The organism is Sphingomonas sp. MM-1, assembly GCF_000347675.2.
Classification (GTDB): Bacteria; Pseudomonadota; Alphaproteobacteria; order Sphingomonadales; family Sphingomonadaceae; genus Sphingomonas_E; species Sphingomonas_E fennica.
Window position 1 is genome coordinate 170892 of record NC_020561.1, and the last position, 57671, is coordinate 228562.

Here is a 57671-nt window from a genome sequence, read left to right on the forward strand (position 1 = left end):
AGAACCACATTCCCAGGAAAGACTGCGGATACGACAAGGCCGGGATCGCCTTCCCCGGATAAGGGACTGGGGGAAGGCGATCCCGGCCTCCTGCCGGAACTGACGGGGGATGGGGGGGAGTCAGTTCAACGGCAGGTTAAGGGCTTCGGCGACGGCCGCGTGGCGGATCTTGCCGGCGGAGATGTTGAGGCCGGCCGCAAGGTGCGGATCGGCTGCCATCGCGGCTTCGGCGCCGAGATTGGCGATCTTCAGCGCGAAGGGCAGGGTGGCGTTGTTCAGCGCGAAGGCGGAGGTGCGGGCGACGGCGCCCGGCATGTTGGCCACGCAATAATGGATCACGCCTTCCTCGACGAACACGGGGTCGTCATGGGTGGTGGCATGGCTGCTTTCGAAGCAGCCGCCCTGGTCGATGGCGATATCCACCATCACCGAACCGCGCTTCATCGTCTTCAGCATGTCGCGCGTCACCAGCTTCGGCGCGGCCGCGCCCGGAACCAGCACCGCCCCGATCACCAGATGGGCCTTGCGCACCGCCTCGGCGATCGCCGCCTTGGAGGCATAGGCCGTCTTGATCTGGCTGGAAAAGAACATGTCCAGCTCGGCCAGCCGCTCGTTATTGATGTCGTAGATGGTGACGTCCGCGCGCATGCCGACGGCCATCTGCGCGGCATTCACGCCCGCCACGCCGCCGCCCAGGATGGCGACGCGCGCCGGCGCCACGCCGGGCACGCCGCCCAGCAGCACGCCGCGCCCGCCCTGTTCCTTCTCCAGATAATGCGCGCCCACCTGCACGGACATGCGGCCGGCGACTTCGGACATCGGCTTCAGCAGCGGCAGCCCGCGATTGCTGGACGTCACCGTCTCATAGGCGATGCAGGTCGCGCCGGATTTCATCAGCCCTTCGGCCTGCGGCTTGTCGGCGGCGAGGTGTAGATAGGTGAAAAGGATGTGGCGCGGCTCCAGCAGCGCGATCTCGCCCGGCTGCGGCTCCTTCACCTTCACGATCATGTCGGACTGGGCGAACACCTCCGCCGGGGTCGCGACGATGCGCGCGCCCGCGTCGATATAGTCCTGGTCGCTGAAATCGATGCCGTCGCCGGCCCTGGTCTCCACCACGGCCTCGTGGCCCGCGGCCACCAGCTCCGCGACGGAGGCGGGCGTCAGGCCGACGCGATATTCGTGGTTCTTTATTTCCTTGGGTATGCCGATCCGCATGACCGCCTCTCCATCGCAATCCTGATGGCAAAGGAATATAACTCGATAGCGCCCGCAAATCCGTGCAAAGATGGGTGCTGCTCATCAGGATATACGCATGGTTCCGTCATGAAGGCCCCGAAAATCGGAGGATTGATGCAAGGAAGCCCGGATGGGCAGATCGACCGAGTCGATCGCGGCATCATGAAGATGCTCGCGGCCGATGCGCGAACCTCCGTCAGCCGCATTGCCGAGCGGGTAGGGCTTTCGCAATCGGCCTGCACCCGGCGCATCCAGGCGATCGAATCCACGGGCCGGATCAGCGGCTATGGCGTGCGCTTCGGCCTGCGCCGCATGGGCTTCCGCGTGACGGCGCTGGTGGACATCACCCTCAACACCCAGGTGGAGGAGGAGCTTGCCCAGTTCGAGCGCGCGGTCGCCGGCATCATCGGCGTGGTCGAATGCAACCTCGTGTCGGGCGCCAACGATTACCGGCTGAAGATCATCTGCCGCGACCTCGACGATTATGAACGCATCCATCGGGAACATCTGGGGAAGCTGCCGGCGGTCAGCACGATCAACAGCAGCTTCGTGCTGCGGTCGATTCCCACGCGGAGCGAAGCCGATGCGATGCTTGCCTGAGGTGGACCGATCCGGCGGGCGTTGCGGGGGGCATGGCCCCATGCTAGGGGCCGCGCCGGTCGCCGCCTGCTGGGGCAATAGGGGTGGACGCCGTTCCGTGGACAGAACAGGGTCCATTCTTCGATGAGCAGTGAATCGATCGAGCATCATGCCGGTCACGGCCACGCGCCCGAGGGCGCCGGCCTGCTGAAACTTTCGCTGGGCGCCATCGGCGTCGTCTTCGGCGATATCGGCACCAGCCCGCTCTACGCTTTCCGCGAAACCTTCGCGGGCCATCATCCGCTCACGCCGGACGAGCTGCATATCCTCGGCGTCCTCAGCCTGATCTTCTGGTCGATGATGCTGGTGGTGACGATCAAATATGTCTCCATCATCATGCGGGCCGACAATAAGGGGGAAGGCGGCAGCCTGGCCTTGCTGGCGCTGATCAACCGCCGCGCCCAGAACAAGCGCTGGTCCAACGGCATCATCCTGCTGGGCGTGTTCGCCACCGCCCTGTTCTTCGGCGATTGCATGATAACGCCCGCCATGTCGGTGATGTCGGCGGTCGAAGGCCTTACCGTCGTCGAAAGCGGGTTCCAGCCGCTCGTCCTGCCGATCTCGGTGGGTATCCTGATCGTGCTGTTCATGATCCAGTCGCACGGCACCGCCCGGGTCGGCATGCTGTTCGGGCCGATCATGGTGATATATTTCCTGGCGCTGGCGACGCTCGGCCTCATCCATATCGCCGCCGATCCCACCATCCTGCGCGCGCTCAACCCGCTATACGCCATCCGTTTCTTCTGGACGGACGGCTGGACGGCCTTCCTCGCGCTCGGCAGCGTCGTGCTGGCCGTCACCGGGGCCGAGGCGCTCTATGCCGACATGGGCCATTTCGGCCGCAACCCCATCCGCGTGTCATGGATGGCCTTCGTGCTGCCCGCCCTGATGCTCAACTATCTGGGGCAGGGGGCGATGATCCTGGCGATGGACGCCGCCACCGCGGCGGAGGCGATCCACAACCCCTTCTTCCTGCTGGCGCCCGACGAGTTCCGCCTGCCGCTGGTGCTGCTGGCGATGGCCGCCACCGTGATCGCCAGCCAGGCGGTCATCACCGGCGCCTTCTCCGTCACCCATCAGGCGATCCAGCTCGGCTTCATCCCGCGCCTGCGCATCACCCACACCAGCGCCAGCACGGTCGGCCAGATCTATATCCCGGTGATCAACTGGTCGCTGATGGTGATGGTGATCCTGCTCGTGCTGAGCTTCCAGACCTCGTCGAACCTCGCCGCCGCCTACGGCATCGCCGTCACCGGCGCGATGCTGGTCGATACCTTCCTGCTCGCGGTCGTGCTGTTCAGCCTGTGGCACTGGAACAAGCTGTGGGCGGGCTTCCTCGTCGCGATCTTCTTCCTGGTGGATATCGCCTATTTCACGGCGAACCTCACCAAGGTGCCCGATGGCGGCTGGTTCCCGCTGTTCGTCGGCTTCGTGGCCTTCACGCTGCTCACCACTTGGGCGCGGGGCCGCTATCTGATGATCGAGCGGATGCGCGAAGCCGCGATGCCGGTGAAGGTGTTCGTGAAGTCGGCGGTCAGCTCCGCCACCCGGGTTCCCGGCACCGCCGTGTTCATGACCTCCACGCCCGAAGGCGTGCCCCACGCGCTGCTCCACAATCTGAAGCACAACAAGGTGCTGCACGACCGCGTGATCCTGCTCACCGTGAAGATCGAGGACATGCCCTTCGTCGATTCCGACAACCGGGTCGCGATGGAGGATCTCGATCAGGGCTTCTACCGCGTCGTCCTGCGCTTCGGCTTCATGGAGGAACCGGATGTGCCGCAGGGGCTGGCCAGCGTCACGGGTTGCGGGCCGAAGTTCAAGATGATGGACACCAGCTTCTTCCTCGCCCGGCAGACGCTGCTGCCCTCGTCCCACCCCGGCATGGCGATCTGGCGGGAAAAGCTGTTCGCCTGGATGCTGCGCAACGCCGAAAGCGCGATGGAATTCTTCAAGCTGCCCACCAACCGCGTGGTGGAACTCGGCAGCCAGGTGGAGATTTAGTCTCCACCTGAAAGGCGGGACGCGGATGGAGGATATCGCCGGCTGGATCGCCCCGGCCGCGACGATGGTCGCGGCGATGATGACGGCTGCGAATCTCGGCTCGCGGATCACGGGCTGGGGGTTCGTGGTCTTCACGATCGGGTCGGTGGCATGGACGGTGGTGGCGATCTCCACCGGCCAGCGGAACCTGCTGGCGGCCAATATCTTCCTTTCGGGCGTCAACCTGATCGGCATCTGGCGCTGGCTGGGGCGCGAAGCCCGGCTCGACGATGGCGCCAGGGCGGCGCGGAGGCACAGCCGCGCCGCTGCCGTGCCGGATCTGTTCGCGATAACCGCCATGGAAGGGCAGCCGTTGAAGGGGCTGGACGGTGCCCATCTCGGCTCCGTCGCGGGCGCGACGGCGGAGGTCGCGAGCGGCAGGATCGCCTATCTGCTTGTCCGCATAGGCGGCGTCGCCGGCATCGGGGAGAGCTTTCGCGCCCTTGGCTGGGATGCCGTCACGCCCGAGGGAGGCGGCTTCCGAACGGCCCTTTCGGAACCGGCGCTCGCCGCTTTGCCGGAAGTGGACCCGGCATGCTGGCCTGCCGCCGCAGCGGACCTTCCTCAGCCGAAGATGCGCGGCCCTTCATAATCGGCCACACCGGGGCCGGCCGCCGGGCCGCGTCCGGGCAACAGCATGCCATGTTCCGCCAGCAGCCGGCGGACCTGGTTGACGGTCATCGGCTTGCCATAATGCCAACCCTGGCCCTTGTGGCAGCCGATCGCCTTCAGCTGCTCGATGATGCCCGCATCCTCGATCCCCTCGGCGGTGATCGGCAGGCTCAGGCTTTCGCCCAGCCGGGTGATGGCGGTGACGATCGCGGCGCTTTCGGGGTTGTCGGTCATCGACAGCACGAAGCTCTTGTCGATCTTGATCCGGTCGAAGGGCAGCGCCCGCAGATGCGCGAGGGAGGAATATCCGGTGCCGAAATCGTCGAGCGCCAGCCGGATGCCCTGATTCTTCAGGCTGCCGATGATCGATTGGGCAAGCCCGAGGTTGTCGAACAGCGATGTCTCGGTGATCTCGATCTCCAGCCGGCTGGCGGGAAAACCGGTCTCGACGAGGAGCTTGACGATCTTCTGCGCCAGCCATGGGTCCTTGAGCTGGCTGGGCGAGATGTTCACCGAAAGCGTCAGCGCCGGGTCCCAGCCCTTTGCTTCTTCGAACGCCTGCCGCATCACCGATGTGGAAAGATCGCCGATCAGCCCGCATTCCTCGGCGATCGGGATGAAGATGTCCGGGCCGATCACGCCCTGCACCGGATGGTCCCAGCGGGCGAGCACCTCGAAGCCCTGTATGCTGCCGGTCGAAAGATCGATCTGCTGTTCGTAATAGGGCACGAACTCGCCCTTGGGGATGCCGTCGCGCAGGCCCGCCTCGATGGCGTTGCGTAGCTGCAGCTCGCGCTCCATCGACGTATCGAACCAGGCCACGCGATTGCGGCCGCCGCGCTTCGCCGCATACATGGCGATGTCGGCGCGGCGCATCAGCGCTTCCATCTCGCCGCATTCCCGTTCCGACCGGGCGATGCCGATCGAGGCAGTCACATGCGCGCGCGCGCCGTCGAGATCGAAGGGGGAGGATAAGCGGGCGGCGATGCCGTCGGCCATGGCGTCGATATGGGCGGTGCTGCCGGCCTCGGTCAGGACCGCGCAGGCGAATTCGTCGCCGCCCAGCCGGGCGACCAGCGCGCCGGGGGGCAGGGCGCCCTCGATCGCGGCGGCGCAGGCCTTCAGCAGCTTGTCGCCGACGCCGTGGCCGTGCAGGTCGTTCACCGTCTTGAAATGGTCTAGGTCGATCATCATCACCGCCATGGCGCGGTTGCGGCCGGCCCTTGCCAGCAGCGCGGCGCCGCCGTCCCCGAGCGACCGGCGGTTGAGCAGGCCGGTCAGCGGATCGCTTGCCGCCAGCGAATGGGCGCGTTCCTCCGCCACGGCGCGTTCGGACACTTCATGCTGCAGGTCGCGATAACGCCGCCAGCCGAACAGCAGCAGGGCGATGTTGAGGATGACGGCGGTGGTGAGCAGCCGATCGCCGTCGCTGACCGCCACGTCGCCCATCAGCCTGCCGAAGAAGCGGCCCATCATCGTCCCGCCCGTCCAGGCGAACAGCAGGATCGCCGCGACCGTGATCCCGCCCGTCACCATATCGCGGCGGGCGCTGGTCAGCCCCGTCAATTTTCGCGCGTTGCGCCGCCAGATGCGCCAGGCCAAGGACCGCTCCCATTGGGTGTGATGGCTCTCCATCGGCCCCAAGGGGTGCAAATTCTGTTAAACCCGCAAGAAAAAGGGGATGGAACCGCGCAATTGCCGTAACGGCAGCTCGCCTGCCTTGCGTTCGCGCCCGCGATCGGCTAGGCGGCCCCGGTTCGTTCCGCATCGAACGCGACGTTGAAGCGCCCGAGGGTGCACGCTGGCCGGCGAGGTTTCGCCCGCCGGCGTATTTGCGTTTGGAGCGGGATGGAAGGGTTTAACGGCCGGAGTGTGGCGATGTTCGAAAGTCTGAGCGAACGGCTTGGCGGCGTTTTCGACCGTCTGCGCGGCCGTGGCGCGCTGAACGAGGCGGATGTCCGCGCGGCCATGCGCGAGGTCCGCATCGCCCTGCTCGAGGCGGACGTGGCGCTCCCGGTCGTCCGCGAGTTCGTCGACAAGGCGACCGAGAAGGCCGTCGGCCAGCAGGTCCTGAAATCGGTGACGCCGGGCCAGCAGGTCGTGAAGATCGTCAACGATGCGCTGGTCGAGATGCTGGGTGCCGAGGCATCGGACCTCGATATCGATGTCACGCCACCTGCCGTCGTCATGATGGTCGGCCTGCAAGGCTCGGGCAAGACGACCACGACGGCCAAGATCGCCAAGCGGCTCACCGAAAAGGGCCGCAAGAAGGTGCTCATGGCATCGCTGGACGTCAATCGCCCGGCCGCCCAGGAACAGCTCGCCACGCTCGGCGCCCAGGCGTCCGTCGCCACCTTGCCGATCGTCGCCGGCCAGCAGCCGGTCGATATCGCGAAGCGGGCGCTCCAGGCCGCGAAGCTCCAGGGCTTCGACGTGGTGATGCTCGACACCGCCGGCCGCCTCCACGTCGATCAGGCGCTGATGGAGGAGATGAAGGCGGTCGCCGAGGTTTCGGCCCCGCATGAAATCCTGCTCGTCGTCGACTCGCTGACCGGCCAGGACGCCGTCAACGTCGCCAAGAGCTTCTCGGAACAGGTGCAGCTCACCGGCGTGGTGCTCACCCGGATGGACGGCGATGCCCGTGGCGGCGCCGCGCTGTCGATGCGCGCCGTCACCGGCAAGCCGATCAAGTTCGCCGGCACCGGCGAGAAGCTCGACGGGCTGGAGCCGTTCCAGCCCGCGCGTGTCGCCGGCCGCATCCTCGGCATGGGCGATGTCGTCAGCCTCGTCGAAAAGGCGGCGGAGACGATCAAGGTCGAGGAGGCCGAGGCGCTCGCCGCCAAGATGGCCAAGGGCCTGTTCGACATGAACGACCTGCGCGCCCAGCTCAACCAGATGAAGCGCATGGGCGGCCTCGGCGCGCTCGCCGGCATGTTGCCGGGCGTCAAGCAGGTGAAGCAGGCGATGTCCTCCGGCGCCGTCGACGACAAGATCCTCGTCCGCATGGATGCGATGATCTCGTCGATGACGCCCAAGGAGCGCACCAAGCCGGAAATCATCAACGCCAAGCGCAAGATCCGCATCGCCAAGGGCAGCGGCACCACCGTGCAGGAAGTGAACAAGCTCCTGAAGATGCATCAGGAAATGTCCACCGCGATGAAGAAGATCCGCAAGATGGGCGGCCTCAAGGGTCTGGGCGCCCTCCTTGGCAAGGGGGGGCTGGGCGGCGGCCTCGGCGGATTGATGGGCGGCGGCGGCGGTATGCCGCAGCTTCCGCCCGGCGGCCTGCCCGGCCTCGGCGGGGCGCTCCCGCCCGGCTTCGACAAATTCGGCAAGAAATAAGCATTCCCAAACCGTTCAATCCAATCCAGTTCAACAGAAGGAAGTCACCATGTCCGTTTCCATCCGTCTCGCTCGTGGCGGCGCCAAGAAGCGTCCTTACTACCGCATCGTCGTCGCCAACTCGCGCGCTCCGCGTGACGGCGCCTTCATCGAGAAGATCGGCACCTACAACCCGCTCCTCTCGAAGGACGATCCCGCCCGCGTGACCGTGAATGTCGAGCGCGCGAAGCATTGGCTGGCCGTCGGCGCGCAGCCGACCGACCGCGTCGCCCGCTTCCTCGACGCCGCCGGCGTGAAGGAGCGTGCGGCCCGCAACAACCCGAAGAAGGCCGAGCCGGGCGAGAAGGCCAAGGAGCGCGCCGAGGAGCGTGCGGCCAAGCTCGCCGCTGCCGAGGAAGCCGCCAACGCCCCGGCCGAGGAAGCGCCCACCGCCGAAGCTCCGGCCGAGGAAGCTCCGGCTGTGGAAGCCGCCGAGGGCTGATTGCGGCATGAGGCGCGGGGCCGCACGCCGCGCGCCTCATCCTGGTGAAGGGAATGGATGGGATGCACGATCGCCCCGTGACGCTGGCGGCCATCATCGGCGCGCACGGCATAAAGGGCGAAGTGCGTCTCAAGCTCTTCACCGATGATCTTGCACCTTACACCACGCTTCACGCCGGAGACCGCGCCTTCACGCTGAAAAGCGTGCGGCCCGGCTCCAACGGCGCCGTGGCGCGCTTCGCCGAGATCGCCGATCGCGATCAGGCGGAGGCGTTGCGGGGCGTGGCGCTCACCGTTCCCCGATCGGCGCTGCCGCCGCTGGGGGAGGGCGAATATTATCATGTCGACCTGATCGGCCTGCCCTGCGTCGCCGATGGCGTCGATCTGGGCACGGCGGTGGCGGTCGAGAATTTCGGCGCCGGCGACATCGTCGAGATCGAGCGGCCCGGCGGCAAGCGCTTCATGGTGCCCGTCGCCGCCGCCGTCACGGTGGAGCCCGATCGCCTGCTGATCGATCCCGCCTTCGTGGAGTAGGTGTGCGCCCCGCAGGTTGCGAGGCCGTGGCAACAAGCGTATATACATTTTGTATATACGGAGATCGTGATGGGCGAGGAATATCGCGCCAAGATATTCAAGTCCGGCAATTCGCTGGCACTGCGCTTGCCGAAGGCGCTCGGCCTCAAGGAAGGGCAGGAGATGATCGTGCGCGAGGAGCAGGCGAAATTCACCTTCGAGCCTGTCGAGCCGCCGAAGAAGAATCTCGACATCAGCGGCTTCTGGGGGAAAGCGCCTTGGCTGGAAGCTCCGCTGCGCGAGGATTTCGAGGAGCGGCCGAGCACGATCGCGCGTCGCGAAAAAGAGGCTCGCGACAAAGCGTGATCCGATTCCTGATCGATTCCGATTGTGCCGTCTACGCCATGACGGCGCGATATGAGGGGCTTGGCCGGCGCCTCTCCCAATGCGAGCCAGGCGAGGTGGGCATTTCCGCGATCAGTTTTGCAGAGGTCGCCCTTGGTTCAAGCAATGGCAAGCCGCCGCCGCGAGATGTGCTGGCTGCTTTCATCCAAGCCATTCCTCTACTTCCTTTCGATGAGGCGGCCGCCCGGGCCTATGCCCAACTGCCGTTTAGGCGCGCCCGCTTCGATAGGCTGCTGGCAGCGCATGCGCTGAGCATCGGGGCGACTATCATCACCAACAATGAAGGTGACTTCTCGGATGTCCCGGGATTGACGGTCGAGAACTGGACATTGCCATGACTTTCGCCGCCACGATCCTCACCCTTTACCCGGAGATGTTTCCCGGTCCGCTGGGGCTTTCGCTGGCCGGCCGCGCGCTGGGCGAGGGCAAGTGGGTCTGCGATCCCGTGCAGATCCGCGATTTCGCGACGGACAGGCATCGCTCGGTCGACGATACGCCGGCGGGCGGCGGCGCGGGCATGGTGATGCGTGCCGATGTGCTGGCCCGGGCGGTGGATCATGCCGTGGATCGTCAGCCCGGCGTGCCGGTGCTGGCGATGACGCCGCGCGGCCGCCCCCTCACCCAGGCGCGCGTGCGCGACCTGGCGGCCGGCCCCGGCGCAATCATCCTCTGCGGCCGTTTCGAGGGGATCGATGAGCGCCTGTTCGAAGCCCGGCCTATCGAGCCTGTGTCGATCGGCGACTATATCCTTTCGGGCGGCGAGATGGCCGCTTTGGTGCTGCTGGATGCTTGCATTCGGCTGCTTCCCGGCGTAATGGGCGCCGCTTCAAGCGGGGACGAGGAAAGCTTCGAAAGCGGCCTCCTCGAATATCCGCATTATACCCGACCTGCCGAGTGGGAAGGGCGCACGATCCCCGAAGTGCTGCGATCTGGGGATCATGCGAAGATCGAGGCGTGGCGCATCGCCATGGCCGAGACGGATACAAGGCTAAGGAGGCCGGATCTTTGGGAGCGCCACGAGGGTGCTCGGGTCCAGTCTCCCTCTGGCGCGCGGCAACAGAAGAAGGAGCGGTGAGCCATGAACCTCATCCAGACGCTCGAAGCCGAGCAGATCGCCAAGATCACCGAAACCAAGAAGATTCCCGAATTCCGTCCGGGCGACACGCTGCGCGTCGGCGTGAAGGTCGTCGAAGGCGAGCGCACCCGCGTTCAGAATTATGAGGGCGTGTGCATCGCGCGCTCGAACAAGGGCATGGGTTCGTCCTTCACCGTGCGGAAGATTTCCTTCGGCGAAGGCGTCGAGCGCGTGTTCCCGCTCTATTCGCCGAATGTGGAATCGATCGAGGTCGTTCGTCGCGGCGTCGTCCGTCGCGCGAAGCTCTATTATCTGCGTGGCCGCACCGGCAAGGCCGCTCGCATCGCCGAGCGCCGCGACACGCGGGTTGCCGCCGAAGCCTGATCGCTTCAGCGCATCTTCGAAAAATCGGGCGCGGGTGGCATGCCATCCGTGCCCTTTTTCTTGGGGGGGCATCCTCCCTCTTGCCTCCCCGGCGCTTCATCCCGATAAGCCGGCGATGCTCCGCATTCTCGCCCCCGCCGCCCTGATCGCGGCCGCAGCCCTCGTCCCCTCCACCGCCTTTGCCGAGAAGATCACGCTCGAGCGGCTGTTCGCCAGCCCGGCCATCGCCGGACCGACGCCGCGCCTGCTGAAGCTTTCGCCCGACGGCCGCCTCGCCACCCTGCTGCGCAACCGGCCGGACGATGCCGAGCGCTTCGATCTCTGGGCGATCGACACGCGCACCGGCAAGGCGCGCATGCTGGTCGATTCCCGAAAGGTCGGCACGGGCGCCGCGCTGTCGGAGGCCGAGAAGATGCAGCGCGAACGGCTGCGCATCGGCGGCAGCAAGGGCATCGTAGCCTATGATTGGGCGCCGGACGGCCAGCATATCCTGGTTCCGCTCGATGGCGATCTCTACCTCGCAGACCTCGCCGGCGGCGTGCAGCGGTTGACCGACAGCCCGGAAACGGAGCTGGACGCCACGGTCAGCGACAAGGGGCGCTTCGTCTCCTATGTCCGCGAAGGCAATCTTCACGTCATCGATATCGCCAGCCGCGGCGATCGCGCCCTGACCACGGATGGCGGCGGCACGACGAGCTGGGGCGTCGCCGAATTCGTCGCCAATGAGGAGCTGGATCGCCGCCGCGGCCATTGGTGGGCGCCGGACGACAGCCTGATCGCGGTCGCCCGCGTCGATGAAAGCAAGGTCGAGGTCTCGTCCCGCGCGGCGATCGGCGCGGAAGGCACGACCCTTTTCCAGCAGCGCTATCCCCGCGCCGGCACCCCCAATGCGGCCGTGGAGCTGTGGCTTATGAAGCCGGACGGTTCGGGCCGGGTGAAGGCCGATCTGGGAACCGATCCCGATATCTACATCGCCCGCGTCAACTGGCTGCCGGATGCGAGCGCGATCCTCGTCCAGCGCCTCAATCGCGCGCAGGACAGGCTCGATATGCTGCGCGTCGACGCCCGCACCGGAGCTTCCACGGTCCTGTTCAGCGAGACGGCGGAAACCTGGGTCAATGTGAACGGCAATCTCCACGCGTTGCGCGACGGCGGCCTGATCTGGTCGTCCGAACGGGACGGCTATGACCATCTCTATCTGTGGAAGGACGGCGCCTTCCGCCAGCTTACCCACGGCAAATGGGCGGTGGAGAAGCTGGTCGGCGTCGACGAGAAGGCCGGCCAGCTGTTCTTCACCGGCTTTGCGGACAGCACGCTCGAACAGCATCTCTACGCGCTCGACTATCGGCAGGGCGGGGAACCCCGCCGGCTGACCGCGGCCGGCACCTGGAACGATGCGGTGATGGACGGCGCGGCCGCGCGCGCCATCGTCACCACCACCCGGCCCGATCAGCCGAAGCAGGTCTGGCTGGCCGATGCCGCCGGCAAGCGGCTTGCCTGGATCGAGGAGAATGCGGTCAAGGGCAGCCACCCGCTCGCCCCTTATGTCGGCGATCTGGTGAAGCCGGCCTATGGCACGATCAAGGCGGCCGATGGCGCCACCGACCTCGATTATGCGATGCTTGTCCCCCCCGGCTTGAAGCCGGGGGAAAAGGCACCCGCCTTCGTCTTCGTCTATGGCGGGCCGCATGCGCATACGGTGAAGCGCGATTTCTTCGATCTCCGCATGCAATATCTCGCCCAGCAGGGCTGGGTGGTGTTCATGCTCGACAATCGCGGCATGGGCGATCGCGGCAAGGCGTTCGAGGATCCGATCCACCTGCAGATGGGCAAGCCGGAGGTGGCCGATCAGCTGAAGGGCGTGGAATGGCTCAAGGCCCAGCCCTTCGTCGATCCTGCCAAGGTTGCGGTGATGGGCTGGTCCTATGGCGGCTACATGACGCTGAAGCTGCTGGAAGCGGCCCCCGGCACCTTCGCCGCCGGCGTCTCGGTCGCCCCCGTCACCCGGTGGGAGCTTTACGATACCGCCTATACGGAACGCTATCTCGGCAATCCGGCGAAGGACAAGGCGCCCTATGACGGTGCCAGCGCCCTCGATAATGCCACCGCCATCGCCGATCCGCTGCTGCTGGTGCATGGCATGGCGGACGACAATGTGCTGTTCGAACATTCGACCGCGCTGATGGCGAAGCTGCAGGATGCGTCCAAACCGTTCGAAACCATGGTCTATCCGGGCAAGACCCACTCCATCTCCGGGCAGGCGACCAGCCTGCACCTGTGGCGGACGATCGAAGCGTTCCTGAACCGCACGGTGAAGGCCGCCAAATAAGGGGAGGGGGGCTTCCACGCCGCCCCTCCCGGCTTCACGGGGTGGAGGATTGCTGGTCCGGCGCGAGCGGATCGTCCGCGTTCGCGCCGCTTGCCAGGCCGACGCCGCCGCCGATCCCCATGCCCATGCCCATGCCGGCGCCCATTCCGCCGCCACCGCCACCGCCTTGCCGGCCTTCCCCCCTGCCGCTTTCGCCCTTCCGCCCGCCGCTTGCGCCGGAGGGGCGGGTGGGGCCCTGCATCGGGATGGCAAGCCCGGCCGGGATCGGATCGAGGTCCAGCGCCTCGCGGATGAAATCGCGGAGCGAGATCACCAGATCATGGGTGTGGACGGGGTGCCCCGCGACCAGCTCGCGCGCGGCGCGTTCCGCCAGCCGCACCTGTTCCTCGGTGCCCAGCAGGATGATGTCGGAAAGCGCCGCCTCCACCGCGTCGCGGATGCGCCGCGCCCTGTCCGATCCTTCCGCCCCGGCGGCCGGCACGGTCTCCCCTTCGCCGTCCGGTTCCGCGCGCCGCCGCAGATCGCGCAGATGCGCCGGATCGACCGCCAGATTGCCCGTGAAGGAGCCGCCCAGCGTCTTGTAGGCGGCGATCAGGGTCCGCAGCCGCTCGTTGATCTGGCGGTTCATCCGCTCCCGCCGCTGCTGGATGGTGAACATCACCACCAGGCGGATGCTGACGCCGATCAGGGTGACGAGCGCCAGCCCGATGAGCGTCGCCAGCACGCTCTGCCACGAACTGAAGTCGATATTGCGCAAGGGGCGCCTCCCGCGATGCTGGCCGGCTGCTGGCCAAGGGCTAAAGCAAATGCCCGGCTCGATCCAGCCGCCGCCGGCCAAGGCGCGCTTTTGGCAGCTAAAGCTCTGCGGGCTGGACATCTGCGCCCGCTCCCCTAAACCCGCGCCGGGCCGCATGTGCGGCCTTCATGTCCAACTGGAGCGAGTATAATGGCCTATCGGGTAGTCGTCGTCGGAGCCACCGGGAATGTCGGGCGCGAAATGCTCAACATTCTGGCCGAGCGCGAGTTTCCGATTAAAGAGATCGCCGCCGTCGCATCCTCCCGCTCCACGGGGGATGAGATCGAGTTCGGCGAGACGGGCCAGAAGCTCAAGGTCAAGAATCTCGAGCATTTCGATTTCACCGGCTGGGATATCGCGCTCTTCGCCGTGGGATCGACCGCGACCAAGGAATATGCGCCGAAGGCGGCAGCCGCCGGCTGCGTGGTGATCGACAATTCGTCGCTCTACCGCATGGACCCGGATGTGCCGCTGATCGTGCCGGAAGTGAACCCGGATGCGATCGACGGTTATAAGGCGCGCAACATCATCGCCAATCCCAACTGCTCGACCGCGCAGATGGTGGTGGCGCTGAAGCCGCTGCACGATGCCGCGAAGATCAAGCGCGTCGTCGTCTCCACCTATCAATCGGTGTCGGGTGCCGGCAAGGCGGGGATGGACGAGCTGTTCGAACAGTCGCGCAACATCTTCGTCGGCGATCCGGCCGAACCGAAGAAGTTCACCAAGCAGATCGCCTTCAACGTGATCCCGCACATCGATGTCTTCCTGGATGACGGCTACACCAAGGAAGAATGGAAGATGGTGGTGGAGACCAAGAAGATCCTCGATCCGAAGATCAAGGTCACGGCCACCTGCGTGCGCGTGCCGGTGTTCGTCGGCCATTCCGAATCGATCAATATCGAGCTGGAGGACGAGCTTTCGGCCGAGGACGCGCAAAAGATCCTGCGCGAGGCGCCGGGCGTGATGCTGGTCGATAAGCGCGAGGATGGCGGCTACGTCACCCCCGTCGAATGCGTCGGCGATTTCGCCACCTTCGTCAGCCGGGTGCGCGAGGACCCGACCGTGGAGAACGGCTTGGCCCTCTGGTGCGTGTCCGATAACCTTCGCAAGGGCGCCGCGCTCAACGCCGTGCAGATCGCGGAGCTGCTCGGCCGCCGTCATCTGAAGAAGGGCTGAGGCCCTCCGCAGTGACCGGCTATCGCGCCGCTTGGCGGTCCCTGCCGGTCGCCCAGCGGTGGATGATCGGGCTGCTCGCACTGGCCGTTCTGCTGGCCAATGTCGCGCAGCCCTTTCCTGAAGTGGCGCCGCTGCATCACCTGCCCACCGTGGCGGTGATCGCAGCGCCGCCGCTCTTTCTGGCGCGCTGGCCGCTCTCGACCCGCGCCGTCGCCTTCCTCTTTGCCTTCTGGCTGCTCCACACGCTCGGCGGCCGCTATACCTATTCCAACGTTCCCTATGACGCATGGGCGTCGGCGCTGTTCGGCGTCTCGACCGGCGATCTCCTGGGGACGACCCGCAACCATTATGACCGCCTCGTCCACCTCGCCTTCGGGGTGACGAGCATCCCCGCCGCGATGGAGCTGGCGCGGCGACAGGGCGCGGGGCCGTTCGCGGCGGCCTGCCTCGGCGTGGGCTTCGTTGCGGCCGCCAGCGCCGTCTATGAGATATTCGAGTGGGGCCTCACGCTCGTGATGGCCGGGGGTGCCGCCGATGCCTATAATGGCCAGCAGGGCGACATCTGGGATGCCCAGAAAGACATGGCGATGGCGATGCTGGGAGCGCTGGCGATGGCGGCGGTGGAATTGCGGCGGCGGGCGGCATGACGGAGAAGCTCATGGCCGGCGGCTGCCAGTGCGGCCGCATCCGCTACGAAGCGGTGATCCGCGACGACAAAGCCTATCTCTGCCATTGCACCTATTGCCGGCGGGCGACGGGCAATGTCTCGGTCGCGTTCAAGAATGTCCCGCAGGCCGATGTCCGCTGGGCGACGCGGGAGCCGGACTGGTATCAGTCCTCGCCCATCGCCCGGCGGCCTTTCTGCCCGCAATGCGGCACGCCGCTGGGCTTCACCTATCTGGACGGGACGAACATCGATCTCACCGTCGGTTCGTTCGACGATCCGGGCTTCTTCCGCCCGACCTCCAATTTCGCGATCGATACGAAGCTCGCGGCATGGGAGGATACCAGCCATCTGCCCGGCATGCGCGCGGACGAGCATCAGCCGCTCACCGATCGCTGGGTTGCCGCGACCGGCCGGCTGCCGGATTGATCCGCCGATCGGCCGGAACGGTGGATCGATCGCGCTCAAGCGGGTAGGGGACGCGGCATCAGGATTTACCGGGTGATCGATCGCATGACGGACGTGAAGGAAGGCCGCTTCAACGGCAGGGACGGCACCGAGCTGGCCTGGAAGGAAACGGGCGAGGGGCGGCCGCTGGTGCTGATCCATGGCTATTTCTCCAACGCCCTCACCAACTGGATCCGCTATGGCCACGCCGCGCTGATCGCGGACGCCGGTTTCCGCGTCATCATGCCGGACCTGCGCGGCCATGGCGACAGCGCCAAGCCGCACGATCCCGCCGCCTATCCCCGCGACGTGCTGGCCGATGACGGGCTGGCGCTGGTCGATCATCTCGGCCTCGCCGATTATGATCTCGCCGGCTATTCGCTGGGCGGGCGGACGAGCGTGCGCATGCTGGTGAAGGGCGCCGCGCCGCGCCGCGTCGTCCTGTGCGGCATGGGGCTGGATGGCATCCTCCACACCGCCGGACGCGGCGATTATTTCCGCAAGGTCCTCACCAATCTCGGCAGCTTTCCGCGCGGGTCGGGCGAATGGATGACCGAAGCCTTTCTCAAGACCACGGGCGGCGATCCGGTGGCGCTGCTCAACATCCTCGAAACCTTCGTCGATACCACGCCCGAGGAGCTGGCGGCCTTCGATCGTCCCGTGCTGGTCGTCACCGGGCGGGAGGATGACGACAACGGATCGGGCGAGGCGCTGGCCGATGCCATTCCCGGCGCGCGCTTCCAGTCGATCCCCGGCAATCATATGAGCGCGGTGGTGAAGCCCGAGCTTGGCCAGGCGATCCGGGATTTCCTGGCGGCTTGACCGGCCGGGGCCGCCGGAGCGATTGTGCGCGCAATCGCAAATAGACCTCTGGGGGCCTTTTCCATGAAAATCCCGTTCCGCGCCGCCGTTTCGGCCGTGGCGCTCGGCGCACTCGCCGTTTCCGCCGCCGCCTTCGCCGCCAAGGATGCCGCGCCCACCGCCGCCGATGCCGATCGCTTCGTGGCGGCGGCCGAAAAGGAGCTGTTCGATCTTTCCATCCCGACCGCGCAGGTCGCCTGGGTCAACGCCACCTACATCACCGACGATACCGATGCCCTGAACACCCTGTTCGGCGCCAAGAATACCGAAGCCTCCGTGCGCCTCGCCAAGGAGGCCGCCCGCTACGACAAGGTCGCGGGCTTTTCCTTCGATACCCGCCGTAAGCTCGATATCCTGCGCCAGGGCATCGTCCTGCCCGCGCCCGCGACCGAGGGGGCCGCGACCGAATTGAACGCGCTGTCCACGCGGATGAGCTCCACCTACGGCAAGGGCCGCGGCACGCTGGCCGGTAAGGAGATCAACGGCTCCGATATCGAGGAGAAGATGGGCACAGTCCGCAACCCGGACCAGCTCAAGGAAATGTGGGCGAGCTGGCACGACAATGTCGGCAAGCCGATGAAGGCCGATTATGCCCGCATGGTGGAAATCGCCAATCAGGGCGCGAAGGAGCTGGGCTACAAGGATCTCGGCGCCATGTGGCGCTCCAACTACGATATGTCGCCGGATGAGTTCGCCAGGCTGACGGACAAGCTCTGGCTGCAGGTGAAGCCGCTCTACGATCAGCTCCACTGCTACACCCGCACCAAGCTGAACGAGAAATATGGCGATGGCGTCCAGCCCAGGACCGGCCCGATCCGCGCCGATCTGCTCGGCAACATGTGGGCGCAGGAATGGGGCAACATCTATGACGTCGTCGCCCCGGCCGGCGCCGGCGACCTCGGCTATGACACGACCGATCTGCTGAAGGCCAAGGGCTATGACGCACTGAAAATGGTGAAGGGCGGCGAGAATTTCTTCTCCTCGCTCGGCTTCGCGCCGCTGCCCGACAGCTTCTGGCAGCACTCCCAGTTCACCAAGCCCGCCGATCGCGAGGTGATCTGCCACGCGTCCGCCTGGGACGTGGACAATAAGGACGATCTGCGGATCAAGATGTGCATCAAGGTGAATGGCGACGATTTCACCACCATCCACCACGAGCTGGGCCATAATTATTACCAGCGCGCCTATAACAAGCAGCCCTATCTCTACCTGAACGGCGCGAACGACGGCTTCCACGAGGCGATCGGCGATGCGATCGCACTATCGATCACGCCCGACTATCTCGTTCGGATCGGGCTGCTCGATCCGGCGAAGGTGCCGCCGGCGGACAAGGATATTGGCCTGTTGCTGCGGCAGGCGATGGACAAGGTCGCTTTCCTGCCCTTCGGCCTGCTGGTCGATAAATGGCGCTGGGGCGTGTTCGACGGGTCGATCGCGCCGCAGGATTACAACAAGGCGTGGACGGCGCTCCGCCTGCAATATCAGGGCATCACCCCGCCCGTGGAGCGTGGGGCCGACGCCTTCGATCCCGGCGCCAAATATCATGTGCCCGCCAGCACGCCCTACACCCGCTATTTCCTGGCGCGCATCCTCCAGTTCCAGTTCTACAAGGCCGCGTGCGACCAGGCCGGCTGGAAGGGGCCGCTCCACCGCTGCTCCTTCTACGGCAACAAGGAAGTCGGCGCGAACCTGAACAAGATGCTGGAGATGGGCATGTCGAAGCCCTGGCCGGACGCGCTGCAAGCCTTCACCGGCAGCCGCGAGATGGATGGCACGGCGATGATCGCCTATTTCAAGCCGCTGATGACGTGGCTGGAACAGCAGAATAAGGGCAAGACCTGCGGCTGGTGAGCCAAAGGCGGGCAGGCGCGGCGGACGGGGCAGGGGCCTTGCCGCCGCGCGGCCCGATCATAGTGACGGCGGATCTGGGGCCCGCCGATCTCGCCCGCCTCGATGCCCTGCGGCGCGCGCATTACCCGGCCGATCGCAACCGGGTGCCCGCGCACCTTACCCTGTTCCATCACCTTGCGCCGTCCCTGGCGGAGGAGGCCGGCCGCCGGCTGGCCGCGGAAACCCGGCATGCGCCGCCGCCTGCGGCACGCATCGCCGGGATCATGAAGTTGGCGCGCGGCACCGCCTTCCGCGTCGATTCGCCGGGGCTGGAGGCGATCCGCGCCCGGCTGGCCGACGCCTTCGATCGCTATCTCACGCCCCCGGATGCCGCGCCCTGGCGCCCGCACATCACCATCCAGAACAAGGTGGATGCCAGCGCCGCCGCGGCCCTGCAAAGGGAAATGGCCCGTTCCTTCCGGCCCGGCCCGATCGCCATCGCCGGCCTGTCCCTGTGGCGCTACGAGGATGGCGGATGGGCCGCGGTCGGCCGCCATCCCTTCAATCGATCTGGCCGATCCCCTCGCAACTGAGATCGAACGCGGACAGCCCGGCTTCCAGATAGGCGGCGAGCAGCGGCATATCGAGCAGCAGGTCGACCGGGTCTTCCTCGCTGTTCAAGGCCTCCTCCTGCGCGTCCTCCCATTCGCTGGCGTCATAGGTGCCGCGCCCGATCCAGGCGAGCGCCAGCACGTCGGCGATCTCGTCGTCCGCCATGTCGTCGAGGAAGGTCCGCACCTCATCCTCGATGGCGACATTGGCCTCGTCCTCCAGCACGGCCATGGGATCGTCGGTATCGGTGGGATCATCCTCCCCGTCCGCCTCGATCGCCGGCACCTGCGCTTCCAGCTCCCGGGCGCGGATTATCAGCCGGCAGACACTTTCCAGTGGGACGTTCAATTCCATGTCAGCCTCCTTCCGCCAGCTTTTCGGCAGTGGGGCGGCCCGCGGCGGTGCCGCCCCGAAATCGAAACGGGAACGAGGGGAAGGCCCGCCGGTTCCCGCCTCAGGCCGCCAATGTCTTCAGCTGGACGCCGGCATCGGCGAGCTGGTCCAGCGGCGGGGCGATTCCGCTGGCCACCAGCGCGCGACCCTGCACATAATCCTTGGTCGCGTTGACGCAGTCGAGCGCGATCACCCTGCCGTCCTTCAGATAGACGATGGAGAAGCTGCGCTCTGCCGGGTCGCCGCGCATCACGATCCGGTCGTGCCCGATGGAAAGACCAACCGTCTGCAGGCGCAGGTCATATTGGTTGGACCAGAACCACGGCACCGCCGAATAGACATCGTCGCCGCCCATGATCGCCTTGGCGACGATGGTGGCCTGATCGTTGGCGTTCTGCACCGATTCCAGCCGGATGCGGGCGCCGCCGGCAAAGCCGTTCTCATGCGCGGCGCAATCGCCGATCGCGAAGATGTCGGGCAGGCTGGTGCGGCACTGGCCGTCCACGTCCACCCCGTTGCCCCCGGCGGCGCCGGCGGCGATCAGCGGCTCGATCGCCGGGATGATGCCGATGCCAACGATCACCATCTCGGCCGGCAGCTCGGTGCCGTCGGCCAGGCGCACGCCCACGGCGCGGCCGTCCTTCTCGACGATGCAGTCGACCGCCACGTTCAGCCGCACGTCCACGCCGTGCGCGCGGTGCTCCGCCTCGTAGAATCGCGACAGCGGCTCGCCCGCCACGCGCGCCAGCACGCGGTCCAGCGCCTCCAGCACCGTCACCTGCTTGCCCAGCTTGGACAGCACGGCCGCCGCTTCCAGCCCGATATAGCCGCCGCCGATCACCACCACCCGATTCGTGGTCGCCAGCTCGCCCATCATCGTGTCGACATCGGCGCGGGTGCGCACGGCGTGCACGCCCTTCACGTCATGGCCGGTGCAGGTCAGCCGGCGCGGCGAGCCGCCCGTCGCCCAGATCAGCTTGCCGTAGCCAAGGCTGCTGCCGTCGGCCAGCGTCACCCTATGCGCCGCCGGATCGACCGATACGACCCGCCGGCCCAGCAGCAGATCGACGTTACGCTCTTCCCAGAATGCGGCCGGGCGGATCAGGATTCGCTCGAACGTCTTCTCGCCCGAAAAATAATCCTTGGAGAGGGGCGGGCGCTCATAAGGCAGCTCCGGTTCGTCGCCCAGCAGGGCGATCGTGCCTTCGAACTTCTGCTGCCGCAGCGTCAGCGCCGCCTGCGCGCCGCCATGGCCGGCACCCACGATCAGAACGTCATAATGGTCCACGCTTCTGTTTCCCCTCGCATCCGATTCCCGGAAATGCCTGTATCGCGCGAAGTTGCGCGACGCCAGTTGACCGGTGCCGCGAGCCTGCCTATAGGCCCGCCCACGCCCGGCGACGAAGCGTTCGCCGGCGGCCCGATTGGGGCGGAGTAGCTCAGCTGGTTAGAGCAGCGGAATCATAATCCGCGTGTCGGGGGTTCAAGTCCCTCCTCCGCTACCAACGTTGGACACACCCTTTCCCGCGTAAAAACTGGTAGTTTTCCGGCTTATCCGCTGCTTGTCATGCGCAAATGGGCGGCCAAGCTAAGCGAAGCCATCGGGCGTGTGGGGATTCCCACGTGAACCTGCGGGCTGAGCGGGCGTGTGGCCTGAGCGATTCCCAAGCGATTGAAATCCCTTGCAGCTCAAGAAATCGCGGCAGAATTAATGCTAGGCCGGTTCGCGACACTGGCTGAGGGTGTCGCGAACCGGCGATCGATTGGAATCGCTTAGAATGCGAGCGAGAAGGTGGCCTTGCCGCCGTGGTTCTGGGCGCTGGCCGCGGCATCGCCGGTATAAGCGATGTCGAGGCGGGCGCGGCTGGAAAGCGCGAGGCCGAGGCCGATGTCGGTGGATAGCGCATCCTTCGCGATGGGCGTGCCGCGGACCAGGAAGCGGCCGCCATTGGCGAAGGCGAGGGCGGCTTCGGGGGTGCGATCGCCGAAGGCGTGGCGCCAGCCGGCGGTGACGTTCAGGTCGATCCCCATGGAGCCGAGGTCGAACGCCCGGCGGATATGCGCACCAGCGGTGGTGAAATCGGTGGTCATCACATCATGGGCGAGGGTGAGCGCCGCCGCGCCGCCTTGTTCGCGGGTTGCCTCGCTATCGACCGAGACATGGGCGATGCCGGCGAACGGCTCGATCGCGGTGCCGCCCAGCGTGAAGCGGTAGCCGATCTCGGCAAAGCCCTGCGCGGTGGATGCGTGCCGCCGGGATCTGGCCGTATCGCTGAAGCCTTCGAAACGCACGTCGCGGGTGATGTCCGCATCGTGCCAGCTGAAGGCGAAGCCGCTGCGCAGGCTGAACCGGCCGGTATCTGCGCCCGCGTAAAGGCCGAGATGATAGCTGTCGATATCGGCATCGGCCGAAGCGGCGCGCAGATCGGCGTCGCCCTTCTGCCAGCCGCCGAACAGGCCCAGCTGCACCGTTTCGGCTGCGATCGCATCGACGCCCATCAACAGGCCGGCGGCCGAATGCTTTACCCGGCGGGCATTGTCGTTGCCGTCGATCCGGCCCCAGGAGCCGATGCCCTGCATCCACCAGGCGGTGCCGCGCTGGGCGTCCACCGCGGCGCCGGCATTGCGCATGCGATCGAAGGCGGCCGCGCGGATGAAGCGGCTGTCCTCCGTCAGCACCGCGCCCAGCGAGGCGTGGATCTCGCCGGAGAGGCTGTCGAACGCGGTGGCCGCCTGATCGGCGGTGAGCGTGACCACGGCCTGATAGAGGGCGTTGCCCATGCCCAGCGCTTCGACCGCGCCGGCGGTCGCCCGCTGGTTGCCGGTTACGCCGACCGACGCGAACCCTATATTGTTGCGATCAAGGGTCAGCGTCACGGCATTGGCGGAGTAGCTGAGCGAGGGGGTGAGGAAGGCGTAAGTGGAGGTGACGTCGGCAAACTGGCCCTGGATGCCGCCCGCCGCGGTGAGGATCGTGTAGCTGGCGTTCGGCCGATAATCGCCGGAGAAACCGATATGGGCGACGGTGCCACCGTTCAGGAGCGCGCGGCCGATGGCAGCGATGCGATCCGCGGCGCTGCCGGTGGGATCGACTTCGACCTGATAGGTCGATCCCGCCGCGAAGCTGATGTCGCCATTGACGGTGAGCAGGCCGATCGAATTGCCGGGCGAGATGATGCCGCCGGCCTCGACACTGGTGGTGCCCAGCGTGCCGTTGCCGCCGACGATGCCGGCCGCGCCGATCCGCAGCAGGCCGCCGAAGCTGCCGCTGGCGATAAGCTTGCCGTTCCTGACATCGATGCCGCCTGCGAAAGCGCGGCTGTCGCCGGTCAGCTCGATATGCGGGCCGCCGTCGATGGCGAGCGTGCCGGCGCCGCTGAGGCTGCCGGCATAGCGGCCGCTGGCGGATTGATCGAACAGCAGGGTCGCGCCCGATGCGATCATGGCATTGCCGGAGAAGCCTTGCGTGGTGGTAGCCAGCGTGCCCTGTTCGATCCGCCAGTCGAGGCTGGACGCGCCGGTCAACGTCAGGGTCGCGGCGCCCGTCTTGACCATCGTGCCGGCCACGCCTTCGAGGCCGGCGATGGCGCCGGTGAAGCTGCCGTCGCTCACCTGATTGAATACGACGGTGCCGGCGTTGGCGATATCGCCGCGGATCGCCGCGCTGTCGCCGATCAGCGTGCCGGCTTCGATCAGAGTGTTGCCGGTATAGCTGTTGGCGCCGGTGAGCCGGAGGGTGCCGCGATCGGCCTTGACCAGATCGCTGGCACCGGTGAGTTCGGAGGCGATCGTGGCCGTCATCGCGGCCCCGGCGGCGGAGCCGTCGCCGACGCGGATCACGGTGCGGCCGCCGGTGCCGGCTAGGCCGAGCGCATCGCCTGTCAGCCTGTAACCGTCCGAAGCGAACTGCATGCCCGAAACGGCCAGCGCGCCGGCGCTGTCGTCAAGGGTGACGGTGCCGCCGGCCGCCTGGAAGATGGCGAAGCCCGGCGTCGGACGCATCGCGCCGGAGGCGAGGCCGTTGCCGTTGGTCCAGGCGGCGCCGTTTGCCGCCCAGATGCCGTCGCCGCCGTCGATCACGCCGTCATTGTGCCGGGTGGCGTCGCTACCATCCCAGAACAGCAGGTCGGCCCCGGCGGAGGAGATGATGTTGACCTGGCCCGCAAGTGCGGTCTGGATCGCCAGATCACCGGCGCCGACGCCGGTGGGCAGGATGTCGAGGACGAGGCCGTTGTCGACAAGCGTGCCGCCATAATCGAACAGGCGATAGACGCCCGCGCCGAAGCCGCCGGCATCGGTGACGGATAGCCTTCCATCGAGGGTGAGATCGCCCGTCACGCTGAACAGCGCCGACGAGGAAGGGGTTCCCAGGAGCGCCACGACATTGGCGTCGTTGCCCAAGGTCAGGCTGCCGATGGTGAGCGTATCGCCCGCGCGGCCGATCAGCGCGCCGGAGCCCGACACATTGACCGCGCCGAGTTGGCCCGTGCCTTCCAGCGAGCCGCCGGTGCCGACCTGGACCGTGCCGCCCAGCGCGCCATCGACGCGCAGCGTGCCGGACAGGACGCTGCTGGTTCCGGCAAAGCCCGCGCTGTCGCCCGTCAGGGTGAGCCGTCCGGAACCGGACAGGTTGAACGCGCCGGTTCCCAAGATCTGGTTCGCATAGGTGGCGGCGCCGCTGCCCGCCAGCGTGAACGCCGCGCCGCCGGAGATGACGGCGTCGCCGGTGAAGTTGCCCGCCGTGGCGATCAGGCCGCCTTCGACGATGTGCCAGCCGAGGCTGGACGTGCCCGTCAGGGTGAGGACGCCGGCGCCATCCTTATACATCAGGCCGCTCGCGCCGTTCAGCCCCCCGATATCGCCCGCGAAGCTGCCATCGCTCAGCTGATGGAAGTCGACCAGGCTGCCATTGGCGATATCGCCGCGGATGGAGGCGCTGTCGCCGGCCAGCGAGCCGGCTTCGACCAGAGTGTCGCCGGTGTAGCTGTTGGCTCCGTTGAGGACGAGGCGGCCGCTGCCTGTCTTGACCAGATCGCCCGAGCCCGAAATCGCGCCGCCGAGCGTGACCTGGATTTGCCCCACCGTATCGAAATTGCCATCCGCGTTCAGGGTGATGCCCCGGTTGCTGGACAGGCTGCCCTGGAAGACGAGCGCGCCGCCGTCGAAGGTGATTCCGCCGGCGGCGGCGCCGAGATTGGCATCCTGGAGCACCAGAACCGTGCCGTCGGCTATGCGGGTGCCGCCGGCATAGCTGTTGATGCCGCGCAGATAGAGGTCGCCCGCGCCTGTCTTGGTGAGGCCGCCGGTGCCGGCGATGACGGTGTCGACGACGGCGAAATCGCCGAGCACGCGGATTTCGGCATTGCCGTCGGCACGGGCGGAGCCGTCGATCAGGAGCCGGCCGGCGCCGGCCAGCGCATAGCCGGTGTCGACGAACTGGAGCCCCTGGAAGCTCTGGTTGCCGCTGACCGCGATGGTGCCGCCGGTGAAGCTGCCGGCATCCTTGAACACGGCGTTCTTGCCCGCCCAGGCCACTGGCATCACGCCGTTCTGGTTGAGCCAGGTGGTGCCTGCCGCATCCCAGGTGCCGTTGCCGCCCTGCCAATGCTGGATCGTGTCATCGCCGGCGGCGGCGACGAACAGATCGACCCGGCCCGATCCGGCCTGGATCTGATAGGCTGCGGGATCGGCGAGGGCGGGCGTCGTCCCGATGGCCAGGCCATTATCGGTCAGCGTACCATTATAGGAGATGAGCCGATAATAGCCGAGGCCGGCCGCGCCGTCGGCCGGTGTGCCGCTCTGGCCGAGGTTGATGATGCCGTCGAGCACGAGGTTGCCGCTCACCGCGATGCGGTCGCTGGTGCCGGCCGCCGGATTCGCGGCAGCACCCGGGCTTCCCAGTTCGAAATCGAGGATCGATCCGCTCGCCAGCGTGAGATCGCCCGCCACGTTGAGCGTGCCGATCGAATTGCCCGGCGCGATCCGTCCGCCGGATTGGACCGTCGTGCTGCCCACCGTGCCCGATCCCGCCAGCCGCGCGCCGCTGGCCACCGTCAGCAGGCTGCTCGATGCGATCGATCCGTTCACGTTGAGCGTGCCGCCCGATACCAGCGTGGCGCCGGTATAGCTGTTGGCGGTGCCCGACAGCGTCATGGTGCCGCTACCGATCTTGGTGATGCCCAAGGTGCCGGCGCCGTTTTGCAGATCGCCGGCAAAAATGGTGGAGCTGTTGTCGCCGCCGGTTGTCAGCACCCGTCCCGGGCCTCCGCTGGTAACCGAGCCGGCACCGGCCAGCGCGCCGATGGTCTGGTCGTCGTTGCCGAGATCGAGCCGACCGCCTGTATCGACGGTTATCGCGCTCAGGTTGCTCAACGCGCCCGTGGCGTTTGCGTAGAGCGTGCTGCCCGACGATATGGTCGTGGCGCCGGCATGGCTGTTGGCGCCCAGGAGCGTGACGGAAGCGTTGCTGATCCGCAGATTGCCGCCGCCGGAAATCATGCCTGTGATCGTCAGGTCGTTGCCGCCGTTCAGGTCGAGCGTCTTGCCTGCATCGAGATTGATCGCGTTGACCACGTAAAGGTCCGCCAGGCTTCCGCTAAGGCTGGCGTCGCCGGTGACATGCAATATGCCGTTGCCCAACGCCGCATTGGTGCTGATGGCAATGGTGCCGCCGGCCAGGTTGAAACCGCCGGTGAAGCCGTTGGAGCTGTTCAGCGCCAGCACGCCGGTGCCATTATATGTGAGGCTGCCGGTGCCGCCGATCGAGCCGTTCATTTCAATATAGTAACCGCCGACAATGCTGAGATTGGCATCGAGCGTCACGTTATTGAAAAGGAAGGCATTGGTATTGGACTTGAGCGTTGCGGCGCCGCCGACGGTCAATGCGCCCGTGCCGAGAGAGAACACGGAGCCAAGCGTCAGGCTGCCCGCCATCAATTGGACGCCGCCCGAAAAGGAATTGCTGGAATTCAGCGTCAGATCGGCGGCGCCTGTCTTGATGATCGAACCGCCGCCGCTCACGATGCCATTCAGCGCCAGATCGTTGGTGCCGCCGACGGCGAGGGCGGTCTGAAGGTCGACATCGTTGGAGAGGGCGATGGCGGTGTTTGCATCCAGCGTGCCGCCACCGATGACGCGCAGCATGCCCGAGCCCAATGCGGTGTTGGAGCCGAGCGTCAGGCTGCCGGATACCAGATTCATGCCGCCGCTGAACAGGTTGGCGCCGTTCAGCGTGAGATTGCCCCCACCGTTCTTGATGATCGAACCGCCGCCGCCCACCATGCCATTCAGCCCCAGATTGCCGTTGCCGCTTATGGTGAGGTTGGCGTGGATATCGACGCTGTTGGGCAGAGTGACGGCGGTATTATAGGCGGCGGACAGCGTGCCGGCGCCCAGGACCACGAGGCCCCCTGTGCCGAGCGCCCAGTCGTTGCCGACCGTCAGTTCCCCGCCCAGCAAGCCGGTGCCACCGGAATAGGTGTTGGTGCCCGTCAGGGTCAGCACCCCGCTGCCTGTCTTGACCAGGCCCAGGCCGCCGCCATGGATAGTGCCGGAGAAGGTGGTCGAACTGTTATCGTACCCGGTCGACAGCTGCACCAGCACGCCGCCGCTATTTGTCACCGTGCCGTTGCCGGCCAGTGAGCCGATATCCTGGCTGTAGCTGCCCAGATCGAGCGTGCCGGAATAGCCGACCGTCACGGCGCTGTTGTGGCTCAACGCACCGGACGCGTCGGCGCGCAGCGTCCCCTGGTCGATCGTCGTGGCGCCGCTATAGGTGTTGTTGCCGGACAATATCATGGTGCCGAAGCCGGTCTTGGTCAGGCCCAGGGGGCTTGCGCCATCCTGGAGGCTTCCGGAGAAGGAGGCGACGGGGCTGGTGCCTTGCACCACCGTGGTCAGCACCGCCGCCCTGCCGCCGCTGTTGGTCACGGTGCCGGGACCTGTGCTGGTCAGTGCGCCGATCGTCTGGTTGTAGCCATTCAGATCGAGCCTGGAGGCCAGGTTCAACTCGACAGAGCTGTTGCGGGAGAACGCATTCTCCCCGACAGCCCTGAGCGTGCCTTCATATAGCACCGTGTCACCGGCATAGGTGTTGCCGGAGCCGTTCAACGTCAATGTGCCGGAACCCCATTTGACGATACCGCCGGAGCCGACGAGCGCGGTGGTGGCGCCGATGCCGATATCATAGATGCTCGTATCGACGACCATGCTTCCAGCACCGATCGTGACGTTTCCGAAATTCTGGAGATAATCGGCTATCGTCTGGGTCGCCCGAAAGCCGCCGCCATTGGCGGTGATCGTCCCGGCACCCAACCCCTTCGCGATATAGCCGGTTTCGACCATGCCGGATGCGATGTTGAGCGAGCCGTTCAGGTCGAGGCCGCCGGCGCTGCCTGCCTGCTCTGCGACGATGATGGCGGACGCGTGGACGATACCGCCGGTGTCCACGGTCAGATAGCCGCTTCCCGCCTCGCCAATTCGCAAGATGCCTGCGCTCGTCAGGCGTGCGCTGCCATCAGTCACGGTCACGCCGCCATAAGAGCCGCTGGAAGAGCCGATGCTGATTTGTGAGGCGGTGGCCTGGCCAAAGTTGCTGATCGCCAGCGTGGCGGTGCCGGAACCGCCGACTATGAGATCGCCATTGTTTGACCAAAAGGAAACGCCGCTCATGGTCACCGCCCCCGTCGAGGAGGCTGACCTGCCGATTATGCCGGAATCGCTGATGATATTGCCGCCGTTGACGTCCAGTCCACCCATGCCGCTATCGCCGACGATGAGGGGACCCGGGATTACCCAGCTCGGACCAGCCTGTATCGGAGTCACATCCCCTACCGCCGTCATGCCCTGCGCATGGGCGGGGGCCGCCATCGCGGAAAAAGTGGCGATGGCGGTGGTGAGAAGCAGGTGCCGATGGCGGATTCCGGGATAGCGATGATATCGCGTGACCGACCGTGCCACGCTGCCCTTGCCCGAAACCATCTATTTCCCCCTGCCGATACCCGGATCGCCGATGAACGGCACGAGCGCCGCCATTTCTATGATATGACGAAATAATCCGTTAACGGGCGGGGGGCGTGACGGGCTTGGCCGCGGGTGCCGGACGCTGGGGGATTCCCCGGCCACCCCCGCATGTGGGGCACAATCCGATCATAACGATCAGCTCGCTCCGGGCGGCAGGCCGTCGAGCAGGAAAGGCGCGTTTGCTCTAAAGGGTCAACCGCGCCGGGAAGGCGGGATGCGGGCGATCACGTCGGCCAGGTGATGGTGGATATCGTTTCCGCCAAGGATCTGATTGAGATTTTCCGCCCCGCCGTTCCGCGCCTCACGCGGGGTCATGGCGAAGCGGGCGCGGAATGCCTTGGAGAAACGGCTGGGATTGGGAAAACCGAGCCGGTAGCCGAGATCGGCGATGGGCAGCGTCGCGTTGCGTTCCAGCGCCAGGAAGCGAAAGGCCGCGTCGAGCCTTTTGTCGCGGATCAGCGTGGCGATCCCGCCTTCCTCCGCGAAAAGACGGTAGAGATGGGCGCGGGAGATCTGGAATTCCCGCATGATGCTGCGCGGCGACAGCGTGGTGTCGGCGATATGATCGTCGATATGGCGGGCGATCCGCCGGCGGATGCCCTCCGACACGATCGGCGCGGCATCGCCGTGCACGATCGGCTTGCGGGTGAGGGCGGCGGCGAGCAGGCCGGCCACGCTGTCCTCCATCGCCGCCGCGTCTGCCTGATCGAGATCGCCCGCGACCGCGTGGAAATGGGTAAGGCAGCCCGCCAGCAGCCGGGTGACGGGCGTGTCCGCCGCCAGCCTGTGGCCGTGCAGGCTGCGCCCGCCGGCCGCGCGGTCGATGGGATCGCGGGGCACGAGCATGGTGATGCGGGAGCCCGGCTCCGCCCGGCTGGTAAAGGGGCGGGCGAGATCGAAGACGCAGATGTCGCCCACGTCAGCCGCGATCGGCTCCAGGGGCAGAAGCTCGAACAGCGGGCGCGCCATTTCGCGCCAGAACTCGCTGCGCAGCGAGGGCTCGATATGGTCGGTCGATACGCTGACCCCCTTCTTCATGGCTTTCGTCTAACCCTTCCGATTCTCGCCAGCCATTCCGGAATCCTACCGATCGAGACAATGCGGCAAGTAAAGGGAGACAGACGCGCCTATTACAAGATGTTGTAATAAGGCATAATATTTCGGCCCTGTCATCCCGTTCCGGATGAAGGGCGGCAAGGTGACAAAAAGATCGCGGACCGATCTTGCGACGCCAGCGAGGGCAAACCGCCGGTGACGGCGGGACGCAAAGCCTCCGGCCTTGAGCGTTCAAGGTAGCGGGGTTGCAACAGGGGGTGCAGGGATGACGTTCTAGTCGCGCGATCGACGGCCGGTCCGGGCTTTCTCACGGCCTTTCCGGCGCAAGCCTTTCCAACATCGCCGCATGCGTTCCTCCGGGCGGTTCCGTCCGGGGGCCGGGCGCATATGCGCGCCTTACCGACACGGGGTTCCACAATGACATCGGCTAATCATGAGGCGAAGCGGCGGAGCACTTCCAGGGCTGCCTTCCGCATGCTGTGCGGCGCCTCGCTCTCGGTGCTGGCGTTGACGGGCTCCGCCGTGCGCGCGGCCTCGGCTTCGATCGCTTCACCGATCCGGTGGGCGCGGAGATCGCCGACGGCAAGGGCGCCAGCCTCAAGACGCGCTGGGGCCTGTCGATCGACCATCAGGCAAGCCGGGACGCCGGTGGCACCACGCGGCGGAGCCATGTCTACGGGCTGCTCAACCTCTCCTATGAGTGGCTGGACGGCACGGACGTCGCCGTTTCGGGCACGCGCATCGGCCGCCGCGACGATCGGCTGTGGAGCGAGATCGGGCTGGGCGGCAGCTATGGCTGGAACGATCGCGTGACGATCTTCGGCGAGGTCACCGGCAATACGCCGCTGGCGAATTTCGGCGACGGCTACACGCTGAAGGCCAATGCCGGCGTGCGCCTGCGGTTCTGAGGGAGAGGGGCGGCGGCCCTTAGATAGATCGCCAGGCATGGCGGCTGTTTCGGCCGGAATGCCCATGCGGGAGGGACATTCCGGTCCCTCGCCTTGACAAGGCGCGGTCCTTATTTAATCATCTTGTTAAATAAGGACCGCGCCTCCGTGACAGACGACATGCTCTCCGCCCAGTTCGCCGCGCTTGCGGACCCCACGCGCCGGGCCATCCTGGCGCGGCTCAGCCAGGGCGAGGCGTCCGTGAACGATCTCGCCGCCCCCTTTGCCGTGAGCCTTCCTGCGATTTCCCGCCACCTCAAGGTCCTGGAAAATGCGGGGCTCATCTGCCGCAGCCGCGCCGCGCAGCGCCGCCCCGCCTGCCTGGACCCCCATGCGCTGAGGGGGATCGCCGACTGGATCGAGCAGTATCGTCCTTTCTGGGAAGCAAGCTTCGACCGGCTCGACGGCTATCTCGATCAGCTTCAGGCAGGCGACGGCGATGGCCCACGCCACTGAGGGCGAAGGTGCAGGCTCGCCGGGCCGGCTTTGCATTACGCGGATCTTCGATGCGCCCCGCGAACTGGTGTGGCGGGCATGGACGCGCCCGGAGATGCTGATCGCCTGGTACGGGCCGCCCGACTGGCCCGCCGTTCATATCGAGCAGGATTTGAGCCCCGGCGGCCGCTGGCGGGCCTGCTTGAGGTCGCCCGCCGACGGCCGCGTCCTGTGGCAGGGCGGACGCTATTGCGAGGTCGTTCCGCCCGAGAAACTGGTGTTCACGTTCAAATGGGAAAGCGACGATCACGAAGACGGCGCGCCCGTGGATACCCTCGTCACCGTCCTGCTGCGTGAGCTTCCCGGTGGGCGCACCCGGATGGATTTCCTGCAGACGGGGCTGAAATCGGAAACCAGCGTCGGCGGACATCGCCATGGCTGGACGACGAGCTTCGACCGCCTCGAACATTGGCTGCACGCGGACGGATAAACGCAAAGCAAATTCCACGTCACTGGGAAGGAGAGGCCATGGCCAGGATGATCTTCATCAACCTGCCGGTCAGCGATCTGGCGCGGTCCACCCGCTTCTACGAGGCGATCGGCTGCACGAGGAACGCGCAGTTCAGCAATGACGAGGCGTCCTCGATGGTCTGGTCCGATCAGATTTTCTTCCACCTGCTGACGCGCGATTATTTCGCGACATTCACCTCCAAGCAAATCCCGGATGCACAGGCCACATGCCAGGTGCTGCTCTGCATTTCCCAGGACAGCCGCGAGGCTGTCGACGGCATGGTGGCCGCCGCTGTCGCCGCCGGTGGCAAAGCCGATCCCCGCGAGCCGATGGACCTGGATTTCATGTATAATCGCGCGCTCGAAGACCCGGATGGACATGTTTTCGAACTGGTATGGATGAACCCGGACGCCGACCCGGCTGAATGAACGGGCCCCGCATATCGTCTGACCAAGGGGCTCGGCTCGAAAAGCGAGGGGCCGCCAGCGGATTTTTTTCGCGTCTATGTCACACGCATCGACGCTCGCTCGTCATGCACCGGAACCAACGAAAGGAACCGGAACATGACTGCCAAGCTCAATCCCTATGCCGTGGCGCCTCAGCTGATGAAGAACTGGACGGGCACGTCGATGGCAGTGGCCGCCAGCCTCGAATCCAGCCTGATCGAGCTGGTGAAGATCCGCGCCTCGCAGATCAACGGCTGCGCCAACTGCATCAACATGCACACGGCGGAAGCGCGCGCAAAGGGCGAGACCGAGCAGCGCATCTATCTCCTGTCGGCCTGGCGGGAGGCGCCCTGCTATACCGACCGGGAACGGGCGGCGCTCGGCTGGACGGATGCGCTGACCCGGCTTTCCGAAGGGCACGCGCACGAGGGCGCCTATGAAGCGCTGCGGGCGCAGTTCACGGAGGAGGAGCAGGTGAACCTTACCCTGATGATCAATGTCATCAACGGCTGGAACCGCCTGGCCGTGGGCTTCGGCCTGTGGATCGAGCCGGAAGCCGCCAAGGCGCTGCAGAAGGCGGCCGCCTGATGGCCGATGCGGCCGTATATGGGGATGCGGCGGCGAGCTTCGATCCGCTGCGCCCCCGGCTGCTGCGTGTTGCCTACCGCATGCTCGGCTCGGTCGCCGATGCCGAGGATGCGGTGCAGGAGGCGTTCATCCGCTGGATGGGGGCCGACCGCGCCGAGGTGCGCGAGCCCGAAGCCTTCCTCCGCCGCACGGTGACGCGCCTCTGCCTCGATCAGCTCAAGTCAGCACGGCATAACCGCGAAACCTATGTCGGCCCCTGGCTTCCCGATCCGATCGTGGAGGAGGAGGAAGGGGAGGATGTTACCCTGCCGCTGATGCTGGCGCTGGAGCGGCTCTCCCCGTTGGAGCGCGCGGCCTTCCTGCTCCACGACGTGTTCGGGCAGGGCTTCGATGAGGTGGCGGCGACGATCGGGCGCGATCCCGCCGCCTGCCGCCAGCTTGCCGCCCGCGCCCGCGTCCATGTGCGGGAAGCGCGGCCCCGCTTCCATGTGGAGAAGGAGCGCGGGCTGGAGATCGCCACCGCCTTCTTCGCGGCATCGCGCAGCGGCGACATGGCAGGGCTGGGGGCGATGCTGGCGGCGGACGTCAGCCTCCACGCGGATGGCGGCGGCAAGCGGCCGGCGGCGGCGGCGCCGATCTTCGGCTTCAACCTGGTGATGAAGGTGCAGAAATCGCTGGCGGTGCTGTTCGGGAAACATGGATCGGAACTGGTCCGCACCTGCTTCGTCAACGGCCTTCCCGGTTTCGTCACGCGCGAGGCCGACGGCGAATTGCAGACCACGGCGCTGGAGATCGAGGACGGCAAGATCGTCGCCATCTATGTGATGCGGAACCCGGACAAGCTCCGCCATCTGCATTGAGGCCAGGCTGGCCGGCATTCCGCTTGATCCAGGCGGGATGCCGGCTTCGCCTGTGGTTCACGGCTGGCCGGCGGGCTGCACGCGCTGCCAGAATTCGTTGAAGGCGATGCTGTCGAAGAAGGCGTGCGCCCTTATGATCCGCCCGTCCTTCATCTGGAGGAACCAGGCATAGCTGTTGGCATAGGGCTTGCCGTCACGGGCGGTGCCCTTCGCGTCGAAATGGGCGATCACCGTATCTCCTTCGGCATAGAGCCGGTGGATGGTGGGGATCAGCCGGTCGCGCATCCGGGCGTTAAAGGGGCGGATCACCTCGCCCAGGAAAGCCTCGCGGCTCGAATAGGTCCTGGAGGCGGCGGAATTGCCCGCGATCGTCCAGCTCACATCGTCGGCGAGCAGGTCATAGGGGCTGCCCGTGCCCGCCGCCCAGGCATCGAAACCCCGGGCGACGAGCGTGCGGTTGCGTTCTTCCTCACTCGTTCCACGGGCTGCCGCGCTCTGGGCGGCAAGGGCGATGGCACCGGCGGCGGCGGAAAGGCCGATCAGACGGGCGGCGTTCTTGAGGATACGGGGCATGGGATGTTCCTTTCCTGTTGCGATTTCCATCAGGGTTGGATCGCGGCGGCGGCGGCCTGCGCGACCCGATAGTCCTGATCCACGGCGCCGCCGGACACGCCAACCGCGCCGATCACGCGGCCGCCCGCATCGCGGATGGGGATGCCGCCGGCGAAGACGACCAACCCGCCATTGGTGTTCTCGAGGCCCGGCGACGTGCCGCCCGGCCTGGAGAATTCGCCGACGGTCTCGGTGTTGAGGCCGAACAGGGCGGCGGTCCGCGCCTTGCCGAGCGCGATGTCGATGGAGCCCAGCAACGCGCCGTCCATGCGGGTGAAAGCCTTCATGTGCGCGGCTTCGTCCAGCACGGCGATGTTCATGGGGACGCCGATCGCCTCGGCGGCCTGCCGGCCCGCGCTCAGCACGGCTTCGACCTGGGGTTGGGTGATGCTCATCATGCGTTCCTTTCGGGAAGGAAGGGCCGGCTGCGGGGCGGCCTTTCGAGGGCCTGCGCCGCAGCCGGGGGAGGGCCGTCAGATCCGGTTCTCCCAGGCGGCCAGCTGGTGGTCCTTCAGCATGTCCTCGATCACCTGCGGCACGACGTTGCGGAACTTGCCTTCGTCGGCCGGGACGATCTCGATCATGCGGTCGATCATCTCCTGCGGGTCCATCTTGCCCTCGGGCGTGGCGAAGAAATCGTCGAAGCCCTTGCGCAGGTCGGCCCGTTTGGTGAAGTTCACCTCGTCGTCGAGCCAGCGGAACGGATTGTCCGCCATCGTCTCGTTATAGCCGGTGTAATAAGCGCCCGGATTGATCGTCTGGACCTTGATGCCATAGGCGGCCAGTTCCTGCTGCATCGCCTCGGCGAAGGCTTCCAGGGCATGCTTGGTCGAGACATAGGTGCCCCAGTTCGCCGGGGTGAACAGGCCGCCCATCGACGAGGTGAAGACCACCTTGCCCGTCCGGCCTTCGCGCACCCACCGCTGGACGATGCCCTGCGTCAGCACCAGCGGCAGGAACACGTTGACCTCATAATTCTTGCGAACCAGATCGACCGGGATTTCCCAGACCGGCCCGGCTTCGCCCATGCCGGCATTGTTCCAGAGGACATCGAAATCCCATTTCTGGGCCTGGCGGATGTCATAAGGGTCGGTAAGGTCGAGCCGTTCCACGCGGATGCGATCGGAAAGCCCCAGCGCGGCCACTTCCTCGCGCAGCGGCGTCACCTGAGAGGAGACGTGGACGGTGGCGATGATGTCGTGGCCGTTCCGGGCCATGCCGATGGCGGCGCCCTTGCCGAAGCCGGAACCCGCACCGGTGATGAGAATGGTCTTCTTGGTCATGGCAGCTACTCCCTTGTCCTTGTTCGGCGCCTGATTGCGTCCGATGTGCAGGGAATAGCGGGAGCCGCGCGGCCCCACCTTTCGCCGCTTGCGGAGACTGTCGCGATATTGCGGTGACCGGGCGCGCGATCCGCTACAGTCGCTGCCGGAAGATGCTCGGCGTCATGCCCGTCGCCTTGCGGAAGGCGGCGGCGAAGGAGGAGGGGGTTTCATAGCCCACCGCCAGCGCGATCTCCGTCACCGGCAACTGGGGATGGGCAAGGAGCCGGCGGGCGCGTTCCATGCGCAGGTTGACCAGCCAGGCATGCGGCGTGCTGCCGGTTGCCTGCCGGAAGGCGGTGCAGAAATGGAAGCGGCTGAGGCCCGCCAGCGCCGCGAGCTCGTCCAGCCCGATCGGTTCGTCCAGATGCTCGCTTATATAGGCCGTCACCTTGCGCACCTGCCAGTCGGCGAGGCCGCGGCGGGCCGGCGGCTCGATCGCGCCGAAGGAGGAATGGCCGCGCACGAGCTGGGTTATGAGCAGGTCGGTCGCCTGCTCCACGAACAGCCGGGCGGCGGGATCGGTCGCGGCCGCCGCATCGCGGCCCAGCATCTCCATCACCCGCGCGGCGACGGGGTCATCGAAGCCGACCCGGCCGAGCAGCTCGAGCGGGCGCCCGCCGTTCAGTTCCTCCGCGCAGGCGAGCAGCCGCTCGTTCGACAGGAAGACATGGCTGACGCCAATCGGGCCGGCGATATCCCAGCGGCCGTCCTGTCCCTCGGGAATGATGGTGATCGAACCCGATCGGGTGGTGCCCGCCAGCCGCTCCGCCCCCCGGCGCCAGACGATCTCCTGCGGCTCGCCATAATAAGTGATGACGACATGACCCTGCATGGGATCGAGATAGTCGTGCAGCTCGCCATGCCCCCAGGGTTCGGTGAGGCGCGTATCGCCCCTGAGCGCGGCTTCGGCGACGGGTGGCGCACGGTCGAGGATGCGGGCGAGCGCATTGGGCGCGTCGCCGAATGTTGCCGCTGCGCTGGCCAAACCGGTTCTCGGGGTGGTCATTCCGGGAACGCACTATATCGGAAAAGCAGCAAGGGCGGCAACCGCAGGTGCGGCACCGCCCAAGCTCATGATCTGGAGTGGAAAGCCGTTCAGGCCATGGCTGCGTCATGGGCGAAGTCGGTCGAAATCGAAACCCCGCGCCATTCCTTCAGGATCGCCGCGTCGGACGCATGCTTCGCCTCGATCGCCGCAATCGTGTCGCTGCCCAGCGGCAGGCGGACGGGCGGGTCGGGCGCATCGGCGAAGGCCACCAGCACCCTGGCCAGCTTGTCCGGATCGCCCGGCTGGCCGTGGTTGAGGCCAGCCGCACGGGTGCGGGTCGCGCCGGCGGTCGCGTTATAGTCCGCGATGCTCGTCGGGCTCACAGTCAGCGAGGAGGCGTCGAGAAAATCGGTGCGGAAATATCCGGGCTCGACCACCGTCACATGGATGCGCAGCGGCGCGAGCTCGGCATGGAGCGCTTCCGAAAGCCCCTCCACCGCGAATTTGGTCGAGCTGTAGACGCCGAAGCCGGCGCCCGTCTTATATCCGCCGATCGAGGAGATGTTGAGGATGCGGCCGGAACGCTGCGCCCGCATATGAGGCAGGACGGCGCGGGTGACGTTGAGCAGGCCGAACACGTTGGTGCGATAGACGCGCTCGACCTCTTCGGCCGTCGCTTCCTCGACAGCGCCGAGCAGGCCGAAGCCGGCATTGTTCAGCAGCACGTCGATCCGGCCGAAACGCGCGATCGCGCTGGCGGCGGCGGCATGGGCCTGCGCCTCGTCGGTCACGTCCAGCGGTAGCGCCAGCAGGTTGGGGTGATCGCCCAGCGCCTCGATGACGGCGCTTTCCTGGCGGGCCGTGGCGACGACATTATCGCCCTGTTCCAGCGCCAGCCGGGCGATACGCAGGCCAAAACCGCGCGATGCTCCGGTGATGAACCAGGTCTTCATGATGATGTTCCTTCCATGCTTGATTGCCATGGATGGAACTATCCCTGACGGCGCCCGCGCGCCGTTTCGCGGTTTCGGCGGTTGTCGCGATATTGCGGCCACGGGGCCGTAGCGGGATTGCCCGCCACGGCCGCCGCACCGCGATCAGAAGGCGGCTTCGTCCAGCCCCATCATCGATTTCTTGCCGGCCTTGATCGCCAGGAAGCAGGCGGAGGTCTGCGGCAGGATGCGATCGAAGAAGAAGGCCGCCGTCGCGATCTTCGCCTGGTAGAAGGCGGCGTCGTCACCGCCCTCGGCAAGCTTCGCGGCGGCGATCTTGGCTGCCTTGGCGAAGCAGTAGCCCATGGCCACGAGGCCCAGCAGGCGGAGATAGTCGGTCGCCGCGGCGGCCGCCTCCTCCGGGTCCTTCATGCCCTTTTCCGCGATCTTGGCGGTGGAAAGCTGCAGCGCGCCGAACGCCTGCTGCAGGCCGTCCACCATCCGCTTCAGCGGGCCTTCGCCGCCATTCTCCTCGATGAAGGCCGAAACGGGGTGGAAGAAGGTGCGCAGCAGCCGGCCCATATTGGCGGGCAGCTTGCGGCCGACGAGGTCCAGCGCCTGGATGCCGTTGGTGCCTTCGTAGATCATGGTGATCCGCGCATCGCGGGCATATTGCTCCACGCCGCTCTCGCGGATGTAGCCATGGCCGCCATAGGTCTGCACGGCGAGGTTCGCGGTTTCGAAGCCGTAATCGGTGAACAGCGCCTTCACCACCGGGGTCATCAGCGCCACGAAGTCCGCGGCATGCTGGCGCACCTCGGCGTCCTCGGAATGGCGCTCCGCATCGATCGCGCGGGAAACCCAGTTGCCCACGGCGCGGCAGCCTTCGTTATAGGCCCGCATCGTCATCAGCATCCGGCGCACGTCCGGGTGCACGATGATCGGATCGGCCGCCAGGTCCGGGCGCTTCGGGCCGGAAAGCGAACGGCCCTGGATGCGCTCCCGGGCATACCATACCGCCGCCTGATAGGCCGCTTCGCCCACGCCAAGGCCCTGCACGCCCACGGAAACGCGCTCCGTGTTCATCATCGTGAACATCGCTTCCATGCCCTTGTTGGGCGCGCCCACCAGCCAGCCGGTCGAATCCTCGAAGTTCATCTGGCAGGTCGCCGATGCCTTCAGGCCCATCTTGTGCTCGATATTGGCGCAGGAAACGCCGTTGGCCTGGCCCGGCGTGCCATCCGCCCCGGGCAGATATTTCGGCACCAGGAACAGGCTGATCCCCTTAACGCCCCTGGGCGCATCGGGCAGGCGGGCCAGCACGAGGTGGATGATGTTCTCGGTCAGGTCATGGTCGCCAGCCGAAATGAAGATCTTGGAACCCGTTATCCTGTAGCTGCCGTCCGCCTGCGGCACCGCCTTGGTGCGCAGCAGGCCCAGATCGGTGCCGCAATGCGCCTCCGTCAGGCACATGGTGCCGGTCCATTCGCCGCTTACCATCTTCGGCAGATAGGCCTGCTTCAGCTCGTCGGCGGCGTGGCTTTCGATCGCGGTGGTCGCGCCGTGGGTCAGGCCCGGATAGAGGCCGAAGGAGATGTTGGCCCCGCAGATCATCTCCTCGACCAGCTTGTTCACCGTTTCCGGCAGGCCCTGGCCGCCCCATTCCGGGTCGGCGGCCAGCGCCGTCCAGCCGCCTTCGCGGAAGGCGCTATAGGCTTCGCGGAAACCGGCCGGCGTGCGGACGATGCCATTGTCGATATGGCAGCCTTCCTCGTCGCCCGAACGGTTGATCGGCAGCAGCACCTCGCGGGCGAAGCGGGCGGCTTCCTCCAGCACCGCATCGGTCAGGTCCGGCGTGAATTCGGCCAGCGCCGGCAGATCGCCGAAGCCGTCATCCTGGTGCAGTTCGTTGAGGACGAAGCGCATGTCGCGCAGCGGAGCGTCATAGACTTGCATCTGTATCTTCCCAGTGGCCGGGGCGGCCGGCTTCGGCCTCCGCCCCGGCAGGCATCCATCAGTTACGCAGCGGCTTTCCGGTCGAAAGCATGTGATCGACCCGGGCCTGCGTGCGCTTGTCACGGACGCGGGCCATGAAGGCCTTGCGCTCCAGCGCCAGCAGGTCGCCTTCGGTCACGGTATCGACCAGATCGGCGTCGCCGCCGGTAAGCACCTCGGCCAGCGTGTCGGAAACCACCATGTCGTAATCGGTGGCCATGCCCCGCTTGTGGAAGCTTTCCACCGCCAGCTTCATCCCCGCCCGGCCCGCGGCACCCGGCAGGCGGAAGGTCGGCTGTTCCGGCGCGCGATAGCCATCGACCAGCGAAAGCGCCTTGGCCTTGGCATCGGCCAGCAGGCGATCGCGGTTCATGGTGATGCCGTCCTCGGCCCGCAGGAAGCCATATTCCCTGGCCTCGGCCGCCGATTTGGAAACGGTGGCGGTCGATACGATCTCGAACACCTTGGCCGCCGCCGGCATCGGCCCCTTCGGGAACTTGGGGTTGGTCTGCCAGCGGTGCAGCATCTCGCCGCAGCCGCCCCAGCCGGGGACGAGGCCGACGCCGCATTCGACCAGGCCGATATAGCTTTCGGCATGGGCCTGCACCGCATCGCTGTGGAGCAGGATTTCGCAACCGCCGCCCAGCGCCATGCCGGCCGGCGCGCTCACCACCGGGAAGGGGGCATATTTCAGCGTCTTATAGGCAAGCTGCCCACCGGCGACGAGCTTCTCGATCTCGCCCCAGGCCGCGATGTTCACCGCGAACATGGCGAGGCCCAGATTGGCGCCGGCCGAAAAATTGCTGCCTTCGTTATAGACGACCAGCGCCTTGAAGCGCTGCTGCACCAGCGGCACCGCCTGGCCGATCAGCTTCATGATCTCGCCGTCCAGCGCGTTCATCTTGCTGGTGAATTCCAGGCAGGCCACGCCGTCGCCAATATCCCACAGCGCGGCGGAGGCGTTGCGCAGCACCGGTTCGGAATTGCGCTTCACATCCTCCAGCAGCAGCACGCCGTCGGCCTGAGGCACGTCATGATAGGTGCCGTCCAGCCCCAGATACTGGCGCCGGCCGCCTTCCACGCGGTAGAAGCTGCGGTCGCCGGCCAAGGTCAGGATCGCGGGCACGGGCCGGCCCTCGGCGGCCAGCCGCTCGGCAAGCTTCGCCGCGCCGATCCGGTCGATCAGCTCGAACGGGCCGTATTTCCAGTTGTAGCCCAGCTTCATCGCCACATCGACGGCAACGATGTCGTCGGCGGCCTCGGGCACCAGGCTCGCGGCATAGGCCAGCGTCTCGCCCAGGATCGCCCAGGCATATTCGCCCGCCTTGCCCGGCGTGGCGATCAGGGCGGCCAGATCGCCCCTGGCGGCGGGGCCGCGCAGCTCGGGCGCCTTCGCCTGCGGGCGATATTCGCCGGTCGCAAGGTCGATCGCTTCCTTGCGCTTATTCTCCGCGCGGTTGATGCGGTAGAAACCGCCCTTGCCCTTGCGGCCGGTATAGCCCTCCGCGATCATCGTCTCGATCAGCGGGAAGGAACGGGCGATCTGCTGGTAACGGTCGTCGGCCGGCAGGGTGGAGGTCAGGCTCTTCTGCAGGTGCGGCATCAGATCGATGCCGACCAGATCGACCAGGCCGAAGATGCCGGTCTTGGGCACGCCCATCGGCTTGCCGGCGATCGCGTCCGCTTCCTCCACGGTCATGCCCAGATCGAAGGCGGCGTTCAGGCCCACCTGGATCCAGAAGGTGCCAACGCGGTTGGCGATGAAGCCCGGCGTGTCCTTGGCGCGCACGATCGTCTTGCCCATCCGCCGATCGGCGAAGTCGGCGATGCGGTCCACCAGCGCGGCGTCGCTCGCCGGGCCGGCCACGATCTCCAGCAGGCGCATGTAGCGCGGCGGGTTGAAGAAGTGGGTGATCAGGAAGTCGCGCTTGAAGGCGTCCGATCGCCCTTCGACCAGATGGTCGAGCGGGATGGTGGAGGTGTTGGAGGACACCGCCGTGCCGGGCGTGCGCACTTCTTCCAGCTTCGCGTAAAGCTGCTGCTTCAGGTCCAGCCGTTCGATGATCGCTTCCACGATCCAGTCGCACTCGGCCACCCTGGCGAGGTGATCCTCGATATTGCCGGTTTCGACCAGCTTTGCCGCCGCCTTCGACATGAAGGGGGCGGGATCGGTCTTCAGCATCTTCGCCACCGCGCCCTCGGCCACCGCGTTGCGGTTGGCGGGATCGCGAACGATGTCGAGCAGCAGCACCGGCACGCCGGCATTGGCGACCTGGGCGGCGATGCCGGCGCCCATGGTGCCGGCGCCGATCACGCAGACCTTGCGAATCGTCGCTTCGCTCATTCCGCGGCCTCCAGCAGGGTGGCGATGCCCTGGCCGCCGCCGATGCACTGGGTGGCGAGTGCGAACTTGCCGCCCTCGCGCTTCAGCAGCGACGCCGCCTTGCCGACGATGCGCGCGCCGGTCGCGCCCAGCGGGTGGCCGATGGCGATCGCGCCGCCGTCGATGTTCACCTTGTCCTTGTCGAGGCCGAGATCGCGGATGCAGGCCAGCGCCTGGCTGGCGAAAGCCTCGTTCAGCTCGACCACGTCGAGCTGGCCGGCTTCGACGCCGCCGCGGGCCAGCGCCTTGCGGCTCGCCTCGACCGGGCCGATGCCCATGATCTCCGGCGCGCAGCCCGACACCGCGACCGAACGGATGCGGGCGAGGATCGGCAGGTTGTGCGCGCGGGCATATTCCTCGCTCGCCACCAGCACGGCGCTGGCGCCGTCGGTGAGCGGGGAGGAGGTGCCGGCGGTGACGGTGCCGTTCTGGTCGAAAGCGGGCTTCAGCGCGGCAAGGCCCTCGGCCGAGGTATCGGGGCGCAGCGTGCCGTCCTTGTCGACGGTGCCGGCCTTGGTCACGATCGGCACGATCTCGGCTTCCAGCTTGCCGGCGGACTGGGCCGCGGCGGCCTTCTGCTGGCTGGAAACCGCGAAGGCCTCCTGCTCGGCGCGGGTGATCTGGTACTTGCCGGCGACGTTCTCGGCCGTGTCGCCCATGCCCATATAGGCGGCGCTGCGGGCGGCGAGGGCGGGGTTGGGCAGGGGGTTGAAGCCCTGCATCGGCACGCGGCTCATCGATTCGACGCCGGCGCAGATGAACACCTCGCCCGCACCGAGCTGGATCTGGCCGGCGGCGATGTGGACGGAGCTCATCGAGGATCCGCAGAAGCGGTTGACGGTCATGCCGCCCACCGAAAGCGGCAGATCGGCGAGCAGGCCGATCAGGCGCGCCACGTTCAGGCCCTGCTCGCCCTCGGGGAAGGCGCAGCCGAGGACGATGTCCTCGATATCCTGCGGCGCGACGCCGGTCCGCTCGATCAGGCCGCGCACCACGTCGGCGGCCAGATCGTCGGGGCGGACACGCGCCAGCGCGCCCTTGCCTGCGAGGTGGAAGGGCGAACGGGCGTAGCCCGCGATAACCACGTTACGCATGAATCGAGTCTCTCCGTAGTCGCAACATATGCGGAAATTTCTCTCCTAAGGGTGCGTAGATTTCCCTATACGTCAATCAAATTTTGTTGCAGAAGACGATTCTCGAACCGCCGGGGCCAGACGGCGTTGAGCAAGTGAGACCCGTGAAACGGGCAAAACGTTCCGGTGAGAGGTGCCGATAATGCTGTTTACCCTTGTGGCGCTGGCGGCCACGGCCAATGTCCAGCCCGATGTCGTCGTCGGACGATGGCAGACCGAGGTTCGACATGGCGTGGTGGAGATCACCCGCTGCGGCCAATCCATCTGCGGCCGGCTGGCCGATTCCGATGGCCTCAAAGCCAACCCCGCCCTGCTCGATGCGAACAACAAGGATGCGTCGCTCCGCGGCCGTCGCCTGCTGGGCGCGCAGATCCTGCAGGGGTTCAAATGGGGTGGCGGCGCCTGGGAAGGCGGCACCATCTACAATGCCGAGGATGGCGGCACCTACAAGGCCACGGTCACGCCCGTGGGGGCGGATCAGCTCCGCCTGAAAGGCTGCATCGTCTGGCCGCTGTGCAAGACACAGACCTGGACGCGCATCCGCTGAGCCGAGGCTCGGCATTCATTCCAGCTAAGATTACCAGGAGATTTGATGATGAAGGCTGTGTCTAAGGCAGCTCTGCTTTCCTCCCTTGCTGCCTTGGCGGTCATCGCCCCGGGAAGCGCTCAGGCGGGCGGCTTCTATCTGCAGGAACAGTCGGTGAAGGGCGCTGGCCGTGCCTTCTCGGGCGAAGTCGCCGATCAGGGCGCGGCCTCGCTGTGGTGGAACCCCGCCTCGATCGGCGGCCTCCAGGGCGGCAGCGCGCATATCGGGTTCAGCGCGATCCTGCCGAAGGGCGATCTCGACAATGTCGGCACCGCGATCGTGCGCCCCGGCCAGGCGCCGGCGCCGGTGGGCGGCGATCAGCGGTCGGAAGATCCGATCAACAAGGGCTATCTGCCGACGGGCGCCATCGCCTATGGCATCACCCCGGAAATCGCCGTGGGCCTGACGATCGCCTCGCCCTACAGCTTCACCACCAATTATGACGAGACGAGCTGGGCGCGCTACACCGCGGACAAGACGCGGCTGCGCACCTACGACATCCAGCCCTCGATCGCGGTGATGCCGCTGCCGGGCCTCAGCCTCGGCGCCGGCCTCAACATCGAATATGCCAAGGCCAACCTGGGCAATTACCTGCCGAACCTTTCGGCCGCGCTGCCCGATGGCCACCAGAACCTGAAGGGCGACGGCTGGGATCTCGGCTGGACCCTGGGCGCGCAATATGCCTACGGCCCGGCGACCTTCGGCGTCAGCTACAAGTCCAGCGTGAAGCACAAGCTGTCGGGCGAGATGATCACCAGCGGCCTGCTCGGCCCGCTTGCCGGCCAGAACGGCACGATCGCCACCCATGCCACCTTCCGCACCCCCTGGCAGCTCAACTTCGGCACGCGGGTGAAGGTGACGGAGGCGCTGACGCTGAACGGCCAGGTCTCGCGCTTCGGCTGGGGCAAGTTCGACGCCATCCGGCTCGGCGATCCCGTGAACGTCGCGATCCCCGAACATTATCGCGATACCTGGAGCTTCGCCGGCGGCGTGGATTACGATCTCTCGCCGAAGTGGACGATCCGCGGCGGCATCCAGCATGACCAGACGCCGACCCGCAATGGCGAGCGCGACGCCCGCGTGCCGGACAGCAACCGCTGGAACTTCGCGCTGGGCACCTCTTATGCGGTGACGCAGGCCTTCACGCTCGATGCCGCGGCCAACTACATCCACTTCAAGGATGCGAAGATCGATCGCACCACGGCCGCCTATGCCGGCAGCCCGGTGCAGACCCCGATCCTCGTGGATGGCGAGATCAACAACGCCCGCGCGATCGTGCTGTCGATCGGCGGCCGGTTGACCTTCTGATGACCGGGGCGGCAACCGTTGAGAGCCGCCCGGGCGCGGGGGCGGATGCAGGCGTGGGGCCTGTCATCCGTCCCCGGCTCCTTACCCAGTTGCTCGACGATGCCGTGGCGGCCTGGCCCGAACGGCGCGCGATCGACTTCCTCGGGCGCACCTGGCGCTATGACGAGATCGGCGCGCTGGTCAGTCGCGCCGCGCGGGGATTGCAGGATCTCGGGCTGAAGCCGGGCGACCGCTTCGGTCTCTGCCTGCCCAATACGCCTTACTACGTCATCCTCTATTTCGCGGCGCTGCGCGTCGGCGCGATCGTCGTCAACTTCAACCCGCTCTATGTGGAGCGCGAGCTGGATCACCAGATCCGCGATTCCGGCACGCGGATGATGGCCGTGCCGGACGTGAAGGTGGTGCACGAAAAGGTCGCCGCCGTCGCCGAGGGCACGGGGCTGGAAAAGATCATCGTCTGCCCGATGGCGGATATCCTGCCGCCGCTCCAGTCCTGGGGTTTCCGGCTGTTCAAGCGGCGCGACCATGCCGTCATCCCGGCGGACGGCCGCCATGTCGGCTTCCGCGCCCTCGTCGTGCGCGACGCCGCGCCCGATCCCGTGGCGCAGAGCCCCGATGACGTCGCCGTGCTGCAATATACCGGCGGCACCACCGGCGTGCCCAAGGGGGCGATGCTCACCCACGCCAACCTCACCGCCAACAGCGCGCAGATGCTGGCCCATGTCGGCGGCGTGCGGGCGGTGCAGGAACGCACGCTGGGCGTGCTGCCGATGTTCCACGTCTTCGCGCTCACCACCGTGCTCAACTTCTCGGTGGAGATCGCGGCCGAGATGATCCTGCTGCCCCGGTTCGAGATGGACCAGGTGCTCGCGACGATGAAGCGCACCAGGCCCACCCAGTTCTTCGGCGTGCCGACCATCTATGTCGCCATGAACGGCGTTCCCGACGGCAAGCTGCCGGACATGTCGGCGATCCGCGCCTGCATCTCGGGCGGGGCGCCGCTGCCGCTCGATGTGCGGGAAGCCTTCGAAAAGCGCACCGGCGTGCGCGTGGTCGAAGGCTATGGCCTGTCCGAAGCCTCGCCGATCATCGCCTGCAACCCGATCGAAGGGCTGGTGAAGGACAATAGCTGCGGCCCGCGCTTCCCTGGCACGGTGCTGGAGATCCGCGATCCGGCCGAGCCCTCGCGCCTCATGCCGCTCGGCGAGCGGGGCGAGGTCTGCGCCCGCGGTCCGCAGGTGATGAAGGGATATTGGCAGAGGCCCGACGAGACCGAGGCCTGCTTCGCCGACGGGGCGCTGCGCACCGGCGACATCGGCTATCTCGACGAGGACGGCTATCTCTTCCTGGTCGATCGCATCAAGGACGTGATCCTCGCCGGCGGCTATAACGTCTATCCGCGCGTGATCGAGGATGCGGCCTATCACCATCCCGCGATCAAGGAAGCGGTCGCGATCGGCGTCTTCGATAAATATCGCGGCCAATCGCCCAAGCTGTTCGTCGCCCTGCGCGAGGACATGACGGCGACGGAGGAGGAAATCCGGGCGTTCCTCGCCGATCGGATCAGCAAGATCGAAATGCCCAAATATATCGAGATACGCGATGCCTTGCCGAAGACGCTGATCGGCAAGCTTTCGAAAAAGGAACTCGTGGAGGAGGAAAAGGCGCGGCGATCCGTTTCTTGACGGATCGCCGATGGCGGGTGGCGAACGCCCTGCGCAATCGCTAAGGGGCCTGCCGTTGGGGGAGGATGGATGAAAAACGGCGTAACCGTCCCGGATCGGGCCGATACCGGTCTGTGCGGCATACAGGCGGTGGCGGCCGAACTGGGCGTCACCCAGCGCACCTTGCGCTTTTATGAGGATAAGGGGCTGATCGCGCCGCAGCGCGTGGGCACCATGCGCATCTATACCCGCCGGGAAGTGGGGCGGATGCAGCTGATCCTGCGGGGCAAGCGGCTCGGCTTTTCCATCCGGGAGATCAAGGAATTCCTCGATCTCTATGATGTCGATCCCGAACATGCCGAACAGATGCGGCGGCTGGCCGAACGGGTGCGCGAGCGGCTGGCCGACCTGGAAAAGCAGCGCGTGGCGCTGGACGAGACGATCGTCGAGCTGCGGGAGATCGAGCGCGCGGCCATGGATCGCCTGGCCCGCCATCACGATTGAAGAACGGGTCGCTTTTCGCGAACTAGGGCGTTTTCACGGAAATGTCCCGAACCTCCCGGCGTTGCCATGGTGAATGTGATTCATCATGCTCGCGCCACATGATCGGCGGGCAGCCGGCATCCTTCGGGGAGGGGATATGGCTGGATTGCTTTCCGGGCGGGTTGCGCTGGTCACGGGGGGACGGCGCGGGATCGGCCGGGCGATAGCCCGCCGGCTGTCCGCCGCCGGCGCCGCGGTCCTCATCGCGGCCGAGCGCCTCGATGAGGATGGGGTGGGCGAAACCGTCGCCCTGCTCCGCGCCGGCGGCGGCAAGGCCGATGCGATCGCCCTCGATCTGGCCGATGCGGCAGACCGCGCGGATGCCGTAAGCCGCGCCGCCGCACCGTTCGGGCCGATCGATATCCTGGTCAACAACGCCGCCGCCAATAATTATGCACCGGCCAGCACGATGGACCTCGCCTATCGGCGGCGGATGTTCGACATCAACGTCCATGGCCCGATGGACCTGATCCAGCAGGCGCTGCCGCACATGAAGGCGCAGGGCTGGGGACGTGTCGTCAACATATCCAGCGCGTCCACCCGGCCGCCGGCCATTCCCTATCCCGGCCCCGCGCAGCATACGCACGGCATCGCCGTCTACGGCGCGTCAAAGCTCGCGCTCGAACGTTTCACCGTGGGCCTCGCGGCGGAACTGCACGGCACGGGCGTCACGGTGAACGCCACCTATCCGGCCAGCGTCTGCGTTACCGAAGCCAATTCCGAAGTCGCGCTGGCCGCGCTGCGTGCCCATCCCGACTGGGGGGAGAGCACAGATATGATGGCGGAGGCCGCCCTGCTGCTGATCCAGGGGCCGATCACCGGTCTCGTGCTGCCCAGCCGGGAGATATTGTTTCTGCTGCAATCCCCGCTGCATGGGCCGGACGGCATGTCCGTGATCGGCGATGCGCACAGCCTGCCCGACCTGGAATTGGGGGCCGGGGCATGAGCGCGCATATGGACCGCCTCGACGGCCGTGTCGCCCTCGTCACCGGCGCGACGCAGGGCATCGGCCGCGCCGTCGCCCGCCGGCTCGCCTCGCTCGGCGCGGACATCGTCGTCACCGCATCGGGCCGCGACCCTGACGGCCTCGCCGAAACCTGCCGGCTGGTCGCGGCCGCAGGCCAGCGCGCCCATGCCATCCAGGTGGACCTTACCGATGAGGACGCGCGCTCCACCCTGGTCGCCCGTGCGGCCGAGGCGCTGGGGGCGGTCAACATCCTCGTCAACAACGCCGCCGGCATCGCCGCCTACGCGCCGCCCGGCAAGATCGACCTGCCGGCGCGGCTGCGCACGTTCGAGCTCAACTTCCACGCCCCCCTCGATCTCATCCAGGCGGCGCTGCCGGCGATGCGGGAAAAGGGGTGGGGGCGCATCCTCAACATCACCTCGGAAACCGCGCACCAGCCCCGCATTCCCTATGTCGGGTCGACCAAGTTCATCCACGGCCTCGTCACCTATGGTGCATCGAAGGCGGCGCTCGATCGCGTCACGCTCGGCCTCGCGGCCGAGCTGCACGGCACCGGCATCCATGTGAACGCGGTGAAGCCCTACAAGATCTGCGCGTCCGAAAATGCGCTCCAGCTCGCGCGGATGACGGCGCCGCACAACCCGGACTGGATCGAAGGCGTCGAGATGATGGCCGAAGCCGCCGCCATCCTGATCGCCTCGTCCTTGAGCGGGGTGGTTTCCAACAGCCGCGAGGTGCTGGCCATGACCCAGTCGCCGCTCCGATCGCTGGACGGCGCGGCCGTGATCGGCGACGCCCACACCATCCCCGATATCGGCGACTGAAAGGCCCGCGCCGATCCGCCGCCGCCGCACGGCCCATCTTACCGCGATTTAATCCGGCGCACATCTTGCTCCCACCCCGCCGCGCCTAGAACGAGCGGGTCGATCGGGATTCCCCCTCCCGTCATCGCGAAATTGGCGGCGTCCGGTCTTTCCCCCTGTGACCGGGCGCCGTCCGCTTCCTGGTGGGGAGAGGTTTCGGGGATCAGCGTTGGAAAAGCCCGTCTTCTACGATGCCAGCGGCCGCCGCGACCGGTGGACCAAGCGCGCCTTCCTGGCGCTGATCCTCACGATCGTTCTCGCCTCCATCGCCTTCGCCATGACGGTGGTGGCCGTTCCCGTGCCCGAGCCGCTGGCGCTGGCCATGGAGCACCCGCTGCCCCGTCCGCTGCGCCAGCAGGTCAACCATCTTCGCCACAGCGCCGCGCGCGGCATCGCCACCCTGCGTCATGACGTCGGCTCCTGGTTGCCGCGCAAGGCGCTGCCGGTGCGGGCCGATCCGATCGCCGTCGGCTTCTACGTGCCCTGGGACGATGCCAGCCGGGCCTCGCTGCGTGCCCATATCGGCCAGCTCGACTGGCTGGTTCCGGGCACGATGAGCGTGGTCGGCCCCGCCCATCGCCTCCAGATCACGCCCGATCCGCGCCTGGATACGCTGATCGCCGCGACACCCCATCGGCCGAAGATATTGCCGATGGTGCAGAATGCCGTGGACGGCCGCTGGGACGGCGCCGGCACCGCCGCGCTGCTCGCCAGGCCGGCGCTCCGCCGTGCGCTGCTGGAGCAGATCGACGGCGCGCTGCAGGCCCGCAAGGCGGACGGCCTGATGCTCGATTTCGAGGACCTGCCCGCCAGCGCCCAGCACGACTATCTGGCCTTTCTGAAGGAAGCGCGCGCCAGGCTCGCGGCCGAGGGGCGGCTGCTGGCCGTGGCGGTGCCGGTGGGCAATACCGATTGGCAGCTCAAGGCCTATGCCGCCGCCGCCGACCGGCTGGTGCTGATGGCCTATGACGAACATTCGCCGGAAGGCGAGGCCGGGCCGATCGCCAGCCAGCGCTGGTTCGTGCGGCAGCTGGACGAGGCGCTCGCCATCGTTCCCGCCGGCAAGGCGATCGTCGCGGTGGGCAGCTATGCCTATGACTGGACGTCGCCGGGCCGGGCCGAACCCCGATCGGTGGAGGAGGCGTGGCTCACCGCGCATGACAGCGAGGCGCCGATCCAGTTCGACCGGCAGAGCGGCAACGCCACCTTCAGCTACGAGGAAAACGGCGTTCCCCATAATGTGTGGCTGCTGGACGCCGCCAGCGCCTGGAACCAGCTTCGCGCCGCCCGCGCCAAGGCGGTGGCCGGCGTGGCGCTCTGGCGGCTCGGCACCGAGGACCCCGGCTTCTGGCAGGCGCTCGGCGGCTTCCACGGCGCCACCGTCCCGGACATGCGCGCGCTCCACACCGTCGGCAATGTCGATGTCGAAGGCAATGGGGAGATCCTGCGGATCGAGCATGTGCCGGTGGCCGGCCGCCGGGCGATGGTGCCCCACGCGCGCGGCCTGATCGTCGACGAACATTATCAGGCGCTGCCCACGCCCTATGTCGTCCGCCGCACCGGCTATCGGCCCGGCCTCGTCGCGCTCAGCTTCGATGACGGTCCCGACGCGGAATGGACGCCCAAGATCCTCGACATCCTCCGCCGGGAGCATGTTCCCGCCACCTTCTTCCTGATCGGCGAGAATGCGATGGATCATCCGCTGCTGGTGAAGCGGATCATCGACCAGGGCAGCGAAGTCGGCAGCCACACCTTCACGCATCCCAACCTTGCCCAGGAATCCGTGCGCGGCACCCGGCTGGAGCTGAACGCCACGCAGCGCGTGGTCGAAGCCTATACCGGCCGATCGATCCGGCTGTTCCGCGCCCCTTATTTCGGCGACGCCGAGCCCACCACGGCGGACGAGCTCATTCCCGCCTTCGCCGCCCAGCAGGCCGGCTATACCAATGTCGGGCTGCACGTCGATCCCGACGACTGGAAGCGCCCCGGCGTCGACTGGATCGTCCGGTCGACGCTCGCGCAGGTGCAGCGCGGCAATGCCGAACGCTCGGGGCAGATCGTGCTGCTGCACGACGGCGGCGGCGATCGATCGCAGACAGTGGCGGCCCTGCCGCGGATCATCGATGCCCTGCAGGCGCAGGGTTACAGCTTCGTCCCGGTATCCCGGCTGGCCGGCCTCACCCCCGATCAGGTGATGCCCCCGGTCACGGGCGGCGATCTGCTGTCGGTGCGGATGGATGTCGGCCTGTTCCTGTTCCTCGCGGGCTTCAACTACGCGCTGAAATGGCTGTTCTTCCTGGCGATCGCGCTCGGCATGGCGCGGGCCGTGCTGCTCGCCGTCCTGGCCGTCGACGGCAATCGCCGCCGCAAGCGGCCGGTTGCGCCCGCCATCGATCCCGCGCGCTTCGTATCGGTGCTGATCCCGGCCTTCAACGAGGCCCGCGTGATCGAAAATTCGATCCGCCGCGTGCTCGCCAGCCGCGACGTGCAGGTCGAGGTGATCGTGATCGACGACGGCTCGTCCGACGGAACGAGCGCGGTGGTGCGGGCGGCCTTCGATGAGCCCCGCGTCCGGCTGCTCACGCTCAGCAATGGCGGCAAGGCGCGCGCGCTCAACCGCGGGCTGCAACTGGCGTGCGGCGAGATCATCATCGCGCTCGACGCCGATACCCAGTTCGAACCGGATACGATCGCGCTGCTCGCCCGCTGGTTCCGCGATCCTGCCATCGGCGCCGTTGCCGGCAATGCCAAGGTCGGCAACCGCATCAACCTCGTCACCCGCTGGCAGGCGGTGGAATATGTGACGGCGCAGAATCTGGAACGCCGGGCGCTGGCGCGCTTCGATGCGATCATGGTCGTGCCCGGCGCTGTCGGCGCGTGGCGCAGGGCGGCGCTGGAGGATGTCGGCGGCTACCCCGTCGATACGCTGGCCGAGGACCAGGATCTCACCATCGCCATCCAGCGGCATGGCTGGCGCGTCGGTTATGACGCCGATGCCGTGGCCTGGACGGAAGCGCCGGAAAGCTTCGCGGCATTGGTGAAGCAGCGCTTCCGCTGGGCTTTCGGGACCTTGCAGTGCCTGTGGAAGCATCGGGCGGTGATGCGCGATCGCCGGCCCGCGGGGCTTGCCTTCGTCGGCATCCCGCAGGCGTGGATATTCCAGATCGGCTTCGCGATCATCTCCCCCCTGATCGACCTCGCCCTGCTGGCCAGCCTGGTTTCCACCGCGATCCGCATCCACCAGCATGGCTGGGCGCAGACGCAGAGCGACGTGCTGCGCATGGCGATCTACTGGATCGTCTTCGTTGCGATCGACGTGGCGTGCGGGTGGATCGCCTATCGGCTGGAACGCCGCGAAAGCCGCTATCCGGCGCTGCTGCTGGTGGCGCAGCGCTTCGTCTACCGGCAGCTCATGTATTCGGTGGTGATCCGGGCGGTGGCCAATGCGCTGCGCGGCCCATGGATCGGCTGGGGTAAGCTGGAACGGAGCGGGCGGGTCGAGATGAAGGCCGCCGGCTGACCGATGCCGGTTTCCCGCATGGACGCATTGTCATGGTGGGGCCACCTCGCGGGCAGGGCGGCTTCCCTAGCATCGGCGGGCGATGGGACGAGCATGGAGGCCCGCATGCGTGGAAGGAAGGCAGGAATCGCGGTGGGCGCGCTGCTCGCGGCGCTGGCGGCCTTCGCCATATGGCTGGGCTATATCGGCTATTTCGGCGGTCCCGTCTTTTTCGAGCTGCCGGCCGAAAAGCCGTCGCCCCCCGAGCTTCGGGGAACGGTGGCGGTGATCCTGTCCGGCGACATGGGCTTCCGCATCGGCATGGGGCCTCGCATTGCGAAGCGCCTTGCCGCGGATGGCATTCCGGTGCTGGGGGTCAGCTCGCTCACCTATTTCCGCCACGAACGGTCGCCGGTGGAGGTCGCCGCGCTGCTGGACGCGGCCGCCGGACGCGCTTTGGCGTTCGGCCATGCCGATCGGCTGATCCTGATCGGCCAGTCCTTCGGCGCGGACATGCTGCACGTCGGGCTGGTCGACATGCCGCCCGCGCTGCGCGCGAAGGTCGCCATGGTGGGGCTGGTCGTGCCCACCGACAGCCTGATCTTCCGCGCTTCCCCGTCCGAACTGTTCAACTGGGCGCCGCCCGATGCGCCCGCATTGCCGACGGCCCGTGCGCTCGATTGGGTTCCGGCCGTCTGCATCCAGGGCCGGGAAGAGGAAGACAGCCTTTGCCCGCATCTCGACCAGCCGAACATGCGCAGGCTGGTCCTGCCGGGCGGGCATCCGCTCCATCGCGACGTCGACGCGCTCCACGCGGCCCTCTGGCGGGAAATCCTGGCAACGGCACGGGCGCCCCGTGCGGGAGCGGTCTCGTGATCCGCCGGGCCTGGCTGCGGGCCGGGCTGGTGATCGCCGCCGCCCTGGCGCCGCTTTCGACGGGCGCGCATGCCGCATCCGGCATTGGCGACATCGCCGGCACCTGGATCAACCCGCATGGCAGCGTGAAGGTCGTCACCGGCGATTGCGGCGGCAGGCTGTGCGGCTGGATAAGCTGGGTGAATGCCGAGGCCATGGCCGATGCGCAGGCCAGCGGGGTCACGCGGCTGATCGGCACCGAGCTGCTGCGCAATTACCGCGCCACCGATGCAGGGCGCTGGCAGGGCGAGGTCTATGTGCCCGATATGGGGCGCACTTTCTATTCCACCATCGATCTGCGCGGTCATGATCGCCTGCGGATAAGCGGCTGCATCCTCGGCGGCTTCATCTGCAAGTCGCAGATCTGGCAGCGGGCCTGAACCGGATGCTCGCCACAGCCCGCCGGTTCGCCCAGCGATACGGGCTGGCCCTGAAGATCGCGGCCATCGTCCTGCTCGCGGCGGCCGGGCTGGCGGCGTTGCACGGATTGCTGGCCGAGGTCCGCCCCCATCAGGTGATCGTCGCCTTCCGCGCGCTCGGGGCCGGGCAGATCGCGGCCTCCGTCCTGCTGACGGCGGCCAGCTATTTCATGCTGACGCTCTATGACGTGCTGGCGCTCAGGATCATCGGCCGGCCGCTTCCCTATCGCACCGCCGCGCTCGCCTCGCTCGCCAGCTATACGCTCAGCCACAATTTCGGCTTCGCGCTGCTCACCGGCGGATCGGCGCGATACCGGGTCTATCGCAGCGCGGGGTTGGACGCGGGCGAGATCGTCCGCGTCATCGCTACCGCCAGCATCACCTTCTGGATGGGCGTGGTGGCGATGGCGGCGGTGGCGCTGGTCGCGCATCCTATGGCGCCCGACCTGGGGATATTCACCTTGTCCCCCTTCGCGCAGCGCTGCGCCGGCGCGACGATCATCGCCGCGGGGCTGGTGTTGATCTGGAAGCTGCGCGGCGAAAGCCGGTCCGTCCGCCTGTTCCGCTGGAGCTTCCCGCATCCGAGCCCCGCCCAGGCGATCGCGCAGATCGCCATCGCCGCCCTCGATCTCGCGGCGGCGAGCGGGGCGCTGCTGGTCCTGGTCCCCGGCGCCGGCCTCCACCAGTTTCCGCTCTTCTTCCTCGCTTATACGGTGGCGATCATCGCCAGCCTGCTCAGCCACGTGCCGGGCGGGGTAGGGGTGTTCGAAGCCGTCATCCTCGCCGCGTTGCCCGAAATCGCGCCGCCGTCGCTGCTGGCGGCGCTCATCATGTATCGGATCATTTATTATCTGGCGCCGTTGATGGTCGCCGCCGCATTGCTGGTCGTCCACGAACGGCGCCAGATCGGCCGCCCCGTCGCCGCGGCCATGGGCGCGGTGCAGTTCGTCCTGCACGGCATCGCGCCCTCGCTTCTCGCCGCGATAACCTTCATCGGCGGCGTGGTGCTGCTGATCTCGGGAGCGTTGCCGGCGGTTCCGGCCCGCCTTCACGAGCTTCGGGCATTATTGCCGCTGCCCTTCGTCGAAGCCTCGCATATCGCCGCCAGCCTTGCCGGCACCGGCCTGCTGCTGATCGCGCCCGGCCTCTATCGCCGGCTGGACGGCGCCTTCCACCTTTGCCGCGCGCTGCTGCTGGCGGGGGCGGCCTTTTCCCTGGCGAAGGGGGTGGATTATGAGGAGGCCGTGATCCTCCTCGCGATCGCCGCGCTGCTCCAGCTATCGCGCAAGGCCTTCTACCGGCGCACCGCGCTCACGACCGCGATCGCCTCGCCCCGCGCGATCATCGCCATCCTGCTGGCGGTCGGGCTTTCCACCTGGATCGGATTCTTTTCCTACAAGCATGTCGCCTATCAGAGCGATCTCTGGTGGCAGTTCGCCTGGAACGGGGATGCCTCGCGCTTCCTCCGGGCGAGCTTCGCCGTCGCCGTCGTGCTGGCGGCGGCGGCGGTGCTCCAGCTCTTCCAATATGTCCATCCGCCGGCCGATCGGCGGTCCGACGGCGCCGATGCCGCGCTCGCCATTTCCGCCAGCGCCCGCACCGAGGCGATGCTGGCCTTCACCGGGGACAAGCGCTTCCTGTTCTCCGCCACGGGGCAGGCGCTGCTGATGTATCAGGTGCAGGGGCAGAGCTGGATCGTCATGGGCGATCCCGTCGGTCCGCAAGCCGAATGGCCCGAGCTGGTGTGGCGGATCCGCGAGATGGCGGACGCCGCGCAGGGGCGCCTCATGCTCTATCAGATATCGATGGATTGCGTGCCGCTCGCCATCGATCTCGGCCTCCAGCTCGTCAAATATGGCGAGGAGGCGCGCGTGTTCCTGCCCGATTTCGCGCTGGACGGGCCCGACATGAAGGGCCTGCGCCATGCCGAGCGCCGGGCCGCGCGGGAAGGCGCCGAATTCGCCATCCTCCCGGCGGCCGAAGTGCCCGCCGCGATGGCGGAGCTGCGCGCGGTTTCCGATGCCTGGCTTGCCGAGAAGGGGAATATGGAGAAAGCCTTCTCGGTCGGCCGCTTCGATCCGGCCTATCTCGCCCGCTTCGATTGCGCCGTCGTCCGCCATGCCGGCCGCATCGTCGCCTTCGCCAATATCTGGGCCACGTCCAACCGGGAGGAGCTTTCCGTTGATCTGATGCGGCATGTGGCGACGATGCCCTACGGGACGATGGATTTCCTGTTCGTCCAGCTGATGAAATGGGGACGGGACCGGGGTTATCGCTGGTTCAGCCTGGGCCTTGCCCCCCTTGCCGGGATAGAGGCGCGGCGGCTGGCCCCGATGTGGGCCCGCGCCGGCACCTTCCTCTACCGCCATGGCGATGCCTTCTACGGGTTCGAAGGGCTGCGATCCTACAAGGACAAGTTCGCCCCGCGCTGGGAGCCGCGCTATATCGCGAGCGCCCATGGCGTGGGGCTGGCCCGCGCCCTGATCGACCTGCAGACCCTTGTCGGCGGCAGCTCGAGAAGCGCCGCGCGCCGCGCCAGCCTCGCCTTGGTCGCCTGACCGGGCGTGCCGCGACGCATTACCAAAGCTTCATTCCGGCGCCATCGGCCGGTCCGGCATCGGGGCGCATCCTCTGCGATGGGGGGGTATGTAACCGAGGGAGTATCCGATGAAGGCATATCATCTTCTCGCGGCGGGCCTCGTGCTCGGCCTTTCGGGCGCGGCCGCGGATGCGGCTTCCTGCCGGGATGCGCACGGCAAGTTCATAACGTGCCCCAAGCCCGCGGCGGCGGCCAAGCAAAGCTGCCATGATGCCAAGGGCAAGTTCGTCAAATGCCCGGCCTCCGCCGCGTACGGCGCTGCCGGATCGGCCACGAAAGGCCGATAATCCTATAAGGGAAAGCGCATTTTGGCCCGAGGGCCATCCGCTCGACCGCTGAACATGACCGGGGGGCCATCGCCATGGGCGACGGCCCCCCGGTCACGAGTTCCGCTCTTACTTCTTCTTGGCCGCCGTTTTCTTCGCCTTGCCATGCGTGGCCTTGTGGTGCCGGGCCTCCGAAGGGTTCATGCACTTGTCCCGCACGGTTCGGGAACATAGTGGCACATTGGCGTCCGCCGTGGCGGCCGGTGCGGCGGCATCCGCCGGGGGAGCATCCGTGGTCTGCGGGGCCGCATAGGCCGCGCCGGCGCCGAATAGAGACAAGGTCGCGACAAACAGAAGCGTCTTCATGATGTCATCCCTTCTCGATCGAAATGAATGAACCGGTGCCTCGCACCCATGGCTTCTAGCGTTTCATTTCCATCACGACGGCGGATCACAGCCGAGTCGTGCGGCAGTCGAACGCCTTAGCTGGCGGAAATATCCATCATCCTTTTCGCGACCTTGCTGCGATCAGGGGAGGGCCGGCTTGCAGTTGCGCGCCGTATAGAGGCCGCGAAGGAAACCGCGCCGCGCCAGCCCGGCATCGACCGCGACCGCATAGCGCCGCTCGGCCGGCGCCGCCCCCGATATCTCCCGCACCAGGCCCCGGAAGGGGATGAAGGCGTTCACCACCGTCTTGCCGCCCGCTTCGGCCAGCTTGCCGGCCTTGTTCTCGCGCTTGGGCTCGCCGCCCTTGAAATCGGGGCCGAGATGCTCGGTAAGCGCGCCGATCGCGGTGGATATCTGCTTGCAGGTCTTGAGGCCGCCCATCGCATAAGGGGCCAGCACCGCATCGGCGAGCGCGGGCGGAATATCCTTCTTGTCCACGCCCACGTCGCGCACCGGCTGGGTGGCGATCTGCCCGGCCTTCTTGGCGGTTTCCTCCACATCGTTGCCGCCATCCTGCTGGGCCGGC

The 57671-nt window shown here is 66.9% G+C and carries 50 protein-coding genes, 1 tRNA gene and 1 riboswitch (1 of these 52 only partly in view); of the genes, 34 read left to right on the forward strand and 17 right to left on the reverse strand.

Translation table 11 applies throughout. The features are described from left to right. Window positions 1-120: 120 nt before the first annotated feature. Entirely contained in the window at window positions 121-1215 is a 1095-nt protein-coding gene (gene ald, locus G432_RS00860; RefSeq protein WP_015456913.1) for an alanine dehydrogenase, read from the reverse strand. 135 nt (window positions 1216-1350) lie between these two features. Here ald and G432_RS00865 point away from each other — a divergent pair, with 135 nt between their 5' ends. The 3 genes from G432_RS00865 to G432_RS00875 all read left to right on the forward strand — a co-directional run bounded on the left by G432_RS00865 (window position 1351) and on the right by G432_RS00875 (window position 4510). Continuing rightward, entirely contained in the window at window positions 1351-1836 is a 486-nt protein-coding gene (locus G432_RS00865; protein ID WP_236626827.1) for an Lrp/AsnC family transcriptional regulator, read from the forward strand. A gap of 123 nt (window positions 1837-1959) precedes the next feature. Beyond that, window positions 1960-3879: a potassium transporter Kup gene (locus G432_RS00870; RefSeq protein ID WP_015456915.1), complete on the forward strand. Its 1920-nt coding sequence runs from the start codon at window positions 1960-1962 to the stop codon at window positions 3877-3879. 25 nt (window positions 3880-3904) lie between these two features. Beyond that, the gene (locus G432_RS00875; RefSeq protein WP_015456916.1) at window positions 3905-4510 is read left to right on the forward strand and encodes a hypothetical protein; all 606 of its coding nucleotides are present in this window, start codon (window positions 3905-3907) and stop codon (window positions 4508-4510) included. Here G432_RS00875 and G432_RS00880 read toward each other — a convergent pair. Beyond that, window positions 4483-6165 (reverse strand): putative bifunctional diguanylate cyclase/phosphodiesterase, encoded by a 1683-nt coding sequence (locus tag G432_RS00880; protein ID WP_015456917.1) that lies wholly within the window; start codon window positions 6163-6165, stop codon window positions 4483-4485. The genes G432_RS00875 and G432_RS00880 overlap by 28 nt on opposite strands. A 243-nt stretch (window positions 6166-6408) precedes the next feature. Between G432_RS00880 and ffh the strand changes: the two genes are divergently transcribed. From ffh to G432_RS00920, 8 genes are all read left to right on the forward strand, one after another. Further along, window positions 6409-7872, forward strand: coding sequence for a signal recognition particle protein (ffh, locus tag G432_RS00885; protein WP_187294021.1), 1464 nt, complete (start codon window positions 6409-6411; stop codon window positions 7870-7872). Window positions 7873-7921: 49 nt separating this feature from the next. Next, window positions 7922-8353, forward strand: a complete 432-nt coding sequence (gene rpsP, locus G432_RS00890; protein ID WP_015456919.1) for a 30S ribosomal protein S16 — start codon at window positions 7922-7924, stop codon at window positions 8351-8353. 62 nt (window positions 8354-8415) lie between these two features. After that, window positions 8416-8886 (forward strand): ribosome maturation factor RimM, encoded by a 471-nt coding sequence (gene rimM / locus G432_RS00895; protein ID WP_015456920.1) that lies wholly within the window; start codon window positions 8416-8418, stop codon window positions 8884-8886. Window positions 8887-8955: 69 nt separating this feature from the next. After that, on the forward strand, window positions 8956-9231 hold the full coding sequence (locus G432_RS00900; RefSeq protein WP_015456921.1) for an AbrB/MazE/SpoVT family DNA-binding domain-containing protein: 276 nt from the start codon (window positions 8956-8958) through the stop codon (window positions 9229-9231). Further along, the gene (locus G432_RS00905) at window positions 9228-9608 is read left to right on the forward strand and encodes a type II toxin-antitoxin system VapC family toxin (protein ID WP_015456922.1); all 381 of its coding nucleotides are present in this window, start codon (window positions 9228-9230) and stop codon (window positions 9606-9608) included. The genes G432_RS00900 and G432_RS00905 overlap by 4 nt, the downstream gene beginning before the upstream one ends. Then, window positions 9605-10345: a tRNA (guanosine(37)-N1)-methyltransferase TrmD gene (trmD, locus tag G432_RS00910; protein ID WP_015456923.1), complete on the forward strand. Its 741-nt coding sequence runs from the start codon at window positions 9605-9607 to the stop codon at window positions 10343-10345. Before G432_RS00905 ends, trmD begins: the two co-directional genes overlap by 4 nt. A gap of 3 nt (window positions 10346-10348) precedes the next feature. Next, entirely contained in the window at window positions 10349-10729 is a 381-nt protein-coding gene (gene rplS, locus G432_RS00915; protein WP_015456924.1) for a 50S ribosomal protein L19, read from the forward strand. A gap of 115 nt (window positions 10730-10844) precedes the next feature. Beyond that, complete coding sequence (locus G432_RS00920) at window positions 10845-13058, forward strand: S9 family peptidase (RefSeq protein ID WP_041864744.1); 2214 nt, start codon at window positions 10845-10847, stop codon at window positions 13056-13058. A gap of 34 nt (window positions 13059-13092) precedes the next feature. On the opposite strand, the gene G432_RS00925 is transcribed toward G432_RS00920, so the two are convergent. Beyond that, window positions 13093-13815, reverse strand: coding sequence for a hypothetical protein (locus G432_RS00925; protein ID WP_015456926.1), 723 nt, complete (start codon window positions 13813-13815; stop codon window positions 13093-13095). Window positions 13816-14004: 189 nt separating this feature from the next. Between G432_RS00925 and G432_RS00930 the strand changes: the two genes are divergently transcribed. From G432_RS00930 to G432_RS00955, 6 genes are all read left to right on the forward strand, one after another. After that, the gene (locus G432_RS00930; RefSeq protein ID WP_015456927.1) at window positions 14005-15030 is read left to right on the forward strand and encodes an aspartate-semialdehyde dehydrogenase; all 1026 of its coding nucleotides are present in this window, start codon (window positions 14005-14007) and stop codon (window positions 15028-15030) included. Window positions 15031-15041: 11 nt separating this feature from the next. Then, entirely contained in the window at window positions 15042-15677 is a 636-nt protein-coding gene (locus G432_RS00935; protein WP_015456928.1) for a DUF2238 domain-containing protein, read from the forward strand. Next, window positions 15674-16123 (forward strand): GFA family protein, encoded by a 450-nt coding sequence (locus tag G432_RS00940; RefSeq protein WP_015456929.1) that lies wholly within the window; start codon window positions 15674-15676, stop codon window positions 16121-16123. The genes G432_RS00935 and G432_RS00940 overlap by 4 nt, the downstream gene beginning before the upstream one ends. Window positions 16124-16207: 84 nt before the next feature. Continuing rightward, a complete protein-coding gene (locus tag G432_RS00945; protein ID WP_041865038.1) occupies window positions 16208-16963 on the forward strand; it encodes an alpha/beta fold hydrolase in 756 nt (251 codons plus the stop codon). A gap of 63 nt (window positions 16964-17026) precedes the next feature. Then, window positions 17027-18853, forward strand: a complete 1827-nt coding sequence (locus G432_RS00950) for a M2 family metallopeptidase (RefSeq protein WP_015456931.1) — start codon at window positions 17027-17029, stop codon at window positions 18851-18853. Then, window positions 18850-19425 (forward strand): 2'-5' RNA ligase family protein, encoded by a 576-nt coding sequence (locus G432_RS00955; protein WP_015456932.1) that lies wholly within the window; start codon window positions 18850-18852, stop codon window positions 19423-19425. The genes G432_RS00950 and G432_RS00955 overlap by 4 nt, the downstream gene beginning before the upstream one ends. Here the strand turns inward: G432_RS00955 and G432_RS00960 are convergent. Both G432_RS00960 and G432_RS00965 read right to left on the reverse strand, forming a co-directional pair. Continuing rightward, window positions 19394-19798, reverse strand: a complete 405-nt coding sequence (locus tag G432_RS00960; RefSeq protein WP_015456933.1) for a DUF3775 domain-containing protein — start codon at window positions 19796-19798, stop codon at window positions 19394-19396. The two genes, G432_RS00955 and G432_RS00960, sit on opposite strands and share 32 nt — an antisense overlap. Window positions 19799-19898: 100 nt before the next feature. Beyond that, window positions 19899-21125 carry an NAD(P)/FAD-dependent oxidoreductase gene (locus G432_RS00965; RefSeq protein ID WP_015456934.1) on the reverse strand — a complete coding sequence of 409 codons (1227 nt, stop codon included), beginning with the start codon at window positions 21123-21125 and terminating at the stop codon, window positions 19899-19901. A 140-nt stretch (window positions 21126-21265) separates the two neighbouring features. Here G432_RS00965 and G432_RS00970 point away from each other — a divergent pair. Continuing rightward, window positions 21266-21342: transfer RNA gene (locus tag G432_RS00970), tRNA-Met, on the forward strand. A gap of 268 nt (window positions 21343-21610) precedes the next feature. Here G432_RS00970 and G432_RS22000 read toward each other — a convergent pair. Beyond that, window positions 21611-28594 carry an autotransporter-associated beta strand repeat-containing protein gene (locus G432_RS22000; protein ID WP_187294022.1) on the reverse strand — a complete coding sequence of 2328 codons (6984 nt, stop codon included), beginning with the start codon at window positions 28592-28594 and terminating at the stop codon, window positions 21611-21613. 456 nt (window positions 28595-29050) lie between these two features. Next, a complete protein-coding gene (locus G432_RS00980; protein ID WP_015456936.1) occupies window positions 29051-29896 on the reverse strand; it encodes a helix-turn-helix domain-containing protein in 846 nt (281 codons plus the stop codon). A gap of 191 nt (window positions 29897-30087) precedes the next feature. After that, a riboswitch (cyclic di-GMP riboswitch) is annotated at window positions 30088-30167 on the forward strand. Window positions 30168-30393: 226 nt separating this feature from the next. On the opposite strand from G432_RS00980, the gene G432_RS00985 reads away from it, so the two are divergent. From G432_RS00985 to G432_RS01010, 6 genes are all read left to right on the forward strand, one after another. Further along, on the forward strand, window positions 30394-30822 hold the full coding sequence (locus G432_RS00985; protein WP_015456937.1) for an autotransporter outer membrane beta-barrel domain-containing protein: 429 nt from the start codon (window positions 30394-30396) through the stop codon (window positions 30820-30822). Between the two features lie 147 nt (window positions 30823-30969). Next, the gene (locus G432_RS00990; protein ID WP_144061962.1) at window positions 30970-31317 is read left to right on the forward strand and encodes an ArsR/SmtB family transcription factor; all 348 of its coding nucleotides are present in this window, start codon (window positions 30970-30972) and stop codon (window positions 31315-31317) included. After that, window positions 31301-31786, forward strand: a complete 486-nt coding sequence (locus tag G432_RS00995; RefSeq protein ID WP_015456939.1) for an SRPBCC family protein — start codon at window positions 31301-31303, stop codon at window positions 31784-31786. Before G432_RS00990 ends, G432_RS00995 begins: the two co-directional genes overlap by 17 nt. A 47-nt stretch (window positions 31787-31833) precedes the next feature. Further along, on the forward strand, window positions 31834-32235 hold the full coding sequence (locus tag G432_RS01000; RefSeq protein WP_236626828.1) for a VOC family protein: 402 nt from the start codon (window positions 31834-31836) through the stop codon (window positions 32233-32235). 135 nt (window positions 32236-32370) lie between these two features. Beyond that, the gene (locus G432_RS01005; RefSeq protein WP_015456941.1) at window positions 32371-32841 is read left to right on the forward strand and encodes a carboxymuconolactone decarboxylase family protein; all 471 of its coding nucleotides are present in this window, start codon (window positions 32371-32373) and stop codon (window positions 32839-32841) included. Next, window positions 32841-33701 carry a sigma-70 family RNA polymerase sigma factor gene (locus G432_RS01010; RefSeq protein ID WP_015456942.1) on the forward strand — a complete coding sequence of 287 codons (861 nt, stop codon included), beginning with the start codon at window positions 32841-32843 and terminating at the stop codon, window positions 33699-33701. Before G432_RS01005 ends, G432_RS01010 begins: the two co-directional genes overlap by 1 nt. 57 nt (window positions 33702-33758) lie before the next feature. Here the strand turns inward: G432_RS01010 and G432_RS01015 are convergent, their stop codons facing one another. From G432_RS01015 to G432_RS01050, 8 genes are all read right to left on the reverse strand, one after another. Continuing rightward, the gene (locus tag G432_RS01015) at window positions 33759-34274 is read right to left on the reverse strand and encodes a nuclear transport factor 2 family protein (RefSeq protein ID WP_015456943.1); all 516 of its coding nucleotides are present in this window, start codon (window positions 34272-34274) and stop codon (window positions 33759-33761) included. 29 nt (window positions 34275-34303) lie between these two features. After that, a complete protein-coding gene (locus G432_RS01020; RefSeq protein ID WP_144061963.1) occupies window positions 34304-34708 on the reverse strand; it encodes a GlcG/HbpS family heme-binding protein in 405 nt (134 codons plus the stop codon). 78 nt (window positions 34709-34786) lie between these two features. Then, the gene (locus tag G432_RS01025) at window positions 34787-35596 is read right to left on the reverse strand and encodes an SDR family oxidoreductase (protein WP_015456945.1); all 810 of its coding nucleotides are present in this window, start codon (window positions 35594-35596) and stop codon (window positions 34787-34789) included. A gap of 133 nt (window positions 35597-35729) precedes the next feature. Further along, a complete protein-coding gene (locus tag G432_RS01030; RefSeq protein ID WP_015456946.1) occupies window positions 35730-36623 on the reverse strand; it encodes a helix-turn-helix domain-containing protein in 894 nt (297 codons plus the stop codon). A gap of 110 nt (window positions 36624-36733) precedes the next feature. Beyond that, on the reverse strand, window positions 36734-37579 hold the full coding sequence (locus G432_RS01035; RefSeq protein ID WP_015456947.1) for an oxidoreductase: 846 nt from the start codon (window positions 37577-37579) through the stop codon (window positions 36734-36736). 144 nt (window positions 37580-37723) lie between these two features. Then, a complete protein-coding gene (locus G432_RS01040; protein WP_015456948.1) occupies window positions 37724-39514 on the reverse strand; it encodes an acyl-CoA dehydrogenase C-terminal domain-containing protein in 1791 nt (596 codons plus the stop codon). A 58-nt stretch (window positions 39515-39572) separates the two neighbouring features. Continuing rightward, window positions 39573-41897 carry a 3-hydroxyacyl-CoA dehydrogenase/enoyl-CoA hydratase family protein gene (locus tag G432_RS01045; protein ID WP_015456949.1) on the reverse strand — a complete coding sequence of 775 codons (2325 nt, stop codon included), beginning with the start codon at window positions 41895-41897 and terminating at the stop codon, window positions 39573-39575. Beyond that, entirely contained in the window at window positions 41894-43030 is a 1137-nt protein-coding gene (locus G432_RS01050; RefSeq protein WP_015456950.1) for a thiolase family protein, read from the reverse strand. Before G432_RS01050 ends, G432_RS01045 begins: the two co-directional genes overlap by 4 nt. Before the next feature lie 181 nt (window positions 43031-43211). On the opposite strand from G432_RS01050, the gene G432_RS01055 reads away from it, so the two are divergent. The 10 genes from G432_RS01055 to mprF all read left to right on the forward strand — a co-directional run bounded on the left by G432_RS01055 (window position 43212) and on the right by mprF (window position 56391). Next, window positions 43212-43616: a DUF2147 domain-containing protein gene (locus tag G432_RS01055; RefSeq protein WP_015456951.1), complete on the forward strand. Its 405-nt coding sequence runs from the start codon at window positions 43212-43214 to the stop codon at window positions 43614-43616. A 48-nt stretch (window positions 43617-43664) separates the two neighbouring features. Then, the gene (locus G432_RS01060; RefSeq protein ID WP_015456952.1) at window positions 43665-44963 is read left to right on the forward strand and encodes an OmpP1/FadL family transporter; all 1299 of its coding nucleotides are present in this window, start codon (window positions 43665-43667) and stop codon (window positions 44961-44963) included. Beyond that, window positions 44963-46648 carry a long-chain-fatty-acid--CoA ligase gene (locus tag G432_RS01065; protein ID WP_041864748.1) on the forward strand — a complete coding sequence of 562 codons (1686 nt, stop codon included), beginning with the start codon at window positions 44963-44965 and terminating at the stop codon, window positions 46646-46648. Before G432_RS01060 ends, G432_RS01065 begins: the two co-directional genes overlap by 1 nt. A 69-nt stretch (window positions 46649-46717) precedes the next feature. After that, on the forward strand, window positions 46718-47131 hold the full coding sequence (locus G432_RS01070) for a MerR family transcriptional regulator (protein ID WP_015456954.1): 414 nt from the start codon (window positions 46718-46720) through the stop codon (window positions 47129-47131). Window positions 47132-47267: 136 nt separating this feature from the next. Further along, window positions 47268-48116 (forward strand): SDR family NAD(P)-dependent oxidoreductase, encoded by an 849-nt coding sequence (locus G432_RS01075; protein WP_015456955.1) that lies wholly within the window; start codon window positions 47268-47270, stop codon window positions 48114-48116. Then, the gene (locus G432_RS01080; protein ID WP_015456956.1) at window positions 48113-48961 is read left to right on the forward strand and encodes an SDR family NAD(P)-dependent oxidoreductase; all 849 of its coding nucleotides are present in this window, start codon (window positions 48113-48115) and stop codon (window positions 48959-48961) included. The genes G432_RS01075 and G432_RS01080 overlap by 4 nt, the downstream gene beginning before the upstream one ends. 208 nt (window positions 48962-49169) lie before the next feature. Further along, window positions 49170-52520: a glycosyltransferase gene (locus G432_RS01085; RefSeq protein WP_015456957.1), complete on the forward strand. Its 3351-nt coding sequence runs from the start codon at window positions 49170-49172 to the stop codon at window positions 52518-52520. 105 nt (window positions 52521-52625) lie between these two features. After that, window positions 52626-53375 carry an AcvB/VirJ family lysyl-phosphatidylglycerol hydrolase gene (locus tag G432_RS01090; RefSeq protein ID WP_015456958.1) on the forward strand — a complete coding sequence of 250 codons (750 nt, stop codon included), beginning with the start codon at window positions 52626-52628 and terminating at the stop codon, window positions 53373-53375. Beyond that, window positions 53372-53794, forward strand: coding sequence for a DUF2147 domain-containing protein (locus G432_RS01095; protein ID WP_015456959.1), 423 nt, complete (start codon window positions 53372-53374; stop codon window positions 53792-53794). The genes G432_RS01090 and G432_RS01095 overlap by 4 nt, the downstream gene beginning before the upstream one ends. A gap of 5 nt (window positions 53795-53799) precedes the next feature. Then, window positions 53800-56391, forward strand: a complete 2592-nt coding sequence (mprF, locus tag G432_RS01100; protein ID WP_015456960.1) for a bifunctional lysylphosphatidylglycerol flippase/synthetase MprF — start codon at window positions 53800-53802, stop codon at window positions 56389-56391. Window positions 56392-56827: 436 nt separating this feature from the next. On the opposite strand, the gene G432_RS01110 is transcribed toward mprF, so the two are convergent. Then, complete coding sequence (locus G432_RS01110) at window positions 56828-57064, reverse strand: hypothetical protein (protein WP_015456962.1); 237 nt, start codon at window positions 57062-57064, stop codon at window positions 56828-56830. A 162-nt stretch (window positions 57065-57226) separates the two neighbouring features. Further along, a protein-coding gene (locus tag G432_RS01115) for a hypothetical protein (protein WP_015456963.1) crosses the window boundary here: on the reverse strand, window positions 57227-57671 show its 3' portion. The gene runs 83 nt beyond the window's last position; the window shows 445 of its 528 coding nt (coding positions 84-528); its start codon lies off the right edge, out of view — the gene reads right to left on this strand; it ends in the stop codon at window positions 57227-57229.

Excerpts from the sequence above, each read along its gene's own strand:
- G432_RS01065 (WP_041864748.1), top strand. The coding sequence starts at position 44,963 with ATGACCGGGGCGGCAACCGTTGAGAGCCGCCCGGGCGCGGGGGCGGAT.
- ffh (WP_187294021.1), top strand. The coding sequence starts at position 6,409 with ATGTTCGAAAGTCTGAGCGAACGGCTTGGCGGCGTTTTCGACCGTCTG.
- G432_RS22000 (WP_187294022.1), bottom strand. The coding sequence starts at position 28,594 with ATGGGTGGACTGGACGTCAACGGCGGCAATATCATCAGCGATTCCGGC.
- G432_RS00900 (WP_015456921.1), top strand. The coding sequence starts at position 8,956 with ATGGGCGAGGAATATCGCGCCAAGATATTCAAGTCCGGCAATTCGCTG.
- G432_RS01055 (WP_015456951.1), top strand. The coding sequence starts at position 43,212 with ATGCTGTTTACCCTTGTGGCGCTGGCGGCCACGGCCAATGTCCAGCCC.
- G432_RS00950 (WP_015456931.1), top strand. The coding sequence starts at position 17,027 with ATGAAAATCCCGTTCCGCGCCGCCGTTTCGGCCGTGGCGCTCGGCGCA.
- G432_RS00920 (WP_041864744.1), top strand. The coding sequence starts at position 10,845 with ATGCTCCGCATTCTCGCCCCCGCCGCCCTGATCGCGGCCGCAGCCCTC.
- G432_RS00875 (WP_015456916.1), top strand. The coding sequence starts at position 3,905 with ATGGAGGATATCGCCGGCTGGATCGCCCCGGCCGCGACGATGGTCGCG.
- G432_RS00930 (WP_015456927.1), top strand. The coding sequence starts at position 14,005 with ATGGCCTATCGGGTAGTCGTCGTCGGAGCCACCGGGAATGTCGGGCGC.
- G432_RS00870 (WP_015456915.1), top strand. The coding sequence starts at position 1,960 with ATGAGCAGTGAATCGATCGAGCATCATGCCGGTCACGGCCACGCGCCC.
- mprF (WP_015456960.1), top strand. The coding sequence starts at position 53,800 with ATGCTCGCCACAGCCCGCCGGTTCGCCCAGCGATACGGGCTGGCCCTG.
- G432_RS01080 (WP_015456956.1), top strand. The coding sequence starts at position 48,113 with ATGAGCGCGCATATGGACCGCCTCGACGGCCGTGTCGCCCTCGTCACC.
- ald (WP_015456913.1), bottom strand. The coding sequence starts at position 1,215 with ATGCGGATCGGCATACCCAAGGAAATAAAGAACCACGAATATCGCGTC.
- G432_RS01060 (WP_015456952.1), top strand. The coding sequence starts at position 43,665 with ATGAAGGCTGTGTCTAAGGCAGCTCTGCTTTCCTCCCTTGCTGCCTTG.
- G432_RS00945 (WP_041865038.1), top strand. The coding sequence starts at position 16,208 with ATGACGGACGTGAAGGAAGGCCGCTTCAACGGCAGGGACGGCACCGAG.
- G432_RS01075 (WP_015456955.1), top strand. The coding sequence starts at position 47,268 with ATGGCTGGATTGCTTTCCGGGCGGGTTGCGCTGGTCACGGGGGGACGG.
- G432_RS00940 (WP_015456929.1), top strand. The coding sequence starts at position 15,674 with ATGACGGAGAAGCTCATGGCCGGCGGCTGCCAGTGCGGCCGCATCCGC.
- G432_RS01090 (WP_015456958.1), top strand. The coding sequence starts at position 52,626 with ATGCGTGGAAGGAAGGCAGGAATCGCGGTGGGCGCGCTGCTCGCGGCG.
- trmD (WP_015456923.1), top strand. The coding sequence starts at position 9,605 with ATGACTTTCGCCGCCACGATCCTCACCCTTTACCCGGAGATGTTTCCC.
- G432_RS01110 (WP_015456962.1), bottom strand. The coding sequence starts at position 57,064 with ATGAAGACGCTTCTGTTTGTCGCGACCTTGTCTCTATTCGGCGCCGGC.
- G432_RS00995 (WP_015456939.1), top strand. The coding sequence starts at position 31,301 with ATGGCCCACGCCACTGAGGGCGAAGGTGCAGGCTCGCCGGGCCGGCTT.
- G432_RS00960 (WP_015456933.1), bottom strand. The coding sequence starts at position 19,798 with ATGGAATTGAACGTCCCACTGGAAAGTGTCTGCCGGCTGATAATCCGC.
- G432_RS01000 (WP_236626828.1), top strand. The coding sequence starts at position 31,834 with ATGATCTTCATCAACCTGCCGGTCAGCGATCTGGCGCGGTCCACCCGC.
- rimM (WP_015456920.1), top strand. The coding sequence starts at position 8,416 with ATGCACGATCGCCCCGTGACGCTGGCGGCCATCATCGGCGCGCACGGC.
- G432_RS01025 (WP_015456945.1), bottom strand. The coding sequence starts at position 35,596 with ATGACCAAGAAGACCATTCTCATCACCGGTGCGGGTTCCGGCTTCGGC.
- G432_RS01010 (WP_015456942.1), top strand. The coding sequence starts at position 32,841 with ATGGCCGATGCGGCCGTATATGGGGATGCGGCGGCGAGCTTCGATCCG.
- G432_RS00880 (WP_015456917.1), bottom strand. The coding sequence starts at position 6,165 with ATGGAGAGCCATCACACCCAATGGGAGCGGTCCTTGGCCTGGCGCATC.
- G432_RS01045 (WP_015456949.1), bottom strand. The coding sequence starts at position 41,897 with ATGAGCGAAGCGACGATTCGCAAGGTCTGCGTGATCGGCGCCGGCACC.
- G432_RS01050 (WP_015456950.1), bottom strand. The coding sequence starts at position 43,030 with ATGCGTAACGTGGTTATCGCGGGCTACGCCCGTTCGCCCTTCCACCTC.
- rpsP (WP_015456919.1), top strand. The coding sequence starts at position 7,922 with ATGTCCGTTTCCATCCGTCTCGCTCGTGGCGGCGCCAAGAAGCGTCCT.
- G432_RS01070 (WP_015456954.1), top strand. The coding sequence starts at position 46,718 with ATGAAAAACGGCGTAACCGTCCCGGATCGGGCCGATACCGGTCTGTGC.
- G432_RS00980 (WP_015456936.1), bottom strand. The coding sequence starts at position 29,896 with ATGAAGAAGGGGGTCAGCGTATCGACCGACCATATCGAGCCCTCGCTG.
- G432_RS01020 (WP_144061963.1), bottom strand. The coding sequence starts at position 34,708 with ATGAGCATCACCCAACCCCAGGTCGAAGCCGTGCTGAGCGCGGGCCGG.
- G432_RS01040 (WP_015456948.1), bottom strand. The coding sequence starts at position 39,514 with ATGCAAGTCTATGACGCTCCGCTGCGCGACATGCGCTTCGTCCTCAAC.
- rplS (WP_015456924.1), top strand. The coding sequence starts at position 10,349 with ATGAACCTCATCCAGACGCTCGAAGCCGAGCAGATCGCCAAGATCACC.
- G432_RS01005 (WP_015456941.1), top strand. The coding sequence starts at position 32,371 with ATGACTGCCAAGCTCAATCCCTATGCCGTGGCGCCTCAGCTGATGAAG.
- G432_RS01015 (WP_015456943.1), bottom strand. The coding sequence starts at position 34,274 with ATGCCCCGTATCCTCAAGAACGCCGCCCGTCTGATCGGCCTTTCCGCC.
- G432_RS00865 (WP_236626827.1), top strand. The coding sequence starts at position 1,351 with ATGCAAGGAAGCCCGGATGGGCAGATCGACCGAGTCGATCGCGGCATC.
- G432_RS01035 (WP_015456947.1), bottom strand. The coding sequence starts at position 37,579 with ATGAAGACCTGGTTCATCACCGGAGCATCGCGCGGTTTTGGCCTGCGT.